Annotated in this window: 47 protein-coding genes and 9 pseudogenes; 17 read left to right on the top strand and 39 right to left on the bottom strand. The window is 55.4% G+C overall.

Annotated elements, in window-relative coordinates; all coding sequences use genetic code 11:
* The first annotated feature begins 68 nt into the window (after positions 1-68).
* Complete coding sequence (locus BCA33_RS19065) at positions 69-1,847, top strand: ATP-binding protein (RefSeq protein WP_071268318.1); 1,779 nt, start codon at positions 69-71, stop codon at positions 1,845-1,847.
* A gap of 5 nt (positions 1,848-1,852) precedes the next feature.
* A complete protein-coding gene (locus BCA33_RS19070; RefSeq protein ID WP_071268320.1) occupies positions 1,853-3,850 on the top strand; it encodes an ATP-binding protein in 1,998 nt (665 codons plus the stop codon).
* A gap of 58 nt (positions 3,851-3,908) precedes the next feature.
* On the opposite strand, the pseudogene acnA reads toward BCA33_RS19070, so the two are convergent.
* Positions 3,909-6,676 (bottom strand): annotated as a pseudogene (acnA, locus tag BCA33_RS19075) (aconitate hydratase AcnA).
* A 284-nt stretch (positions 6,677-6,960) separates the two neighbouring features.
* On the opposite strand from acnA, the gene BCA33_RS19080 reads away from it, so the two are divergent.
* Complete coding sequence (locus tag BCA33_RS19080) at positions 6,961-8,415, top strand: B-box zinc finger protein (protein ID WP_071268322.1); 1,455 nt, start codon at positions 6,961-6,963, stop codon at positions 8,413-8,415.
* 121 nt (positions 8,416-8,536) lie between these two features.
* On the opposite strand, the gene BCA33_RS19085 is transcribed toward BCA33_RS19080, so the two are convergent.
* The gene (locus BCA33_RS19085) at positions 8,537-9,985 is read right to left on the bottom strand and encodes a rhomboid family intramembrane serine protease (protein WP_071268324.1); all 1,449 of its coding nucleotides are present in this window, start codon (positions 9,983-9,985) and stop codon (positions 8,537-8,539) included.
* Between the two features lie 193 nt (positions 9,986-10,178).
* On the opposite strand from BCA33_RS19085, the gene BCA33_RS19090 reads away from it, so the two are divergent.
* Positions 10,179-10,619, top strand: a complete 441-nt coding sequence (locus BCA33_RS19090) for an OmpA family protein (RefSeq protein ID WP_071268326.1) — start codon at positions 10,179-10,181, stop codon at positions 10,617-10,619.
* 56 nt (positions 10,620-10,675) lie between these two features.
* Here the strand turns inward: BCA33_RS19090 and BCA33_RS19095 are convergent, their stop codons facing one another.
* The 6 genes from BCA33_RS19095 to BCA33_RS22450 are packed head-to-tail and all read right to left on the bottom strand — an operon-like array spanning position 10,676 to position 14,899.
* On the bottom strand, positions 10,676-11,077 hold the full coding sequence (locus BCA33_RS19095) for an MAPEG family protein (RefSeq protein ID WP_071268328.1): 402 nt from the start codon (positions 11,075-11,077) through the stop codon (positions 10,676-10,678).
* Between the two features lie 2 nt (positions 11,078-11,079).
* Entirely contained in the window at positions 11,080-11,322 is a 243-nt protein-coding gene (locus tag BCA33_RS19100; protein ID WP_071268330.1) for a GlsB/YeaQ/YmgE family stress response membrane protein, read from the bottom strand.
* Positions 11,323-11,374: 52 nt separating this feature from the next.
* Positions 11,375-12,082, bottom strand: coding sequence for a 1-acyl-sn-glycerol-3-phosphate acyltransferase (locus BCA33_RS19105; protein WP_071268332.1), 708 nt, complete (start codon positions 12,080-12,082; stop codon positions 11,375-11,377).
* 47 nt (positions 12,083-12,129) lie between these two features.
* Positions 12,130-12,747: a class GN sortase gene (locus BCA33_RS19110; protein ID WP_071268334.1), complete on the bottom strand. Its 618-nt coding sequence runs from the start codon at positions 12,745-12,747 to the stop codon at positions 12,130-12,132.
* Positions 12,744-14,618, bottom strand: coding sequence for a marine proteobacterial sortase target protein (locus BCA33_RS19115; protein WP_254774636.1), 1,875 nt, complete (start codon positions 14,616-14,618; stop codon positions 12,744-12,746). Before BCA33_RS19115 ends, BCA33_RS19110 begins: the two co-directional genes overlap by 4 nt.
* Before the next feature lie 17 nt (positions 14,619-14,635).
* Positions 14,636-14,899 (bottom strand): hypothetical protein, encoded by a 264-nt coding sequence (locus tag BCA33_RS22450; protein WP_254774637.1) that lies wholly within the window; start codon positions 14,897-14,899, stop codon positions 14,636-14,638.
* 321 nt (positions 14,900-15,220) lie between these two features.
* On the opposite strand from BCA33_RS22450, the gene pdsR reads away from it, so the two are divergent.
* The 3 genes from pdsR to BCA33_RS22455 are packed head-to-tail and all read left to right on the top strand — an operon-like array spanning position 15,221 to position 17,997.
* Positions 15,221-15,922, top strand: coding sequence for a proteobacterial dedicated sortase system response regulator (pdsR, locus tag BCA33_RS19125; RefSeq protein ID WP_071268338.1), 702 nt, complete (start codon positions 15,221-15,223; stop codon positions 15,920-15,922).
* Between the two features lie 3 nt (positions 15,923-15,925).
* A complete protein-coding gene (locus tag BCA33_RS19130; RefSeq protein WP_254774638.1) occupies positions 15,926-17,443 on the top strand; it encodes a hypothetical protein in 1,518 nt (505 codons plus the stop codon).
* The gene (locus BCA33_RS22455) at positions 17,377-17,997 is read left to right on the top strand and encodes an ATP-binding protein (RefSeq protein ID WP_254774639.1); all 621 of its coding nucleotides are present in this window, start codon (positions 17,377-17,379) and stop codon (positions 17,995-17,997) included. Before BCA33_RS19130 ends, BCA33_RS22455 begins: the two co-directional genes overlap by 67 nt.
* Positions 17,998-18,027: 30 nt before the next feature.
* Here the strand turns inward: BCA33_RS22455 and BCA33_RS19135 are convergent, their stop codons facing one another.
* The 22 genes and pseudogenes from BCA33_RS19135 to tssB form a co-directional block, all read right to left on the bottom strand.
* Entirely contained in the window at positions 18,028-18,810 is a 783-nt protein-coding gene (locus BCA33_RS19135) for an ATP-binding protein (protein ID WP_071268340.1), read from the bottom strand.
* Positions 18,811-18,984: 174 nt separating this feature from the next.
* Entirely contained in the window at positions 18,985-19,563 is a 579-nt protein-coding gene (locus BCA33_RS19140; protein WP_071268342.1) for a porin family protein, read from the bottom strand.
* A gap of 291 nt (positions 19,564-19,854) precedes the next feature.
* Complete coding sequence (locus BCA33_RS19145) at positions 19,855-20,367, bottom strand: hypothetical protein (protein WP_071268344.1); 513 nt, start codon at positions 20,365-20,367, stop codon at positions 19,855-19,857.
* Positions 20,367-20,690 carry a YqjD family protein gene (locus tag BCA33_RS19150; protein ID WP_071268346.1) on the bottom strand — a complete coding sequence of 108 codons (324 nt, stop codon included), beginning with the start codon at positions 20,688-20,690 and terminating at the stop codon, positions 20,367-20,369. Before BCA33_RS19150 ends, BCA33_RS19145 begins: the two co-directional genes overlap by 1 nt.
* A 146-nt stretch (positions 20,691-20,836) precedes the next feature.
* A complete protein-coding gene (locus tag BCA33_RS19155) occupies positions 20,837-21,439 on the bottom strand; it encodes a DNA ligase (RefSeq protein ID WP_368087274.1) in 603 nt (200 codons plus the stop codon).
* Entirely contained in the window at positions 21,382-21,801 is a 420-nt protein-coding gene (locus BCA33_RS22990) for a hypothetical protein (protein WP_368087275.1), read from the bottom strand. Before BCA33_RS22990 ends, BCA33_RS19155 begins: the two co-directional genes overlap by 58 nt.
* Positions 21,798-22,805, bottom strand: a complete 1,008-nt coding sequence (locus tag BCA33_RS22995; RefSeq protein ID WP_368087276.1) for a type VI secretion IcmF C-terminal domain-containing protein — start codon at positions 22,803-22,805, stop codon at positions 21,798-21,800. The genes BCA33_RS22990 and BCA33_RS22995 overlap by 4 nt, the downstream gene beginning before the upstream one ends.
* A 20-nt stretch (positions 22,806-22,825) precedes the next feature.
* Positions 22,826-25,407 (bottom strand): annotated as a pseudogene (tssM, locus tag BCA33_RS19160) (type VI secretion system membrane subunit TssM).
* A gap of 48 nt (positions 25,408-25,455) precedes the next feature.
* On the bottom strand, positions 25,456-26,106 hold the full coding sequence (locus BCA33_RS23000) for a type VI secretion system domain-containing protein (RefSeq protein ID WP_368087278.1): 651 nt from the start codon (positions 26,104-26,106) through the stop codon (positions 25,456-25,458).
* A complete protein-coding gene (locus tag BCA33_RS23005) occupies positions 26,040-26,906 on the bottom strand; it encodes a type VI secretion system ImpA family N-terminal domain-containing protein (RefSeq protein ID WP_368087277.1) in 867 nt (288 codons plus the stop codon). Before BCA33_RS23005 ends, BCA33_RS23000 begins: the two co-directional genes overlap by 67 nt.
* Before the next feature lie 45 nt (positions 26,907-26,951).
* Positions 26,952-27,623, bottom strand: coding sequence for a type VI secretion system-associated protein VasI (gene vasI / locus BCA33_RS19170; RefSeq protein WP_071268348.1), 672 nt, complete (start codon positions 27,621-27,623; stop codon positions 26,952-26,954).
* Positions 27,620-29,190, bottom strand: a pseudogene (locus tag BCA33_RS19175) (sigma 54-interacting transcriptional regulator). Before BCA33_RS19175 ends, vasI begins: the two are co-directional and overlap by 4 nt.
* Positions 29,191-29,373: 183 nt before the next feature.
* Positions 29,374-32,027: pseudogene (gene tssH / locus BCA33_RS19180) on the bottom strand (type VI secretion system ATPase TssH).
* 10 nt (positions 32,028-32,037) lie between these two features.
* Positions 32,038-32,865 (bottom strand): type IVB secretion system protein IcmH/DotU, encoded by an 828-nt coding sequence (gene icmH, locus BCA33_RS19185; protein WP_071268350.1) that lies wholly within the window; start codon positions 32,863-32,865, stop codon positions 32,038-32,040.
* Between the two features lie 3 nt (positions 32,866-32,868).
* Positions 32,869-34,203, bottom strand: coding sequence for a type VI secretion system baseplate subunit TssK (gene tssK, locus BCA33_RS19190; RefSeq protein WP_071268352.1), 1,335 nt, complete (start codon positions 34,201-34,203; stop codon positions 32,869-32,871).
* Positions 34,203-34,748, bottom strand: a complete 546-nt coding sequence (gene tssJ, locus BCA33_RS19195) for a type VI secretion system lipoprotein TssJ (RefSeq protein ID WP_071268354.1) — start codon at positions 34,746-34,748, stop codon at positions 34,203-34,205. Before tssJ ends, tssK begins: the two co-directional genes overlap by 1 nt.
* Positions 34,745-36,082: a type VI secretion system-associated FHA domain protein TagH gene (gene tagH / locus BCA33_RS19200; protein ID WP_071268356.1), complete on the bottom strand. Its 1,338-nt coding sequence runs from the start codon at positions 36,080-36,082 to the stop codon at positions 34,745-34,747. Before tagH ends, tssJ begins: the two co-directional genes overlap by 4 nt.
* 19 nt (positions 36,083-36,101) lie before the next feature.
* Positions 36,102-37,118: a type VI secretion system baseplate subunit TssG gene (gene tssG / locus BCA33_RS19205; protein ID WP_071268358.1), complete on the bottom strand. Its 1,017-nt coding sequence runs from the start codon at positions 37,116-37,118 to the stop codon at positions 36,102-36,104.
* Entirely contained in the window at positions 37,082-38,854 is a 1,773-nt protein-coding gene (gene tssF / locus BCA33_RS19210) for a type VI secretion system baseplate subunit TssF (protein ID WP_071268360.1), read from the bottom strand. Before tssF ends, tssG begins: the two co-directional genes overlap by 37 nt.
* Positions 38,855-38,999: 145 nt before the next feature.
* Positions 39,000-39,347, bottom strand: coding sequence for a type VI secretion system baseplate subunit TssE (tssE, locus tag BCA33_RS19215; protein ID WP_368087279.1), 348 nt, complete (start codon positions 39,345-39,347; stop codon positions 39,000-39,002).
* Between the two features lie 84 nt (positions 39,348-39,431).
* Positions 39,432-40,911: pseudogene (gene tssC / locus BCA33_RS19220) on the bottom strand (type VI secretion system contractile sheath large subunit).
* Positions 40,912-40,976: 65 nt separating this feature from the next.
* On the bottom strand, positions 40,977-41,471 hold the full coding sequence (gene tssB, locus BCA33_RS19225; RefSeq protein WP_071268361.1) for a type VI secretion system contractile sheath small subunit: 495 nt from the start codon (positions 41,469-41,471) through the stop codon (positions 40,977-40,979).
* Between the two features lie 305 nt (positions 41,472-41,776).
* Here tssB and BCA33_RS19230 point away from each other — a divergent pair, with 305 nt between their 5' ends.
* Complete coding sequence (locus tag BCA33_RS19230) at positions 41,777-42,037, top strand: acyl-CoA-binding protein (protein WP_071268363.1); 261 nt, start codon at positions 41,777-41,779, stop codon at positions 42,035-42,037.
* 65 nt (positions 42,038-42,102) lie between these two features.
* Here the strand turns inward: BCA33_RS19230 and BCA33_RS19235 are convergent, their stop codons facing one another.
* Positions 42,103-42,561 carry a hypothetical protein gene (locus BCA33_RS19235; RefSeq protein ID WP_254774640.1) on the bottom strand — a complete coding sequence of 153 codons (459 nt, stop codon included), beginning with the start codon at positions 42,559-42,561 and terminating at the stop codon, positions 42,103-42,105.
* 208 nt (positions 42,562-42,769) lie between these two features.
* Between BCA33_RS19235 and greB the strand changes: the two are divergent.
* A pseudogene (greB, locus tag BCA33_RS19240) lies at positions 42,770-43,242 on the top strand (transcription elongation factor GreB).
* Between the two features lie 292 nt (positions 43,243-43,534).
* Complete coding sequence (locus tag BCA33_RS19245; protein WP_071268365.1) at positions 43,535-43,816, top strand: hypothetical protein; 282 nt, start codon at positions 43,535-43,537, stop codon at positions 43,814-43,816.
* Here the strand turns inward: BCA33_RS19245 and BCA33_RS19250 are convergent.
* From BCA33_RS19250 to ftsY, 7 genes are all read right to left on the bottom strand, one after another.
* A complete protein-coding gene (locus tag BCA33_RS19250) occupies positions 43,813-45,300 on the bottom strand; it encodes a HAMP domain-containing sensor histidine kinase (RefSeq protein WP_071268367.1) in 1,488 nt (495 codons plus the stop codon). The two genes, BCA33_RS19245 and BCA33_RS19250, sit on opposite strands and share 4 nt — an antisense overlap.
* The gene (locus BCA33_RS19255) at positions 45,287-45,967 is read right to left on the bottom strand and encodes a response regulator transcription factor (protein WP_071268369.1); all 681 of its coding nucleotides are present in this window, start codon (positions 45,965-45,967) and stop codon (positions 45,287-45,289) included. Before BCA33_RS19255 ends, BCA33_RS19250 begins: the two co-directional genes overlap by 14 nt.
* Positions 45,968-46,141: 174 nt before the next feature.
* Positions 46,142-47,002, bottom strand: coding sequence for an RNA polymerase sigma factor RpoH (gene rpoH, locus BCA33_RS19260; protein ID WP_071268371.1), 861 nt, complete (start codon positions 47,000-47,002; stop codon positions 46,142-46,144).
* A gap of 196 nt (positions 47,003-47,198) precedes the next feature.
* Positions 47,199-47,849 (bottom strand): permease-like cell division protein FtsX, encoded by a 651-nt coding sequence (gene ftsX, locus BCA33_RS22460; protein ID WP_254774641.1) that lies wholly within the window; start codon positions 47,847-47,849, stop codon positions 47,199-47,201.
* Positions 47,828-48,214: a hypothetical protein gene (locus tag BCA33_RS22465; protein ID WP_254774642.1), complete on the bottom strand. Its 387-nt coding sequence runs from the start codon at positions 48,212-48,214 to the stop codon at positions 47,828-47,830. Before BCA33_RS22465 ends, ftsX begins: the two co-directional genes overlap by 22 nt.
* Positions 48,204-48,893: a cell division ATP-binding protein FtsE gene (ftsE, locus tag BCA33_RS19270; RefSeq protein ID WP_071268373.1), complete on the bottom strand. Its 690-nt coding sequence runs from the start codon at positions 48,891-48,893 to the stop codon at positions 48,204-48,206. The genes BCA33_RS22465 and ftsE overlap by 11 nt, the downstream gene beginning before the upstream one ends.
* A gap of 27 nt (positions 48,894-48,920) precedes the next feature.
* Positions 48,921-50,120, bottom strand: coding sequence for a signal recognition particle-docking protein FtsY (gene ftsY / locus BCA33_RS19275; protein ID WP_071268378.1), 1,200 nt, complete (start codon positions 50,118-50,120; stop codon positions 48,921-48,923).
* A 159-nt stretch (positions 50,121-50,279) separates the two neighbouring features.
* Here ftsY and rsmD point away from each other — a divergent pair, with 159 nt between their 5' ends.
* Positions 50,280-50,939 carry a 16S rRNA (guanine(966)-N(2))-methyltransferase RsmD gene (gene rsmD / locus BCA33_RS19280; RefSeq protein WP_083394834.1) on the top strand — a complete coding sequence of 220 codons (660 nt, stop codon included), beginning with the start codon at positions 50,280-50,282 and terminating at the stop codon, positions 50,937-50,939.
* Here the strand turns inward: rsmD and BCA33_RS19285 are convergent.
* Positions 50,915-52,093, bottom strand: coding sequence for a fatty acid desaturase (locus BCA33_RS19285; RefSeq protein WP_071268380.1), 1,179 nt, complete (start codon positions 52,091-52,093; stop codon positions 50,915-50,917). The genes rsmD and BCA33_RS19285 overlap by 25 nt on opposite strands.
* Positions 52,094-52,253: 160 nt before the next feature.
* Here BCA33_RS19285 and mutM point away from each other — a divergent pair, with 160 nt between their 5' ends.
* From mutM to BCA33_RS19315, 6 genes and pseudogenes are all read left to right on the top strand, one after another.
* Positions 52,254-53,066 carry a bifunctional DNA-formamidopyrimidine glycosylase/DNA-(apurinic or apyrimidinic site) lyase gene (gene mutM / locus BCA33_RS19290; protein WP_071268383.1) on the top strand — a complete coding sequence of 271 codons (813 nt, stop codon included), beginning with the start codon at positions 52,254-52,256 and terminating at the stop codon, positions 53,064-53,066.
* Between the two features lie 212 nt (positions 53,067-53,278).
* Positions 53,279-53,611: a hypothetical protein gene (locus BCA33_RS19295; protein WP_071268385.1), complete on the top strand. Its 333-nt coding sequence runs from the start codon at positions 53,279-53,281 to the stop codon at positions 53,609-53,611.
* A 118-nt stretch (positions 53,612-53,729) separates the two neighbouring features.
* Positions 53,730-54,418, top strand: a pseudogene (gene yrfG / locus BCA33_RS19300) (GMP/IMP nucleotidase).
* Positions 54,419-54,459: 41 nt separating this feature from the next.
* On the top strand, positions 54,460-54,867 hold the full coding sequence (gene hslR, locus BCA33_RS19305; RefSeq protein WP_071268387.1) for a ribosome-associated heat shock protein Hsp15: 408 nt from the start codon (positions 54,460-54,462) through the stop codon (positions 54,865-54,867).
* 68 nt (positions 54,868-54,935) lie between these two features.
* Positions 54,936-55,789, top strand: a pseudogene (gene hslO / locus BCA33_RS19310) (Hsp33 family molecular chaperone HslO).
* A 174-nt stretch (positions 55,790-55,963) separates the two neighbouring features.
* Positions 55,964-57,495: pseudogene (locus BCA33_RS19315) on the top strand (phosphoenolpyruvate carboxykinase).
* Positions 57,496-57,671: the final 176 nt, after the last annotated feature.

Consider the following 57,671-nt stretch of genomic DNA (forward strand, 5'->3'; position numbering starts at 1 on the left):
TGAATTCAGACTCATTTACTGTTCAATCAAAGCAAGTTTTCCGGCAAATAGCCAGACAGGAGCACGTTTTGAACCATTTATCTCTAGGTACCCGGCTGGCGGTAATCATCCTACTTGGCAGTTTGGCAACCGTTGGCTCTGTTATTTATGCCGCTTATGACGCATTGCTGGAGGAGTTTCAAAATAATCTGTCAGAACAGCAAGCAAATGAAACAGCCAGCATTTCAAGCCTGGTAAGCCAGGACTTGGAGCTCCGTGTCAATGTAATGGATCAGCTTGCCACTCTGCTGACTAACGATGGCCAGTTATTACCCAAAGACCAACTTACAAAACTTCTAAAAAAACAGCAAAAGCTAACCGAGCTTTTCCCACACAGCCTGATGGTCTTGTCGCCTAACGCCACCGCTCTCGCAGAGAACGTTTTCGTACCAGGCAGGATAGGCACCTACTATGGTGACCGCCCGCACTGGAAAGAAGCCATTAAAACTCGCCGCCCGGTAATCAGTCGCCCCATTATTGGCCGAACAACGGGTATACCTTTGATCGTTTTTATTACGCCAATCGAGGGCGACCAGGGAGAAATCCTGGGGCTTCTCAGCGGCACCCTGGAAATGACTCATTCGCTTCTGATACCCCAAAGCGTGCGAAATGACGCAAGTGAAGACGCTATTTTTCTGGTGATAGATTCAAGTAATTTCCTGTTTGTTGAAGGTTCGGCCAGCGACAAAGCTATCGAGAGTCTTCCAGATCCTGGAGAAAACTTACTGATTGATGCCGCTCTGTCAGGTATTCGCTACGGCGAAGTTGAATCTGCATCCGGTGAGACGTTAATTTACGCAACCAACCACCTGCAACGCTTGGGCTGGCTTTTCATCCGCGCAGTTCCCAAGTCCCTTGCAACCGCGCCCGCGCAGCAGGCTTTCAGCCGGTTTTTCCTGATCAGCATAGGCGTAACGTTTGGCATATTACTGATGACATATGTGGCGCTCCGATCAACCACCGCATCTCTCACCCAGATGACCCGTCGTATACGCTCCATGATCCAGAAGCCTGAATCTTCCCGCCGCCTCACAGAAAAGGGCGCGCCAGAGGTGCGTGATCTGGCACAGGCGTTTAACCAGTTATTGGATGGGCGGGATGCCAACAACCGGCTCAAAGACAACTTTGTTTCCAATGTCAGCCATGAGCTGCGAACACCGCTGACTTCAATGAATGGCGCCCTGCGACTGCTTCAATCTGGCACCATGGGCGAACTTCCTGGGCGCGCCAAAGAGATGACTGCGCTGGCCCTGCGCAACGGCGAGCGGCTGCAACTGCTCATCAGCGACATGCTTGATTTCAACAAGCTATCCAGTGGCAAGATGCGCGTGAGCTTTCAGCCGGAGAATCTTCAGAAGTTACTCACCGAAACCATCACCAGCAACGAAACCATCGCAAGAGAATCCGGCATTCGGCTGGTCGCAAGCGATGCACCAGACGTATGGCTGAACACCGACGGCCATCGGTTGCGGCAAATACTGGATAACTTCGTCAGCAATGCCATTAAATTCTCACCAGAGAACGGCTTGGTCACCATTCATGCTGAAAAAACAGACCCTGGCCGGCTGCGCATCACCACCAGCGACCAAGGCGCAGGCGTACCAGAGGACTTCAAAAACCAGATTTTTAATCGCTTTTCGCAGGCTGAAGTGGGTACCACCCGGGCGGCCAAAGGCACCGGTCTTGGGTTAGCTATCAGTCGTCAGCTCGCAGGCCTGCTGAAAGGCGATGTTGGATTCTACAATAGCGACGGCGCACATTTCTGGGTCGAACTACCCCTTGGAGACACACAGATCTCAGAGGATTAGACATTATGATAACACCCGAATTACCAGCCAATGAAAGCGAAAGGCAGGCAGCACTGGACCAATTACGAATTCTCGACACGCCTCCGGAAAAGCGTTTTGACAGGCTCACGCGCATGGCTGCAAGGCTGTTGAACGCCCCCATCGCGCTGATTTCGCTGGTCGACCGCGACCGGCAGTGGTTCAAATCGTGTGTTGGGCTGGATGTCAGCGAGACCCCAAGAAGTATCTCGTTTTGCGGTCACGCCCTTTTCGACAGGCTGCCGTTGGTGGTCGAAGATGCACGCGAGGATGAGCGCTTTCGTGACAACCCGCTGGTAACCGGCGAACCAAACATTCGGTTTTATGCGGGCACACCTATTCACAGTGCCGACGGCCAAGCCCTAGGCACCTTGTGCGTTATCGATCGCGAACCACGTACCCTCAGTGAAGAAGATCGGCAATGTTTGCGCGACCTGGCTGACTGTGCGGAAGAGCAAATCAGTGCCCGCGAGCTGGCCATTCATTACCGGGAACAGGAGCTGAGGCAGAAGAATGAATCCTTGGTCATGCTCAAACAGCTGGCTGACCTGGTTCCTGGGGGGCTGTATCAGTTCCGCCGCTACCCGGATGGGCGCATCAGCTTTCCATTCAGCAGCAAAGGTATTGAGCGTACGTTTGGCGTCACCCAAACGCAGATCCGCACCGATGCGGCAGTGCTTTTCGCGATGATCGATCCCGAGGACTACACAACCGTGTTAGCCACTATCGAGGAGTCGGCCCAACAACTGAGTACATGGTCGATTGAGTTTCGGATACGTAGAGAGGATGGCAAATCGCGATGGATTGAAGGCCACTCCACGCCACAGAAACTCCCGGATGGCAGCATCATCTGGCATGGATACCTGGAAGATATTGACGACAAAAAACGGGCGTTGCTGGCGCTCCAGGAAAGCGAACAGCAGCTTCGACGACTGTTCGAACTCGCACCCACTGGCATTATTCTTGCTGATTATCGCACCGGCGCAATGATTGATGTAAACGCATCCATGCTTAAGTCGACCGGCTATCACAAAGACGAGTTCCTGAAACTTAGCTACCGCCAGCTGCTTTCCGCAAGCCATACATCGTTGCGAACTGAGGTTCTGGAACAGTTAAGGGAAAAGGGCTATTTCGGCCCCATTGAACAGGAAATAGTCGACTGCAAGGGCACCATTTACCCGGCGATTGTTCACAGCATGCTGATACGCGATGCCTCGGACCGAAAGCTCCTTTGGGTTTTACTGGAGGACATTTCGGAGCGTAAGAAAGTCGAACGCATGAAGAACCAGTTTGTCTCTACCGTCAGTCACGAGCTGCGCACACCGCTCACCTCCATTACCGGAGCTATCGGGCTGTTAGCCGCAGGAGCAGCAGGGACGCTTCCTCAAAAAGCGCAAGAGATGATGGCCATTGCAGAGCGCAACGCCCGGCAACTTGCAACGCTCATCAACGACCTGCTGGATATTGAGAAGCTGGTAGCTGGCAAGCTAAGCATCAGCATGCAACGTCTGCTGCTCCCGCTATTGCTTGAGAAAGCGGTCAATACAAATCAGGCGTATGGCGCGCATCGGGAAGTCACCATCCACCTGGCGCCAGACACCCCAAAAATCGATATATTTGTAGACGGCCAGCGCCTGCTGCAGGTGCTGAACAACCTGATATCCAATGCGATAAAATTCTCGCCCGACAATAGTCGCGTCGTTGTATCTGCACACCAACAAGTATCCGAAGGCAAGCCAACGGTCACCATTGTCGTGCAAGACAGCGGGCAGGGTATCCCTGAAGCCTTCCGGAACCAGATTTTTCAGCGTTTTGCGCAGGCAGACAGTTCCGATACCCGCAGCCAGGGCGGAACCGGCCTTGGGCTCGCCATAACGCGCGAACTGATTACCGTAATGGGGGGCGACGTTGGCTTTGAGTCTCTGCCGGGCCAGGGGGCGAGCTTCTGGGTGCGTTTACCGGTAGCAGGCAAAGACAACCCATAAAAAACCGGCAGCCTAAACGGGCTGCCGGTTTTCAGTGTGAACCAGAAAAACAGTTGGTTCAGGCAGACTTCAGCATCTCACGCACCACATAGTGCAGGATGCCACCGTGAACGAAATACACAGCCTCGTTTGCAGTATCGATCCGCGACTTCAGATCACAGGTTGCAGTGGAGCGGTCCTTGTAGGTTACCGTCATGGTCAATGTCTGACCCGCCGTTATCTCACCAGACAATCCGCTGATGCTAATGGTTTCCTCACCGGTCAGTTTAAGGCTCTTACGATCCGTGCCTTCCGGGAACTGCAGCGGCATCACGCCCATACCAATCAGGTTGGAGCGGTGAATCCTCTCGTAGGATTCAGCCACCACCGCACGAACACCCAGCAGGCGCGTACCCTTGGCAGCCAGTCGCGACTGGAGCCGGTGCCGTATTCCTTACCGGCAATCACAACCAGCGGTATACCTTGTTCCTGGTACTTCATGGCGGCATCGTAAACCGGCATTTGCTCCCCGTTGGGTACAAACTTCGTGAACCCACCTTCAACGCCATCCAGCATTTCATTACGGATGCGCACGTTGGCAAAGGTGCCGCGCATCATCACCTCATGGTTACCCCGGCGGGAGCCGTAAGAGTTGAAGTTTTTCGGCTCAACCCCGTGCTTCTGCAGGTACTTGCCAGCAGGGCTGTCAGCGCTGAACGAACCGGCGGGGGAAATGTGATCGGTGGTTACCGAATCTCCGAGCAGCGCAAGAATATTCGCGTCACGGATATCCTCTACCGGCTCAGGTTCCGGACCCATGCCCTCGAAGAACGGCGGATGCTGGATATAGGTGGAATCTTCTGACCACTTGTACACTTTGGTTTCTGGCACTTCTATGGCCTGCCAGGTGGCGTCGCCGTCAAACACAGCGGCGTATTCGGTGCGGAACATGTCGGTTTTGACTTTTTCCACTGCCTCAGCCACTTCCTGCTGACTCGGCCACAAGTCTTTCAAATACACCGGGTTGCCATCCTGGTCTTTTCCCAGCGGATCTTTCTGCAGATTCAACCGCACGTTTCCGGCCAATGCATAGGCTACAACCAGGGGCGGTGATGCCAGCCAGTTGGTTTTCACCAACGGGTGGATACGCCCCTCAAAGTTACGGTTGCCAGACAGCACTGAAGCCACCGTTATATCGCCATTAGCAATGGCTTTTTCAACCGCATCTGGCAGCGGGCCTGAGTTGCCGATACAGGTTGTGCAGCCGTAGCCTACCAGGTCGAAACCCAGCTTGTTCAGGTCGTCCTGGAAATCACCTGCGTTGAGATACTCCGTTACCACCTTTGAGCCAGGCGCCAGTGAGGTTTTTACCCAGGGCTTGGTTTGCAAACCTTTGGCCACCGCCTTCCGGGCCACCAGGCCGGCAGCCATCATCACGCTGGGGTTAGACGTGTTGGTGCACGACGTGATAGCGGCAATCACGACCGCGCCCGGGTCAAGGCGTGTCTGCTCCCCATTCATTTCCAGCGGTTGACTCGACGGGTGATGGTAGCTGTCATCCACACCCACCGCTGTCTGGCCACCTTCTGATTCCAGATTGCTTTCGCGGCTGTCAGCCGCCTCCGGCACGCCTTCGGCCGTCGACATCAACAGCTCAAACGTTGATTTCATGTTCTTCAGCGCCACCCGATCCTGCGGCCGTTTCGGCCCGGCCATGCTGGCTTCCACTTCGCCCATGTCGAGTTCGAGGGTGGCCGTGTATACCGGCTCATGACCGGGCTCCCGCCATAACCCCTGGGCTTTGGCATAGGCTTCAACAAGCTCAACCTGGTTGTCGTCGCGGCCTGTCAAACGCAGGTACTTAAGGGTTTGCTCGTCTACCGGGAAGAAGCCACACGTTGCGCCGTATTCCGGAGACATGTTGGCAATGGTGGCACGGTCTGCCACGGGCATGTCTTTAAGACCGTCGCCATAGAACTCAACAAACTTGCCAACCACGCCTTTGTTACGCAGCATTTCGGTAACGGTCAGCACCAGATCGGTGGCAGTGATGCCTTCACGCAATTTACCGCTAACCTTGAAGCCCACGACTTCCGGTATCAGCATGGATACTGGCTGCCCAAGCATGGCAGCTTCTGCTTCGATACCACCAACACCCCAGCCAAGAATGCCCAGGCCGTTAATCATGGTGGTGTGGGAATCTGTGCCTACCAGAGTATCCGGATAGGCGATGGTTTTATCGCCCTGCTCCTTTTGCCACACGGTTTTGCCAAGATACTCCAGGTTTACCTGGTGGCAGATGCCGGTTCCTGGCGGAACCACACGGAAGTTATCAAAGGCTTGCTGGCCCCAGCGCAGGAACTCGTAGCGCTCCTGGTTGCGCTCCATCTCAATGGTTACGTTTTTTCCAAAAGCAGAGGCAGTGCCGAACTCGTCGACCATTACCGAGTGATCGATTACCAAATCCACAGGAGACAGAGGATTGATCAGCGCAGGATCCCCACCCGCCTTTTTTACGGCCTCTCGCATAGCGGCCAAATCAACCACACCGGGCACGCCGGTAAAGTCTTGCATAAGCACCCGCGCCGGGCGGAATTGAATCTCGGTGTCCGAGCGCTGATCTTTCAGCCACTGCACCATGGCATCAATGTGGCTTTCATCCACCGTTACGCCATCTTCATTGCGCAACTGGTTTTCCAGTAGCACTTTCAGCGAAAAGGGTAGACGGTTGATATCACCGAGAGATTCTGCCGCTTTGGGCAAGCTGTAATAATGGAATGTTTTACCGCCCGCGTTCAGGCTGGTCAGTGTATTCAGGCTGTCTTTGCCTAAGCTATCATTCGACATGTTGTGCCTCCATTATTCGTCGTGATCCGAGCACTTTTACAAGTTGCGCTGCGACTGCAAACAATCAGGCTGGCGCAAAAGTCAGGGAATGTGAAGTCTTATATAACTATTGCACCGTTTGGCCAGAGTTCAACCACGATCCCGTGAATGTTCGGAATTCATGGCCGGAATGCCCGGCCGCAAGCACAAGTAAGGCAATCAGCGGCAAGGGTTTGCTGCGATCCATCCGGACATCTGGCATTATTATCACTCAGCTTTCTGATGGATCAGGACAAACACCTACCGTGAAACACGATTGCCACTATCACCCCGGCGACCCTGCCAAATGGCACTGCGGTGAATGCCAGGTTCATTACTGCACTCGCTGCATGCCCGATGCCGATGCGCGCCAGCGCCGTGCGCTTTGCCCCACGTGCAGTAAAGCCATGCGATATCTGGGCGCCGCCACCGAGGTCGTGCCCTTCTGGAACCGGATCGGAGCTTTTTTCCGTTACCCCTTCCACACAGATCCGCTAATCGTTATCGCAATCTGCACGTTGGTGCCTCTGGTAGCTCCCGCTAACCTGATCGGAATCCTGGTCTGGCTGTTGCTGGCACTGGCGCTGTTCAAGTACACCTATGCGGTGATCAATCACACAGCTGAAGGCCACTTGACGCCGCCCACTGTGTCAGTTGCCTTCACCGGCAGCGGGTTTAACATTGTTATTCTCCAACTGCTGGTGTTCATTGTGATGGGCGGCCTGGTTGGTACCGCCGCTATGCTGGGCGGGCCTTTGTTGATGCTGCTGGCACTGGCTTTTGTAGTGCTGGCGCTGCCCGCCAGTATTATGGTGCTGGCCATGGAGCGTTCCGTGGGTGCTGCGGTAAATCCGATGAATCTGGCGGTGCTCATTTCTCGTATTGGCACCCCCTACTTCCTGCTCTACGGCTATCTCATTTTACTTACCCTTGCCTCAGGTATAGCCCAGGACTTTGCTTACAATCACTTCCCGTTCTGGCTTTCACAACCTTTGTCCGGTTTTCTGAACAGTACCTTCACTCTGATTCTGTTCAACATGCTTGGCTACCTGTTATTTCAATATCAGGAAGAGCTGGGGTTCGCCTCTGATATTCAGGATGAGTTTGCAGGCGAGGATATGCATCAACGGGATCGCGGTGCGCGTTTTGATGCAGACGTTGATATGAACCTGAAGGACGGCAACTACGACCGGGTTCAAGGCATGCTGAAGGAAGCACTCAAGCGTAACCGGAATGACCCAGTACGCATCGGTCAGTTATACCAACTGCTGACGGCTCAGAATGATGCAACGGAGCTTTATCAGTACCATCCACGAATTCTGGCCTGGCTGGCGGATCGCAACGATGGTGAAGGCATAGTCTCTTTGCTCGGCACGCTTGAGTATGCGGAGCCAGGCTTCAAATTGGATGACCCGGAACTGGCCGTGCGCTGCGCCCGCTGCCTGTACCAACGTGAACAATACAAGCTGGCCATTCGGCTGTTACAGGATTTTCATAAGCGTTTTCCGGACAGCGATGAGCTGGCTCCGGCGTACTTGTTGTTGGCACAAAGTTTGGCCAACGGTTTGAACCAATGGGAAAAAGCGACGGCTTTTCTGACATTTATCCAGAAGCGCTGTGTAAATCACCCATTGCATGAACAGATTCCGGCGTTCCTGGCGCAGGCTGAGAAGCGGGAGCTGCTCAAAGGCCCGAGAGCCTCATTCGCAATGCCAGACTAGGGAAGCTGGGGGCGGGGCACTCCAAAACCGTGCGGAGCCATGGATGGCGGAGCCGAGCGTACAGGGAGGTATTCACAGCGTGTTTTGGAGTGCCCCGCCCCCAGCTTTCCGTACACCATTATCAGCTCGCCTGTAGCAGCTGACGGTAGTGCCGGGCCTTGGGCTCCATTTGTAATTTCTCAAACTCCTCTGCAAGCAACCGACAGGCCTCTGACGTCAGCAGCGGATCATCCGCACCACGCAGTCGCTCAAAGGCCTTCTCGGCCGCCTTCAGATCGTGCTGCTTAAGGCTGGCGAACAGCACGCGATTGTGATCCGCAGCCGCAAGCGGGTGGTGGCTCTCGCCCTTTCTCAGGTATTCCTGCCATACGGCAATCACCTGCTCCGGCAACCGGCGACTCAGAGCCTCATTCGTCAGCTCGCGGGTAAGGGCCAGATATTCGGGCAAGTCCGGGCGCAGTTTGGCGAGGTTGTACAGGTGCTCTAGCAGAATGGGCCTTTCCGGATACTGCTCGCGTAACGCTTCGAATTGACGCTTGGCCACGCCGAAATCCATGCGCCCCAAACTTGCCATGGCGTGGGCATAACCGGTGGTGAAAAGCTCGTCCTGCTCATCTTCTTCCGGCTCAAAAAACTCCTCCCGCACCTGCAGCCAGCTTTTACCCAGCAACCATACAAGCCCTGCACCCGCCAGCAAGCCGCCGGCATGGGCCATATAAGCGACGCCGGTTGCGCCGGCGAACCAGTAGTCGTAGATCTCTTTGCCCAGCCACACGGGCAATATGGCCAGCGCAGGGGCTCGGAAATAGTTGAAGTACACGCCTAAAAAATAGAAAAACCGGATTTTCTGTAAGCCATAAATAGCCACGTACATGCCCATCAGCCCGGAAATCGAGCCGGATGCTCCCACCAGAGGAATATAGCTGCCCTTGGAAAAGGCTGTGAAAACAACGCCCGATAGTGCGCCGCACACCAGGTAGGCCAATAAAAAACGGCCGGGGCCTAGAGCTTTTTCAACCGTAAAGCCAAGCAGGAACAGGAAGACCAGATTACCGATAATGTGTCCCCAGCCTCCGTGCAGGAACTGGTAGGTAATCAGCGTGTATAAAGACAGTTTTGCGGGGATCAAGCCCAACTGCTGGGCGCTCAGGCGCTGGATGTACGTCTCTTCAATGAGTGTACGCTGCTCCAGCCAGCGCACGCGCTCTGCCGGGGCCCAGAGCACATCCTGGTTCTGCAACAGGTACTGGTAGAACTCGCGGTCCATAAGCAAGCTGGCCGAGAGCCAGAAATCTTCGCCCTCCTCCCTCAGCTTCTGAAACTGCTGCAACTCAAGAGCGCGCTCATCCTCGCCTTCAAAGCGTATTTTTCGTTGCAGATACTCTTCATAAGCCGGCCCCTCCAACTGAGGCAGCCCAGAATCCACATAAACACCCACCGCCTGCTCAAGTTTGCGGTTGTCTGCCCCCTGGTAAAACAGGAAAACCAGCATGCAAGCCAGCATCAAACCGAGGGTGATCCAAGGCGGGCGCTTCCAGTTAACGGCGTTTTCGGCAGGAATAATCAGCATGGGTGGTCACAATTCATCATAATCTGTCCCTGAAAAACTGCTTTTTATCACAGTAGTGTCTTATTTTCGCGCTTAAATGGTTTCTAGCGTGAATGTCATGTCGACCATTCGCCAATTGCCGTTATTTCTGCTCCGGCTAATAGTGAGCGGGAATAACAAGAAAAACCAGAGACCTGGAACAAGGATACTGCAGATGACCATACTCGTATTGGACAACCCGGAGTTGATTGCAAAAGCTGCCGTGGCTTCCGGCTTTAATGCAGCTACCCTTCTGGCTGAAGGCAAGCGCCCACACCGCATAAGATTTCACTACGGCTTTAACAAGCACGCATTGGACAGCTCAGACCGAGCGATTATACGGCAACATGCTGTTTATCTGTGCCAGTGCCCGTCCGCCAGCGTGCGGATTCATGGCCACTCTGATAATTTTGGCGCCGAAGATTACAACCGCTTTCTGTCCCGGCAGCGGACCAGTGCTGTCGCTCGACTTTTGATTGAGGAAGGGGTTGCGGAATCGCGCGTTCTGGTAGCAAGCTGGGGGTCAGCTCGCCCTTTCACAACACCGGACGATCGGGCCGCCAACCGCCGGGTCGAGATAGAATATCTAACCCACGATATGGCGAAAGCTCTTTAGGAACAGTAACAGCCCGGGGCCAGCATGGGTGGCCCCAGACGTTATGGCTGGCGCAATCAGCCGTATACGCTCCAAACATTCCATAGCAGCATAATCGCGGCGGCCAGAATGGCCAGCCAAGTCAACACCACACCAAGCACACGCGCTTTATGAGTATTGCCTCTGCCGTTAATCATGCCCCAGGCATGCAGAAGACGACCAACCACCAAGGCCATGCCGGCCCAGTATACAAAGCCGCTAGCGACACCATTGAGCTCCGCAATACCCAGCATGATCAGCCCGATCGGTGCGTACTCCACAAGGTTTCCGTGGGCGCGAACGGCGGCTTCAAAGTCAGGGTTGTCGGTAACACCCATGCCTTTGTTGTACTTCAGGCGAAATTTCACCACATGGGCTGAAAGCACCAACAGCAAAATACCGAGTACGGCAGCAAACACTCCGGTAACAGGTACAATCATGCTCAGCTCTTCCTGATTTGGCTTACAATAGCCAGCAGTAATACGGCACCTACGGTTGCGGTTACCAACTCACCAATGGCGCCCTGAGCCGCTAGTCCCAGCAGGCGAAACACAAAACCGCCAAGAAACGAGCCAACGATACCAATACCAATGTTGGCCAGCACACCAAAGCCACGGCCTTTCATAATCAGGCCAGCCAACCAGCCGGCCACACCACCAATAATCAGAAACAAAATCAGGTTCATTGTTTGCGTCTCCTTGAGGGACTTCGTTTGTGGATTTCCTTAAACAGAGCGATCAGGCCCGGCCTATTTCAGAGATAGCCTCTGCCATCTCTTTATGACAGCGCGCGATCAAAGCAGGAACATCCTCAATGGTAAGGCCTGTGGTTTCCACCGGGGGCAGAATCCGGATAGTTACCGGCTCGCGTCTGCCCAACCAACCCAGCGTTTTATTCCGATACTCGGCCGTGCACACCATAACAATTGGCGCCCCGGCCGTCACCGCTGCGTAGAAAGCACCTTTTTTGAACTTCTGTAGGCCCCGCCCCTTGCTTCGCGTGCCCTCCACAAAAACCCACAGGCTTTTATCGTCACGGGTGATCGCGTCGCTGGTGGCCTGCATTGCTGCAATGGCCTTGCGGGAACGAGCCCGGTTCAGCATCACATTGCCGCCCAGCCAGAACACCTGACCAAAGAACGGAAGCCAGATTAGTGATGACTTGCCTACGGTTACGGTGCGAGGCGCCACCAGATCACCCACCACGAAAAGATCGTCGTTGTACTGGTGGTTGGCGATAGCAACCACAGGCCGATCCTGGGGCATGTGCTCTGGTCCTTCCAAAGGACGCTTCATACCGAGTATTGCGCGGCCGGTCCGCGCCATTGCTATGGCCAGCAGCCGGTTATTATCGGGGTTGAACGGCCTGAGAATATAAAGCGGCAAGGCGAGCATACAAAGCAGAGGAACACTCAGCCAAGCCAAAAAATTTCTGATAAAGCCCATACGGCAAACTCTGCAACAGGATTTTGGCGCACAAGTGTACGCCAAGTTTATAGGCCTGCAACAGTGTCAATTTCTCCTAAGGAACCCTGGCTGAGTTGCCCCTGGCTGCGATCGTCCTCAATGTGTGCCTCCACCACGTACCGCAGCGGGCCGCCGGCATCCATGCTATCGAACGGATAGCAGGTGATTAGCAGAAGGGTTCCCGCCGACAGCTTATGAGTATCGATGAATTCCGACCGGCTATCCACAATTCTTGTTTCACGCACCCGGTATCCTTGCCAGCGCCCATCCCGGTTTTGCAGCCGCAGTTCATTGCCAGGCTCCAGGTATTTAAGAGGCCGAAAATGAGTGTCCCGGTGGCCGGCAATAATCACCGCACCTTGCTGGCCGCTTGCACCCATCATTTGTCCCGGCCCAAAAGCCAGGCTCTCTCCATGGACACCCGCCAGCACAATCATCGAGTCACCAAGCTCAGGCATGGACAATTTCGCCACCGGCCAGGTATCGGCCCATGGCCAAGGCCGGGATTCGGTTTGCCGGGCCTGACTTTCGGACCAAGCCATTTCCAGCAGCTCTTGAGCCACAACCGCCTTTATGGGAACCCACAAACCGAACACCAGCAACATGGCAGAGCTTGTCATGAGTAACAACAGTGAGCGACTCATGGGTACACCCGCCTTTGAAGCAGTGCAACAGCGGCACAGAGCAATAAACCAAGCAGACCCAACGCAATCAGAAGCGGCGCAAACGTTGCCGTTTGTGGATAGCGAGCCATACCGGGCTGGCTACCCGCGGGCAGCAAGGTTGGCAGATCTTCTTTCACAAGAACGCTCTCGGAAGCTCGGGCGGGCGTTTTATCTACCGCCACAAAACTTGTGTATGGCGACATGAGGCTGTGTTCAACTGCCAGCTTGGTGATTTTTGCTTTATCTGGCTCCTGCCCCTCTACCCGCGCCTCATCCAGAAGGCTGTCTATCTTCTCCCGCGCCCAGTAGCGATTCAGCCCTGTGCCGGAAGCGGCTTGCTGCAAATCCAGACTTTGCTGCCACTTCCCGCCACCGGGCAATCGGCCTGACACACTCAGCTCGCCGGCAGGCGGCACACCGCGCACAATCTGCAACAAAGGCTCACCCTGAAACAAATCACCGGGCCGGCGCGGAAAGCTGTCCGCCATTGTGCGTGCTGCCTGGCCCGGCCAGCTCACGTTAATATCCGTTAGCACCGGTGCCTCCATAGCCGAAAACAACCGGGCCAAAGGGCCACTGATGTCTGCTGGATCCTGCACAGAAGTATAGCTACCACGCCCCCAACGCGCCGCCTCGCGCATAAAGTGCATGTTAGGTGCCGAACCGATAGCCACAGTGAAAAGCCTCTGATCGCCCAACTGGCGACGGATTTGGCTGAACAGCGCCGACTCATTGCCCACCGCACCGTCAGTCATGAACACCACTTGGCGAACGCTGGTTGATTCTTCCGGTGTTTCATCTCCCGGCAGCTCAGCCGTGCCCCTGCGCTGGCTCTGCAGAGCCAGGGTCAAAGCTGGCGCCATCTCCGTGCCGCCGTCGGCCTTCAGCCCACTCACATACTGGCGCGCCCGTGCAAGATTATTGGCGGTCGCCATTTCCGGTTGCATAAACAGGGCGTGAGGCTGGGAGTTAAACTGAATCACATTAAACCGATCACCAGGTACCAGTGTCTCCAACCCCTGCTGCAACGCCTCCCGCGCCTGTCGAATGGATTCCCCTGCCATGGAACCGGAGGTATCAATCACAAACGTCAGTTCCCTTGGCAAACGAATTTTACCGGCCCGCCCCGGTAGCACCATAGCCAGCAAAAAATCTTCCCCTTCCCATTGCTGATGAAAAACGGCGGCTCCCGGCTCTTGGCCTGCAAGAGGCTGCCAGCGCAATACAAAATCCCGGTTCATCACAACATCCCCCACCTGAGGTAGAACCGTCACCACCTGCCCATCTTGCTGAGTAGCCACCTCATGGCTGGGGCTGAACACCCGGGCCAGCGGAAGTCCGGCATCAATGGTGAACTGAACCGAAGCCCGGTGGCTGTCAGCCGCCACGTCGGCCACATCCACCGTAAACGGACTGATGGCGTCGGCATCCGGCACCTCTGCGGTGGGCACCGCCCAACCACCCTGCCACTGCTGCGGCGTGACAGCCAAAGGTGCACCCGGCATATACCTCGGCGTGAGAGTCGTTGGCACGCTCAGCTCAAAAAACCCATCCTGGTAACGCACCAGCTGCTGATATTTGAGCTCCACACTCACCGTTGCCCCGGGCGGAATATTCGCCACCCGAGTGGTAAACAGATTCGGCCGCTGCTGCTCAACAGTTGCCGCATGACGCCCCGAATCCCGCGCCTTCTCATAGGTTTTCCTGGCCTCCTCACGGGGCTGAACCTCACCTACAATCGTGCGCCCTCCCACCTTCATGGTCAGCCCGTATACACTGGCCTTCTCCGGCAGCGGAAACACAAACACCCCTTCACGCCACTGGTCACTTGTGTTCCGAAACGTTCGCACCAGCTTGCTGTCGGCAATCAGCCACTAACCCGAACATCAAAATCACTCCCCAGCACCAACGCCGGTTCCTGCCACTGGCCTTTGCCGTCGACAAAATGCAGCGCACCTGCGGAGTCCTCGCTACCCGTGCTGGCTTCTGCGTATAGCGGTTGAACAAACAAAACCAGCAGCATAGCCATCCACAAACTCACACCTTCCATAAAGCGCCGAACACGAAGCGAGCGCCCTGCACTGAGCCCGCGCGAGCGGCTGGAGCCCCTCCCGAAACCGTGCGGAGCCATGGATGGCGGAGCCGAGCGTACACGGACGTATTCACAGCGTGTTTCGGGAGGGGCTCCAGCCGCTCGGGTGGGCGGACTCGAGCAAAACGGGAAAGCACTGTGCTGAGAAGATAGGGCAGAAAACATCATGGCAAGATCCTTTGGCGACACGATTCATTAAGACCTGGCCATTTCAACAACCCGAAAAGGAACTCCCGTGGCAGAATCAGACATTCCGCTCACAAAAAATGATGAATTATGACAACACCGCACGCTAACCTTGTTCTTACCGCCTGCCGTGTTTAAATAGATCCTCATCGCCCACGGATAACAGCCAAAAATATGAAAAAACACCTTGTCCTGATAGAGGACGAACCCGCCATCCGCGACAACTACCGCGCCGCCTTTGAACGCCGCGGCTATCGCGTATCCACCTACGGTGACCGCTCATCCGCCTGGCAGGTGCTGCGCCAAAGCCTGCCCGACCTCGCCATTATTGACGTCGGCCTGGGCGATGAGCCCGAAGGCGGGTTCACTCTGTGCCAGGATTTGCGTTCACTGTCCGGAACCTTGCCCATCATCTTTCTCACGGCTCGAGACAGCGATATTGATTCCGTACATGGCCTACGCCTGGGCGCTGACGACTACGTCACCAAAGACATGAGCATGGAACACCTGCTGGCACGGGTAACCGCCTTGCTACGCCGAGCCGATGCCTGGTCAGAAGCCCTGCAAAAGCCGGATGAAGTGGTGAGCCGTGGTCGCCTCAATCTCAACGTTGACCGCATGACCGTGGCCTGGGATCAAACCGCAATAGACCTCACAGTTACTGAGTTCTGGATGCTGCACGCACTGGTTCAACACCCTGGGCATGTGCGCAGCCGCGACCAACTGATGGAAGCCGCCAGCACGGTTCTGGATGACAACACCGTCACCTCCCACATCAAACGCATCCGGAGCAAATTCCTGCAGCTCGACAGAGCCTTTGACGGCATCCAGACCGCCTACGGCATGGGCTACCGCTGGAACGCTCGTGAGCTCTGATTCGTGACGCTAAAACGCCAGCTTTTTATTGCCAGCCTTTTGATGCTGCTGATCCCGTGGGCGGGCCTGCAGTTTGTGCTGGAGCTGGATCAGGCTTTGCGACAACAAGCGCTGCAGCAGTTACAAGATCAGGCGGATCGACTGGCACAAACGGCGGGAGATCTAAGCCTGGGGCTTCCCATCGTTGCAGCTCACACCTCCGCTATTTACGTAGAAAACCTCAGTAACCCCCTCAACCTGGACGGCTACAGCGATGACTGGCCCGGCTACGACGAGGCAGAACAGTTCCAACCTTGGCAGCCTGCCGAACAGCCAGGTGAGCTGTTGGACAAAACGCAAAAACCCGTCATGCACTGGCAGGCAGCCACCGACCAACGCCACCTGTACCTGCTGATACGTATTCGTAACCGCCAGCCCATTTTCTTTGACCCGGGCGCGCCAGAACAACTTCATGATCAGCTGATACTTTGGCTGGAGCCCACGGGAAGAAAGCTTAATCCGAATGCCCAGCCTGCCTCCTGGCTTGTACGCACCCCTGCTCCTGGCAAGGTTTACGCAACAATTTACCGAGCTGGCGATACCACCACAGAAAATGGGCAAACACCCGACTACCGGGTGAATGGTTACTGGCATAGTGTGGGCAACGGCTGGCAGCTTGAACTAGAGCTGCCCAAACCACCGCAAGGTAGTCGTCTGGGGTTTTCCGCCCAGCGCCGGGGCAACGCTGATTCGGCAAACATATCAACGTCCACCGACCCGCTACCGGTTCTGGTCGAACGCAAACCCGAACTTGAGCGGCAACTGCTTCCGGGAATGAGCAAAGGACAAACTGCCCGGCTAATCGAGCCGGCAGGCTGGGTGGTCGCGCAACAATCAACGCCGGCCCGACAGGCACCGCCAGAGTTTGACGCACTCAGCCCTTTGCAGGTTGTTGAACACATAAGCCTTAATGTCTTACGGGCTCTGGTACAGTTTTATCAACCCAAGCCGGCCACCCTGGCTACCCGTACCAACCGGCTAGACATGAATGCCCTGCCAAGCGAAGGCCTTGTCCGTCATGAAGACGACAGCGTCTGGCTGATGACCAAACAGCCCGTATTTGGGGGCAGGACTCTGGTGCTTGAGCAGTCCCTGGATCAGCTGCTAACGCTGTCCGGATCCACCCTGGGGTCCGTTATTGCCCGCAGTACTCTGATTATTATCGGCCTGACGTTGGTTCTGCTGGGTTATGCCAGCTGGCTGTCCTGGCGTATTGCCCGCTTACAACGCGCGGTCAGCGCTACCATCGATCAAGATGGCCGAATCATCGGCACTCTGTCGGGCTCCGGAGCCGGGATGAGCTGGGGCAGCTGCAGAACCATTTCGCTCAGATGGCCGACCGGCTGCACGGCTACAACCGTTATCTCGAGAGTTTTTCACGGCGTCTGTCTCATGAACTCAAAACCCCAGTGGCCGTGGTTCGTTCATCCCTGGAAAACCTCTCCCACAGCGAAACAGAAGAAGAACGCTCGCAATATATAGGACGTGCGGCTGCAGCCACAGAGCGGCTGCGCCAGATCCTTAATGGCATGAGCGAGGCGGCACGGCTGGAACAGAGTTTTGATCATGCCGACAAAGAAGCCTTCGATTTGGCCGACGTCATCGGCCAGGCTACGGAGGCCTACCAGTCCCTGGACGCACATCACCAATTTGATTACGTAGGGCCCACGTCCGGTGTGAGCCTGACAGGCTCTCCCGAGCTGATGGTACAACTGCTTGATAAGCTGGTAGACAACGCCAGAGATTTCACACCACAGGACGGCCGGATCCAGATCGAGCTCAAGCAAGCGGAAAACCAGGCCTGCCTGTTGGTATTTAACGAAGGCTCAGCCCTGCCAGACAACCCGGATACCAGTATTTTCAGTCCTTTCGTGTCGGTACGCAAAGGCCAGGAAGAGGGTCATCTTGGTCAGGGCCTTCTCATTGTGCAGCTGATTGCAGATTTTCACGGTGGTCGTGTTGAGGCGAGAAATGAAGCTCGCAACGATATTGAAGGTGTTTGTTTTCAGGTCACCATTCCGGTCGATCATGTTTGATACAAAATATGCACCAGCCACTTGCGCGGCTCAATCAAAGCAATTATCTCCGGCAAACTGCCGGAAAAACTGCTGAGCAGTACGGCCGTTGCGCACGCCTTTCTGGGTTGCAAATCGAATAGCTTCGCGGTGCAGGCTTTCCCGATCTGCAGTGCCTGGAAACAACGCATCCACCGCCTGTAGATAGATCTCTTGCGGAAACGCATAGAACGACAACTGCAGGCCAAAACGATCGGCCAGGGAAACCTGCTCTTCTATTGCCTCGGCAGGGTGAATTTCTCCATCCTGAGTGTGGCCTTTCAGGTTATCGGACATGAATTCCGGCATCAGATGCCGCCGGTTAGACGTGGCATAAACACGAACGTTCTCGGGCGGCAGTTCCAGGGAGCCTTCCAGCACGCTTTTCAAAGCTTTGTAACCGGACTCACCCACATCAAAGGACAGGTCATCACAGAAGATAATGAAGCGAAACGGCAGATTGCAGATATCGTCCACAATCTCCGGCAGGTTCACCAAATCATCCTTATCTACCTCTATGATTCTCAGGCTCTGCTCTTTGTAGCGATTCAGCAACGCCTTGATGAGGGACGACTTGCCCGTTCCTCTGGCACCCCAAAGCAGTACATTGTTTGAGGGCTCTCCGGCAAGAAAGCGTTCAGTGTTACGTGCAAGCGCCTGTTGCTGTCGATCAATACCTGTCAGGGAACCCCATTGAACAGGGTCCAGCCTTCGAACGGCGCGCAGCTCTGCGCGATGGCGGCGCCACACCGCTGCCGGAGTTGATGACCAATCAAAGGGTTGGTTTTCAGACATAAGCGCTCTTCCTGTTCAGCTGTTTATCTATATGCACACCGGCTCATTGCCGGAAGGCAAAACGTTAGTATATCTGTACCAGCTGCAGAGTGGCTATCAAGGGGCTGTAAGCAAAAAAACGGCGCAGAGACTAAGCCTCTGCGCCGTTTTGGGGGGGGGTCAGACTAGGGCTGATCAGAACTGGAACTTGAGACCAACCTGAGCAGTATCAAAGTCCGGGCCATCGTTGTTCAATTGACCATTGAAATCATCTTCATCAATGTCGACGTTATAACGGTTATATTCCAAGAATGTGGTCAAGTGCTCTGTAATACGGAAGTCGACGCCAGCACCAATGACCGGGCTTACATCGTCGTATGTCTCGTCTTCATCAAACGCATCCACATCAAGTGCGGCCGCAAAAGCACCTGCTTTAGCGTACACACCAAAGCTATCTGTTACCGGTAAGCGACCAATCGCTACAAGCGCACCACCTTTGAGCTTAGCCTTGGTATCGTCTTCACCGAAGTTGCCGAAATCGACATAGTTTGCTTCCAGGGCAAAGAACTCGTTGAACTGATAGCCCAGGCCCGCGCCGTACAGATCGTTGGAGTCATCAAACTCCCCACCATGCGCCTTATATCCGCCGTAACTACCTTTGACGTATGGACCGGCTTGATCACGGTCGGGGGAACCCTGAGCGAACGCCACAGGAGCTGCGAACACACTGGCGGACAATACGGATGCACAAGCAATGCGAGCTTTATAGTTCATAGCGTTTGATCCTCACTGGTTAAAATTTCCATTCAATTCTGCATTCATGGGGAAGACAAACTGAACGGTCTGCCGCCCTGAATTGCATGAATCTACCTTAGAGTCTAAACGCATGATTTTGGGTTAAAGCTGCACTACATTTTGTTCATTACCTCTTAACTTTATTCGCAGAAAAACCCAATATAGCCCTTTAAAATCAGACAATTAAACATTTAATAAATGCATGATAATAACGGCCAAAGATATCAGGCTTGTATGGGTTTTCCACGACAGCTACAGGCGCTTAAAGGATCAGTCTGCGGGTGTTTTGTGGCCCGAAGTTGCACTCGCCGCCTTCAGGTCATCCGATTCCGAGCCTGTGGAGTCTGTAGACGGACGCATCATCGCCATACCGCCTTGCAGTAACAGCTCTTTCAACCGTGGATCGCTCTGTTCTGCCACACCCGCAGCGAAGGCCAACGCAGCGGCTTCCAGCGGATTGCGGGCAATCAGCGAACGCAGCACAGCAATGGGTGACTCAGAACCCTTGCCTGATTCGCTTTTTTGAGCATCTTGGCGAGCCTTGGCCGGACGGGTCATGCGGTAGAAAAACAGGGCCAGCAAGCACAGACATGCCAAACCCGTGATCGCCATGGCCCCTGGCTCACCAACAAGGGGAGCCAGGGCAAGAGTTGCTGCGCCTACCAGCAAATAAAAACCGGTAATCAGCAACGCCGTGAGTAACACCACAGCAAGCACCACTCCGATCATAGCTGCAACAGCCTTACGAACGGCGCCCTTAATAGCAGCAGAGTCTGGCAACATCAGCGATCGAGCATCTTGCCTACGATAACACCGGCCAGAAACATGAGGATAATACTGAGAAACGGCCTCTCTTCAATTTTATGCTCCACGCTGTCTACGGTTTTTGAGCCTGCCTCTGTAGCGCGTGAAAGAGCCGCATCGCCCCGTTTACGAAGCTGATCCAGAACCGCATGGGTTTCTCGGCTGATTTCATCTTTCAGGCTATTGGCGTTGGATTTTTGACCCTCTGTAACGGCTTTCGCCAGCGAAGCCAGGTCTTCACGCAGCAGTTTAAGATCCTCTTTCACACGGCCGTAATCATCTGTTGCTGTTTGCTTTTCCATGGGCTGTCTCCTGATTGATTCCTAACTTCATCCGACAGCGGTATGGGACAGGCCCGTTTATCCCTCAGCCTGCAACACCGCTTACAAATTACTCTAGCACAGAGTCAGGGTTTCGTAATTGAAACAGGTTTAGCACACCCGTACGCCTACTCCAACTGCTCCGGCCATGGTTGTTCCGGTTCATCCTTACGCACACGCAAAAAGCTTGCAAAACGAGGCAAACCGGTTGCAGTGCGGCCAGTGTATTTGAAGGTTATTCGGGTTCCCGGTGCGGGTGGCCGGGCACGCAGTTCATCGCTGAACCCGGTACCAATGCGGAAGCGCCGACCACTCGGTAGCTCCACCTGCAAGGCACCCATCATGCCCCGAAGGCGACCTTTCCCAGGCAAGTGTTGAACGACTACCGCCTCTGCGTCCTCAAAGGTTTTTACCTTCAGCAAGTCATCGGAGCGGCCCGCTTTATACCGGCTGCCCCGCCGCTTCAGCATCAAGCCTTCACCGCCCTCCGCAACCACTTTATCCAATCTAGTCATTAGCGCAGCATGAGACGTAGCCGGTGCCTGCTCCACAAGCTCAAGGAAACGCGAATCCGTGTTTGCCAGCAAGGCATTCAGCTGCTCGTATCGTTCATGAAATGGCCCCGTGGCCGGCAAATCGAAGACATGAAACCGGATTTCACGCCACTCACGACCTACCGGAACCTGTTTGCGCACCGCCCCGGAAAGCTCTGCAAAACGCTGCCGCCCCATCCACAGCTCCCCATCCAGGGGGTATCGGGGAAATCTGCAACAAACCAGCCTGGCGCCTGATACTCGTTGCCATTACGGGATAAAAGCCTCTGGCCATCCCAGTAGGCCCTTACACCGTCCAGCTTCTCGCTGACCCAGTATTCCCCCAGCGCAACGCCTTGCTGATAACTGTTGGCCAGCGGCACTGGCGGCGAACTGGCCTCGCCAGCCCGCACCACAAGCATTAAAACCAACCATAAAACAGGCAACAAACACCTGAAACCAAACCATTTTTGGCAAGTCAGCATTCCCTGGGCCTCGCCCTCTTCTGCGTATTCTTCACAGGCTTCTCCTTGCCACTTTATATAGTGCTGGTTACTCAATACAGGCTGCGCGGGATCTTGTATCCCGATAGCAGCTTCTGCGTGAACGGATTGGTGTTGCTTGCTGCATGCAGGCGATAGCGCATCTCACCGTCGTCTACCTGGAACCGCACATCCACTGCGCTACTGCTGACACCGGTTATATCGGCCTTACCCAGCAACCTGAACAGTGCCCAAGGGCCGCTCTCGGAAATACTGCGCGGCGAGCGATTTACTTGCACCGGTACCAAGGTAATGCGGCTTTCTACCGCATCCCGTAGGGTGTTTGGCCAAACCAGTGGAATGCTCTGCCGCGGGCCGTGGCTGAATTCCACCAGCTGTCCATCCAGGTTTACAACACTGCGACGCTTGTTGGACGACAGGTTCAAGGGCTCCAGTGCAAACTCCACATCCAGCGTGCCGCTGCGCGTGAAGTAAGCACGGCGGATTTTATCGGCACTACCCAGTGACGCCAACACATCTCGGCGCACTAGCCCTGCCCGGCGGGCATCCCCAACCTGCTCCGGGTGATCTTCCAGGAACAGCTTCAGGTTCTCCTTGTAGAAGGTATCCAATACGCCACCCGGCGCAAAAAACCGCTCGAAATCCTGCAAAGCCACATCACGGCCAGCGCTGGCGTTAAACGGGTAGTGCCTGGCCAGATTTTGCTGGAACGGTTGATAAACCTCCCGATACCATTCCCGCTCAAGCTGCGCGACAGCCTGGTCCAGCAGCACGCGCCAGCTCTCTGTGGCCAGCCGGTTCAGCAGCCGGTTAATGGGTTCAGGCTGGTGCCCCGCCATCCGTTGCAGGGTGAAAATCGGATCTGCACCCAGCAATCCCATTCTCGCACGAGCTGCATTGAGTGCGGCTTTACCCTTGTCTGGCGACTCCTGAACGTTGCGCATGTATTCGTGTAGCTCGGCCACTACCAGCATGATTTGGTCTAGCCCGCTAGGCTGATCTTCGTGCTTTTGAGTAAGCTGGTTCAGATCCGTAAACTGACGCTCGATGTTCTGCAACATACGAAAATGGGCGGACTGCTCTAGCAGCTCCCGGCCGCTACGCTATCCCCCCCAGCAGCAGGTATGAGCTGGGTATTCCGTCGAACCTGGCCAAGCAATTGCGCCAGTGGCTCATGGCCACCCGTAAGGCTTTCCAATACACGAACCCCGTGATTCAGATCTTCAAATTGCTGAATATCGACCCGGCTCAAGGCTGTGCGCCAGGCGTTGGCATAGTGCTCGGCATAGAGATTTTGCAGGCTGGCCTGCAACTCTGTCTCATCGGCTTTGCTGAAGTTCACATTATCCCGGCGACCGAGCACCCAGCATCTACCAGAGCCAGCTCAGTAACGGTGGCAGATTTGCGCAGGAACCACTTCTCCAGGCCGTCACGGGTCAACAACGCGGGAATCGTTAAGGGATCAGATGCCAATGACTGCCCCAACGGATCTTCCCGATGCTCCCCTGCCGGCTCGCCATACTGATCCACTCGCACAAAGACGTTGCTGAATGCGGGGCCAGAGGTGCGGGCCAGGTCGGTTGGCTGGCTGAATGCCCTGCCTGCTTCAATCTCCAAGTCCCGGTACACACGATCTGGCGTCGACATCCGCCCAAGCTCGTGTTGCGACCACTGCACGCTGCTTTTGAAAGGCGCAAGCGCCATATCGGCGGCCACATCCCCGTTTTGGGCCTGATCCGCCAAATCGGTGTAGGTCATGGCGTAGTCAAGGTGTGACATCAGTCTGTTCTGAACATCACGCCGGCCCGGGAAGGCACGCTGCCAGTATTCGCTCATGTAGTTGGTGACAATATCGTTGCGACGGCCACTGGCATCGTAGAGCATGCGCAACACACGCAGATGCTCAAGACGCTCCGGGCTATTGTCCGGTGCCCGGCTCATTTCACCCATCACCCCGAACATCAGCGCGGGCAGATACTGGTAGGCCAACATATCCAAGTACGAGGATTCCACTTCCGGCCCTACCTTATGGCCCTGGTACAGCCCCATGTCACTGATAAATGTCCACTGCTTGCGATGATTTCCGAACGCCAGGGTTGCCTGGCGCAACTGATCCAGTGGCTCCAGCAAATTGCGGCCGGTAGTATCCGGCTCGAAGCCCACTGGCTGCCAGTTATCAACGAAGCGTTGCACCCGTGTCTCAACCGAGGCGGCCGCTTCGGCGTTTTTGATGAAATAATGCTGCCAGCCCGCCGTTATACCGGCACCGGCAAACACTGCGACAGCGGCGGCGATAGCCACCCTGCGTTGACGGCTACGTACAACCCGTCGGTTATCCCCGGCAAGCCCAGCTTCCGGATAAATAATTTCGGAAAACAGCGACTGGGTAAACAGGTTTGCTGACTGGCCCGTACGCTGAGCCGCCTGAATTGGGCCAGATATCTGGTAATGCCTGGCAGCGGCAGAGACAAAGGCATCTTCAGGCACCCCTTCTTGCACAACTGAGGTGAAATAGGTGCCCCGAACCAGTGCCGGCGTGGAGAAGGCATCCGCTGAAAGAAGGCTGGTCAGAAACGTTTCAAGTACCGGCTTCATGCCAGCCAGCTGGCGAGTGAACGAATAGGCGGCGGCTCTGTCTTCAGAGTCCCGGGTACTGGCCAACACGTCTGGCAAGCGCACATTCAACCGTGCGACCATTTCACTGAAGCGCTCCGTGAACTCATTTAACCATTCGTCGTTATCCAGCTGACCTTCCAGTTGGAAGGTAAACCCAAGAGCCTGCTCTTTCTCTTGTTTGCTGAGGGTGCGAACAAACGGCCCAAAGCCATAAAGCAGATCCATTTTAGTAAAGGAGACATACACCGGCAGGCGCGAGCCTATCTGCTCCATCAACTCCCGCAGGCGCGTGCGCAGCAGAATGGCATGGGCTTCGCGTTGCTCCTCGGTCGCTGTGCTCAGCCTTGCCAGATCAATCGCTAATATCACCCCGTTGAGCGGGCGTTGTGGACGGTTGCGCTCAAGCCACTGGATAAAGTGTCCCCAGAGCCGTTGCTGTATTTCCCCGGCGGCGCTCTGGTTTTGATTCTGGCTCAGCAGTTCGCCATCGGGATCAATCAATACGCCGTTATCGCCGATCCACCAATCGAATCCGAACGGGTTGCGATCCGCACGATTATTGCGGGTTACGTTGGTTAGGGTATAAGTCTGCCCGGAACGCTGGATAAGGCTGGACTTACCCGCACCCTCCAGGCCCATTAGTAAGTACCAAGGCAAGCGATAGACCCCCCTGCGACCTGGCAGGTTGTTCTTCAGGGCAGCAAGCTGACGATCCAGTAACCGCTGCTGGCGACGCTCCATAGGCAGAATCGGGTCTTCCTGCTCCTGCTGCTCCTCTGCTTTGGATGCATTAACCTTGCCCAAGCGCCGAGCCAACACCGTGCCCCAAATCATGGCAACCAGTAACACAACACCCAACGTTACCAGCGCCCGAGCCTGCCAGGCCGCCAACGGGAACTCTCCGCGCACCTCCCATTCAGGACCGAGCCACCAGGTGGCTATCAACAGCGCAATCAGGCCAAGCGCCAAAGTAACCGGTACTGCGTTTCGAATGTATGGCAGAAGCCAGCGACCGATGAGTAAAGCTTTTCTCCACATGGTGTCCATTCCTGCTGTTTATCCGTAATAAAGGTAGCTGTTGTCCCGACTTGGCTCTCAGGCCAGTCGTTCAAGTTGTTTCAGTAAAGCCGGTTCCCAGTCCTCAATCGCCAGACCATCCATCTGCTGCTGCAAGTCCTGAATCTGCCGGGAAGCCAGGCTTACCAAGCCGCTTTCTTTCATCAGCCGGGCCGATGCCAAACGCCAGTAGAACTGCTCCCTCGGCTCCCGGGCTCCCGCCAGACCGTCTTCAAGCAACTGCATCGCCGGTGCCAGACCTTTCTGGGCGATAAGCTCCCGCGCCGTGTCATAGGCCTGTTCCCAGGGGCTGGCATTGCCGCCGGACTGCCCGGATGTGGGCGCAGACCAAAGCCATTGCTGTGCTTCTGCGGATAGAAATGGGGTGCCGTCGTTAAACGTTAGTTCCGCAAGCTGCGGTAGCCTTTCCACAAACTCATCAACGCCTGCACGAATGGCGTCAGAACAAGCATCACAACCTAAAGAAGAGGCCACACTGGCACTGAGTCGGTGCCCCTCAAGCCAGAACGGGCTTACCGACAGGCTCTGTTCAATGCGCTGCCAAAGGGCATGATCTGGCGACTTTTCCAGGGCTTCGCGGTATTCCGCAACACGATCTGCACTCACCGCCGCCAAGTCAGAGCGTTTGCCATCCCTGGTTGGCGGTACCGAGGTAATACTCTGCCAGATGGCGTACCGGCGAACCTGGTAGCCAGGGGGCGCTCGGGCTCAGTTCCGGTCAGCATATCCGCCACTTTTAACAAACTCTGGCGAGTAGCGCGCTCGTTACTCGGGTCCAATGTCAGCGCACCAAGCGATGGGCTGGCAGACGTTGCCGACGGCGCTGCGACCACTTTGGAATGATCACTTGCGGCGAAAGAGGAGCTGCCAGAAGATGCCTCTGCACTTTTTTCCGAACGATCTCCAACTTCCTGAACCTGCGGCAACTTTTCAACAGCTCGCTTTAGATCCACCAAGGCGTCGTCGGGCAGTTCTCTTTCTTGCACTTGCGCCTGGAGCTTGGCCAGTACCTCGAGGCAAAAACTGCGGCCATCTCCCACACTTGCATCAAAGGAGTTTTCTGCCACCCCTTTGCAAGCGCGCTGGAGCATCTGCGTGAACATCATTTTCCGGGCACGCTTGCCTTTGTCCCCCGGGTAAGGCCAGCCTTGCTCCCACCAGGTTTCCAGCACGCGTTGGAGCAGATAAAGCGAAAGCGCAAAACGCTCTCCGTCGCCGCCGCGCTGCAGCGCAATCAGGAGAAAGCCGAGGACTTTCAAATCCTTGCTGCGAGCAGACAGTATTTTCAGGGATTCGCTCTCAACCTTGCCCCAGTCAATGTCGGTATGGGCAAGAGAGCCGATTTTCATGATTTCGTCTTCCAGGAGCACGAGAGCTGCATCTTCGCCCAGCCCGTGACCTGCAGGCGACTCGCCTTCCAGCGGCGTGACGACCTGTTCAATGTAGGGATGCTGTTCTATAACCTGCATATCCGTTTATCCTCGCGTCCTTACGTTTGCGCTTTCGCGGCCCAGCTACCAGCCGCAGCTCTCGCGCAGAGGGCGAATGGCCTCCTCAAAGTCCGTCAAATCGAACAACAGGCCATCGATACGGCTGTTTTCCGAGTACACACGAACATCTGTTTTCGACCCTATTTGCTTAACCGTTCGAATAGCGGGCAGGCCGCGCCCGACACTGAGCACGTAGCCGTTATCACGCACTCTCCAAGCGCTCTGGCCCATCTGTTCTGTGGCTCCAAGCCCAAGGTTTACCCGTTCTGCATCCAGTGGTTTTGGCAACATAAGGGTAAGCTCGGTGATGTTGTTGTGGCACTGCAGGGCAAGTAAAGGCCGCGGCGGCTGTGCCCCCAACGCAGGCACTGTGACCAGAAGGCCAGCGACCTGCCCAGTGTTGCGATAACCAACACCACCGGCGCCGGGATCCGCCTCCGCCTGCGCATAGGCCTCACGCCAGCGCCTGGAGCGCTTTATATTGCGCAAGCTATCGCCTGGCTCGATACCGACCTCTGGCTCTGCCAGAGGGGTGCCAAAAATCTCATCAAAACACGCCAACCGTTCCAGTCGCTGGGTTTCGCCGGTGCACTGGCGGGCCTCTTCCAGTAATCCTGCCTGTGCCGGCATACACAAAGCCGCAAGGGTCAACGCTCCCAGTGTTTGAACAAAAAAATTGGCGTGCAGATATCTCATGCTTCAGCTACCTGATACTTCAGACACTTGTGGGCGAGGGTGCGTTTTGGCAAACCGAGGCTCTCGGCGGCTTGAGCACGGTTGCCGCCATATTGACGCAGGCGGTCTCGGATAATGGCGGCTTCAAACGCCTGGGCCGCCGCTTTAAGATCGCGGATATCATCCGTGCCCGGCACGGCGGTCACCTCTGAGCCATATGACTCGCCATCACAATTTTGGGTGCTGCACGGATCTGCGAACAGGTCTGTAAGCCTGAGCACTTCCGGCTGGATATCGTCTCCACCGGGGGTCTGCAAGCAGGCCAGCTCTATGATGTTGCGCAACTCCCGGGCATTGCCCGGAAAATCATAGGTTGCGAGCGCGCGCAGGGCGTGGCTGCTGATGCCCAAAGGGCCGCTGCCTTCACGTTCGGTGTACAGGCGAATAAAATGACGGCTGAGGGATTCAAGATCGTCCAGGCGTTCGCGCAGTGGTGTAACCTGCAGCGGAAACTGGCTCAGGCGGTAGAACAGATCCCGGCGAAAGCTGCCGTTTTCGATGCTCTGACGCAGTGCTGATGGGTGGCAGCTACCAGGCGAAAGTCGGAATGCTGCTCCTTTTGCGCGCCAAGGGGCCGGAACTGGCGACTTTCCAGCACTCGAAGCAGCTTGGACTGCAACGCCATGGGCATGTCGCCGATTTCATCCAGAAAAAGTGTGCCTCCATTTGCCTGAGCCAAAAGCCCTTCTTTGGCTTGGTCGGCGCCGGAAAACGCGCCTTTGGTGTGGCCGAAGAGTTCGCTCTCCAGCAGACTGTCTGGGATGGCGGCGCAGTTGACCACTACCATGGGGCCATTAGCGCGATCTGATAATTCGTGAATGCCTCTGGCAACCACGTCTTTGCCGCAACCAGTTTCGCCCTGAACCAGCACCGACAATTGGCTACCAGCGGCCCGAACGATTTGGGCGCGCAGCTTGGTCATGGCTTCTGAGGGGCCAACGAGTGTTCGAGCCAGGGTTTCGCAGCGCTTACGGACAGTTTCGGCATCGTGCAGGTTGTCTAAAGAGCGTTTGAGTAGGCGGCGCTGCCACACTTGATCACGGCTTTGTAGTTGTGCGATCCATTGATGCGTAAGCAGTTGCAGAAGTCCGCAATACAGGGGTTGGGCGGTTATGCCACTCCAGTCGGATTCGTCGCTACAGAGTACGAGTATGCCGAGGGTTCTGCCGTCGTCGCCGCGCAGGGGTTCGAGCCACAAGGATTTAGGACGGTTGCTGGCTTCTATCAGGCTCTGAAAACCTGGGTGGTCGAGGCGGTAGCTGGCGGCGCGGGTGAGTTCGCGGGCTTTGCCGGTTTGCAGCAGGTGGGCGAAGGGGTGGCTGAAGTCGCCGCAGTCGAATTCGCCGGGTTCGGGCAGGTCGCTGCAGTGCAGTGTGCGGCCACTGAGGTCAAGTTCGAGTGCCCAACAGCGGGTTAAGCCGAAGGTGCTTCCCAGCTGTGTTGTGGCGGTTTTCAGCAAATCCGGCAAGGTGGTTTGGCGCGTCAGTGCGACTGCCAGCTCAATGCCGGTGTGCAGTTCCATCTGCATCCGTCCCATTTCTCTTTCCCTTATGTTCCTGTTATCCGGTTCTGTACTGACCCGGTCGCACAGCGTGGGGTTGAGCTTTCCAAAACACGCCGTGAATACGTCCCTGCAGGCTCCGCTTCGCCATCCATGGCTACGCAGGGTTTTGGAAAGCTCAACCCCACGCTGCGCTAGATCACAGTTACTCTATGCTACGGTGCCTGAAAACCTGTTTTCGGAAACGCCCAGAGTTACTTGCTTAACCGGCTCTTTCGCCGCCAGTTTCTCCAGCAGCGCCAGCGAGATCGGCGGCAGTAATTCGCCCTCAATGATCGATTCCAGCAAGCGCGCACCGTTTTCGCTTCTTGTTGCGCGGCTGCGGATCGCTTCTACCAGGCCGTCTTCCATCACCACTTCGGTGTGGTAACGGTCGCGGATTTGCTGGGCCAGGCGTTCGAGTTTGTCGCCGACGATGCGGTTGAGGGTGTCTTCGCCCAGTGCAGGTAAGGCACCACTTCCATCCGGGCCAGCAGGGCTGGTTTGAAGAAGTCGGCCAGTTCAGGGTACAGGGCTTCTTCGATGTTCTCCGGCTGTTCGGCATGGTGGACGATGGTCTGGTAGCCGAGGTTGGAGGTCAGGAAGAAGACGATGTTTTTGCAGTCGATCAACCGGCCTTCGCCGTCTGCCAGTTCGCCTTTATCGAAGGCTTGGTAGAACAGGTTGAGGACTTCCGGGTGGGCTTTTTCTACTTCGTCCAGGAGTACCACGGAATAGGGTTTCTGGCGGATGGCTTCGGTGAGGATGCCGCCTTCACCATAACCGACATAGCCGGGTGGTGAACCGATCAAGCGGGAAACGGTGTGCTTTTCCTGATACTCGGACATGTTGATGGTAGTGAGGAACTGGCGGCCGCCGTAGAGCAGTTCGGCCAGTTGTACCACGGTTTCGGTTTTGCCCACGCCGCTAGGGCCCACCAGTAGGAAGGCGCCCATGGGGCGGCCGGGGCGGCGGAGGTCTGCCCGGGCGGTGAGCAGGTGTTGGTGCAGGCAGTCGATGGCGGTGTCCTGGCCTTTGATGTGGGCTTGCAGGTACGCCGGCAAGTGGGTGATTTTTTTCAGTTCGTCGGTGGTCATGCTGTTCACGGGGATGCCCGTCCAATCGGCGATGACTTCGGCAACCTGGCGGGCATCTACCCGGGCGTGCACCAGAGGTTCGTCGGCTTGCAATTCAGCGAGCTCCTGCTCGATGGCCGCCGCTTCGTTTTGCAGGCTGGGGCGCACTTCAAGGTCAGCCTGTTCGGGCATTGTTTCGGTATCGGCTTCGTCTTTTGCAATGGCCTCCTGAACGTCCGCCGGGTTGAGCAGTTGTTCGCGGATTTCCACCAGACGGGCGACCATGTCGCGCTGGGTGTTCCAGCTTTCTTCCAGCTCTGCTGCTTCTTCGTTCAGTTCGGCAATGCGTTGTTCCAGCTCGATTTCCCGGGCGGCGTCAACGGTCTGACCGAGGGTATGTTCACGATTCAGCAGCTCCTGCTCCATGGCGAGCTGGTGCCGTTCGCTGCGCGCGTGGCTGAGCTTGCGCGGTGGCGTGCTCAGGTTGAGGCTGACTCGGGCGCAGGCAGTGTCCAATACGTCGATGGCTTTATCCGGTAGCTGCCGGCCCGCCAGGTAGCGCGCAGACATTTCGGAGGCAGCTTTCAGGGCGCTGTCGGCGATGAGTACCTGATGGGCTTTTTCATACACGGTGCGCAGGCCACGAAGAATGTGCACAGCCTGTGCCGGGCTGGGCTCGTCCAGGGCGACTGGCTGGAAGCGACGGCTGAGGGCCGGGTCTTTTTCGAAGTACTTTTTGTATTCGCGCCAGGTTGTGGCGGCGATGGTGCGCAACTCGCCACGGGCCAAAGCGGGCTTGAGCAGGTTGGCGGCGTCGGACCCGCCTTCATTGTTGCCGGCGCCGATCAGTGTGTGGGCTTCGTCGATGAACAGAATGATGGGTGTGGCTGAGCCTTTCACCGCTTCTATCACGCCTTTCAGGCGTTTTTCGAACTCACCTTTTACCGAGGCACCGGCCTGCAATGCACCCATGTCGAGGGTCCAGAGCTCTACCTTTTGCAGGCGCTCCGGCACTTCGGCGTTAACGATGCGCAGGGCGAGACCCTCCACAATCGCACTTTTGCCCACACCCGCATCACCTACCACGATGGGATTGTTCTTGCGCCGGCGGCAGAGGATATCAATCATCTGATCGATTTCAGCATCACGGCACACCACCGGGTCCAGCTTTCCGGCACGGGCCAGCGCGGTAAAATCGGTAGCGTAGCGTTTGAGCGGATCCATATCCGCCTCGGCCTGGGGTGCACCTGTTTCGCCCTGCGCCATTTTCGGGCGTTCGGCGGAACCGGCGGTCATGGTGTCAAACTGACGGCGCAGGTGCTCCCGGTTAATATCCCGGAGTTGCTGGCTAACCTGTGGCATGAGGTAGCGGTCGGCGTTCATCAACAAGGCCAGGAATACAGCGCCGGAGCGCAAATCCTGATGCCCCAGCTCGGTGGAAGCCAGCAGCCAGGCGTCCTGCAGCAGGTCGATCAGCAGCGGTGAAAAAGATGGATACGGCTCTGCGGTCTGCAGTTCTCCGTTCAGGCTTTCACCAACAACCGGCTGAAACTCTTGATGGTTAATTCCGGCCTGCTCCAGAATCTGGCGCACGTCAGAAAATGGCGTTTCCAGTAATTTGAACAACAGGTGGGCCGGGGTGATTTCTGCTCCCTGGCGGCTGATACACAGGGCCGCAGAGGCTTCCAGCCCATTGCGGCAAATATCGTTGAGGCGCCCGATAAGCGCCGGCAGTTCTACCCGAATCACAGTGATATCCTTATTTCGGTAGTTGTTCCAATACGCTGAGCACATCCATGATGCGTTCTTCCAGCGCTATGTTGTAAAGGCTGTATATGCCCACCATGGCCGCTGCAAACAACCCGGCAATGCCCCACAGCGGCAAACCGCTTCGTAACCGGTTGCGGGCTGGTGTTACGTTGATCTGGGCGTCTGTCAGAGGCTCGGGGCCCTGGTCTTCCCTGAGCGACTGAAGTTGCTCATGAAGCCCACGCAGAATCTGCTCGTACTCATCGCGGCCGTTTTCCATCACTTTGTAACGGCCTTCAAAGCCCAGGCACAGACACAGGTAGATAAACGCCAGCATGTCCTTGTAGCGCGCCGGCTCCTGCTCCATGCGCGCGAGGATGGCGAATACTTTCTCGCCGCCCCAGGTTTCGTTGTGAAAGCGCGACAACAATGAGTGCTGGGACCAAACGCTGTGGGCGCCCCAATCCGTGCCCAGCACCGCTTCATCAATGAAGGCGCAAAGCACGTAACGATAAGCCACTACCGTAGGGCGTTCGTAGCCTTGCTCGACCAGCTCCCGATCAATGGCGGCCACCTCGTCCACAACCTGCTGGTAAAGGCTTTCAACCGCTCCAAAATCCGCCAGCCGGCGAATCCGGATCACCAGCCCAAGCAAAGGCGTGGCTGCATCGGTCAGGCGATTGTCTTCCAGCCCTCTGAGGTGGAACTGATCATTGCCAAAGTCGCGGCCCGAGGTGCCGTCTTGGGGCTGTTCTTCGGCAAACAACAGATCACTGAATGCACTGCCGCCGGAATGCCTGCTGCCTTCGGGTAAATCCATTACCGGTGCATCTGTCATAATTTAGCTCCTGATCGCCCAGAACTGCATTTCCAGACCTGGGAAGCTGCCCGCCACGTGGAAGGCAAAGCCGCTGGCGTTGTCCAGCATTTGCCAGGCCTGGCTTTGATCGTCCAGCCGGAAATACACAAACCCGGCGTGATATGGCAACTGGCGCGGCGCCACTGGCAGAGCAGACAACGGAATGCCTGGAAGCTGCAGGCTGATGAGGTCGCGAATTTTCTCCACGGAGGCCACCTTGCACTGCTGGGTGAACTGCTTGCGCAGATCGTCCAGAGGCATGTCGGCTTTGACCGCCAGAATGAACTCGGCACCTTGAATCAGCTGGCCGTCCTGAACCGGCGCTACCGTCAAACCGTACTGGCGCTGTTGCAGCTGAATAGCCAGAGCTCGCGGCTCCAGTACCGTGCTGAGAGATTGCCGCAAGACCTGCATCAATGGCGTAAAGCAATCTTCAGGCAGGTCGTGATCGTAGGCTGGATATTCCCGCGGTAGACGGCCTTCGTCGGTAAAAGTCACCAGCTCGCCGCAAAGCTCCAAAAGGGCCTCGAACAAACGCTCCGGGTGCAGTTGGCGCAATCGGGCCAGGTGCATAAACCTCGGGTGTGCCCGATTGAGCATCTGCAGCAACATGAAATCTGCCACATCCGCAACGCCGCCCTGCCCTGGCGCGCCCACGCGTTCCGCAATATTACGTGCACGTTCACGCATTAAGCCTGCCATTTCACCGACAAAACGCTGTAACCTGGGCGCCGACCGAACGCTAAGCATGGTGGGCATAAAGTTCGGATCCATCACCAAACTGCCATCAGGGCGTTTTTCCAGAATCCGGCCAATGGCCAGTGCCGCATAGGCGCTACGATCATCCCGCTCCAACATCAGGCGCGGCGCAACACGGGCCACGTCGATGGTGTGAGCATCTCCATCAATGGAATGCAGATCCCGAATTTCTGTGCTTTGAGCCCGGAACCTTCCGGCCACCGGCGCATCCGGCCACTCCACTTCCGTCAAGCTGTCGCTGCCCAGAGGCAGGGCCAAATAGACAACCTGGTTGGCCACCGATGCATCCGCGATTTCCAGGGGCTCTGGCATCACATCGTCTTGGGGCAGATTAAAACGGGTGCCATCGGGAAACAGGCCGCTGGCTCGCACCAACCCAACTCGCCCAAAGCTCAGGTATTCCGCGTTTAGCTCCAGATCGCTGAAACCGTACAAGTAATCGGAAACCGCAAGGGACCGTTCATTTATCTGGTGCTCCAGATACCGCTGCTGCTGCTGGAAGTGCTGGGGTTTGATAAACAGGCCATCACTCCAGACAACTCGATTTGTAACGGCCATCAGGTTTCTTCCGACCGTTTGAGTTGCACTTCTCTATCTCTCAAATTAACCAGAAGATGGTACCGGCCACCGATAGGATCCACCCGAACCACCTTTTTCCACTGGGACATATTGGGGTAAGCGTAGAACGCAATCACACCAATAAACCGGGTGTCTTTGCTAATCTCAAACGGTTCAACAAACTTAAACTGGTTAGGTACCAATGTGTAATCACTGTGATCAATGTAATTACGGCCCAATGAATCCTCTAGATTGTTCAACAGCTGATCGAAATCTCCTGCCATCAGTAACGAGCTGTCGCGCATTTCAATAATCTGAAAGGCAATCGGCGTAGGGGCCAAGGACTCGTTCGGATTCACACCTGGCTCGGCAACCATGGTCAGATCCACCCGGCTGGGAAGATCTTCGGCATACCCCACAGGAATATCCGGATCCCAAAGCACTTTTGCGGTTTTAGTCACGGCATTATAGGGCGTGCTGCATCCCGCAAGCACAAACACCATCGCCAGTCCCGTCGTCAGCAAATTCCATTTGCAGGTTTTCACAGCAGATTCTCCCTTTGTAGTTGACGCAAATGCTGGTCGTAAGCCTGGTCGAACACTTCCTGAAACAGGCGTTCAAATCCCTGCTGACGACTCGATTTTAATTCTCGGTAATAGTGCTGGTACATATCCCAGGCCCAGAGACCTTCATCTTCATTCTGCTGCAGGCCACGACGGTAGCCATGAAAGCGGCGCAGCAGAGCTTCTGGGGAAAACGCATGAAGAATGGCTTCCAACGCTTCGCTAATGGCTTCGCGAGTTGCCCGCTGGTGGTGATTCAGACTTTGCAGGCTTTCCTGCACGGCGGCAGGCGCCGACAAATGCACCGGGCTGCGCTGGCTGGCAAACAAGGTTTGCACGGTTTCTTCGTAATCCCCGCCAAGACGCAAGGGATTGTCTTCAATAGGCTGCAACCGTGTGCGCAGCGCCTGATGCCGGCTATCTTCGCTCTGGTGCAGAGTCAGCAACCCTTCTATCGCCGCTTTTAGCGTCTGCCCGGCCTCCTCCAAAAACAACTGCATGCCATCGCTGTCAGCAAAGTTGAGCCCTGCCTCCATACCCTGCATCAAAGGGGTAGCACTGACATGTTTGCGACTTTGATCGCCCTGGTGGCGGCTCTTCTCACCTGGGCCCTGATCCGGTGCGCCCGTATTAGTGTGTGACATCCAGCCCCTCTCTCCTTTTCTTACCGGAAGGCCCATCGCCACGTCGCGATTTTCCCGGTATTCATCCGTTACATCGGTTTCAGCCGCAAACCAGGCTCGCTCGCTTGCCATGAGCGTGCGCTCATCATGGCCGGCACTGGCAGGCTCATCCTGCCAGTGCAACATGGGATCCGTGCTTACGGTTTTTGCAGTCGCCGGCGCCAGTCCTTCCAGGGGTTCGGATACGTGCATGTCGCTCTCTCGCCGGGCCCCTCGGGTCAGCTCGCCCTCTGCTACATCCACCAACCTTCTATCCTCAGCAGCCTCCCGGTGCTCCAGCTCCTGATCGGCAGGCACGTCTGACAGTTCCGCCCGAATGCGGAAGCGACCGATACTAACCGTATCGCCCTGGTTCAGCCGTGCCCGACGGCCACGGCCCACAGGCTGGGTCGCGCTGTTAATGTAGGTTCGGCCGCTGCGATCAATCAGGCAAAAGCCACCATCAAGGAGCCGGATTTCCGCGTGCCCCGGAACAGCGCCCGTGCGATGCGCCGATAGCTGCCAGGTATCACTCTCGGCTGTGCCTATGGAACCACCTTGAGGGCCAAAACTGTGCTCAATGCCAGCCCCACTGCGGGTGGCGCCGGGGTTGGTTACCGTCAGCTTCAGTTTGGTTACCTGCCGCTCGTCCATGATTACGTTCCTTTTTCTGTTAACGGCGTATCTGAATCCGCACGGCTGGTCGGCGCTTGGATTTTTCGGGTGTCACAAAAGAATTCCAGCCCAACCGCACATCCTCCCCCAGTTGCATCGGGCGGATATCCTGTGCTCGCATCTGCAACTCCAGGTCGTAGGCCAGTTGTTCTCGGGTGGCGAATTCCACCAGCTTCACCAAGCGTTGGTGATCCTGCCCATTGGGCAGAAAATCCGCAAAGCGCTGGCGGCTCAGGTTTCGAATTCGCAAAATGAACTTGCCGCTGCGGTCGCGAACCTGGGAACCAACCAGTGTGTCGTTTCCCAGCGTGGCATTACTCTGGCCAAGGCGTGTTTGTTGATCTTCACCGATGGCCACCTTGCGTAAAACCCACTGTTCAATGCTGACATCGTCCAGATCGAAGCAGTGGCCCACAATGCCACTGACCACTTCAGGAGAACGGCTGCGGCCCGCCATCAGCCCGGAATACGCTAGCATTTTTGACCAGTTAACCGGTGTGGCTTCCCGTAACCGGCTGTCACCCAGACCGATAAGGGCGTAGATCAGATTGGAAAACCCATCCGACGCGCCAGGGCGAAAACGCACGTAGTAGCGGTATTTGCGCCACGAGCGATGAAACAGGGTGACCAGTCGGTGATTGAAGAAGTCCAGAAAGTGCCGGCGTATCCCAAGATCCTGACCGGCTTCCCAGGCCAGATCCTCAAGGTAGTACCCTGGCAACGGCGACTGAGAACCGTGCAAGCCCAGAAAGCTCACTTCCATCTGGTAGGGCCCGTGTTCGTGCTCCGGCGACAAGGCTGAGATCACATCACTGCCAGGAAACCCCAGCCCCGCCGACGATGAAAAACGGATGCGCGCCTGGTTTGGCTGGTCGCCCCGACCGCCCTCCAGATCATCGCCATGGTGTCGGTGAATCAAGTCCACCAGCTGAAAAAAACTGTATCGCCGCGCATTGCCCAGAACGGGTTGCAGGCCGGCTACATCAGCGGCTGCTGACCTTGCTGTAACGTCCATGTATACCGTTCCTGGTTGTCTGTGTTCACCACTTCCAGTTGGTGAAATGCGTTGATACTGGCATAAAGTGCGAAGAACTGGCTGAGTACGGTACCGAACAGGTACAAATCGCCTTCCGACGCAAAAGCCTGCTGGTCCAGTTTCATCACCGAACGAATCCCCCGTACCGGCAGCCCGCGAACCATCTTGTCTACCGGGTTGGTTTCGATCGCACTGATACCGGCAAGCCGCTTCTGGGATACTCGCTCCGCTTGGCGGTCCACCAGTGCCCGAAAGTCATACACCCGCAACACGGTGCGCAGTGCATCCACATCCAGCATTGAGAGATAATTCAACGATAGATTGGAAATCAGTGTCCACAAAAGGCTGCCATCAAGGGTCGGCCTCAGCGTAGCGGTGGGTCGGGTGATGTTGCTAAACGAGGCAAATGCCGGCGTAGTTTCCGTGGCCATACACACTTCCCCGACCGCCAGCTGCTGGGGCAATTGCCGATTGGTACAGGTCAGCGTCAGCGAAATCGCTTCCTGGCGATCCATGCACTCAGACTCATCACCACGAACAAACGACATATAGTGATCAAAACCGTCGCCCCGCACGCTGTCCCTGGCCCGAACCCGGTAATACAACGCGGTGCGACCGCGATCCCGCTCAACCTCGTGTTGGAAACTCTCGAACGCCGTATAAATCCGACGCTCGCCTCGCCCCGAACGGCCTTCAAGCCAGCCTTCAACCTGTTCAATGCTGAACACTTCAAAATGATCTGGCGACCGGCTGGAGGCCAGAATCCGATACTCGGTCTGGCGCCCGTTTAGATCAACCGGCTCGCCCTCGTGGATAAACAAATTCACTGCCGGCGTGCAGTAAAGCTGCATATTCTCTGGCCGAACCCGTGCATCTGGCGGCAGAATCCGGCTGAAATGAAAACGCAGACTGATTTCATCTGCCTGTACTGCAGGCAGGCGATTGCCAAGGCCGGTGATATCCACAAACCGGAACGCCTCTGGAAAACTCAGGTATTCCTGCAGAATCCGATACCCTGGGTAAGCGTTCTTGGGATAAGGCAAAAGGGCCTCATCAGTGGCAAACCCGACTGGCTTCAGAAGCGACGTTGGTAAGTTATAAACCGATTCCCCAACAACCAGCTCCATGCGGCTGAGGTAGTGGTTTAGCCATAAATAAAGTGTTTCAGCTGTGTGATTATCCCCGCCCAGATAAAAGCGCAGATTATCCAGCCCAAGAGCGCTCAACGGTTGGTCTGTGTGCAGCGCCAGATCCACGGTCATCGACGAAACTTCACGTGAATGCTCCGCATGAGCATTTGCCACACTGATTGGAAAAACATCCACCGCTCGGCAGGTTCGAAACCGACATTGAGTTTGCTTGGTGGCATCCCCAAGTGGACGGCTCTTGATCTCGGTATACCGATCAACCCGCTGCCGTTCACTAATCGCATGCAATTGCGGATCAAAGCGCATAATGGTGCAGCTCGGAACCGGGCGAAGATAGTTCGGCCACAACATATTCAGCAGAGAATGCGTCAACTCCGGGAACTCGTCTTCCACCTTTTCCCGAAGCTTTCCTGTCAAAAAAGCAAAGCCTTCCAGCAACCGTTCCACGTCTGGATCTGTGCTTTGTTCTGACAAGAACCGGGTTAGCTGCGGATGGGCATCCGCGAACTCTCGCCCCTGCAATCGTAGGAAGCTTAGCTCGTCCCTGTAAAATCGGTTTAACTTCATACAACTACTGCATCCTTGGGAGTATGAGACGGTCGGTATACTTTTCTTCCGGGAAAAAACAACTCGCTGCGCTCAGACATTTTTTTCCCTGCAGAAAAGCATCCTTACCGGCTCCTGCCATCCTTGGTGTTCGCTGATCGTTTCGTTACGTCACTCGGTAGTAACGTTTGTCATCCAGTAATAGATCTATCGTTGTTTTGTCGTCTTTTGCGCCTGCGTTCAGGTATACCGTTACCTGGAAACGCAGTTGCAAAGGATCTGGGCCTTGCGGCAAGGCGACTACATCAACCCGCTTTACTCTCGGTTCGTACCTCTCAATACACTGCCGGATCGCACTTCGGATCTGGATACTCAGATCGTGGGTGCCAAGGGTCGCGTCGTTGAAATCCAGCAACCCCAATTCCGGTACGCAAGCACTGTTGCCGGGATGGGCATTGAGCAGACGCACGAGGTGGCGTTTGATGGAATCCACCACATGGGTCACTTCACCCATGCTTTGCCCGGCAGGAGCGGCAGCCTGCTCCAATCGTTCGAACAGGCTGCCTCCCATCTTTTGTGGGTTACCACTGAGCACGGGTTAATCCTTGTCCAGGCGGCCCACAAGCGACAGCTCGAAGTTTGCGCCCATGTATTTGAAGTGCGGGCGCACGGCCAGGGATACCTGGTACCAGCCGGATCGCCTTCTACATCAGAAACCGTTACCTGAGCTGCGCGCAGAGGTCGACGGCTACGTACTTCAGCTGGTGGGTTTTCCTGGTCAGCTACGTACTGGCGAATCCAGGTGTTTAGCTCGCGCTCAAGATCCTGACGCTCTTTCCAGGAACCAATCTGCTCGCGCTGCAGCACCTTGATGTAGTGGGCCAAGCGGTTAACGATCATCATATAGGGCAGCTGGGTGCCCAACTTGTAGTTTGTCTCCGCTTCTTTGCCTTCCTTGGTGTTCGGGAACTGCTTGGGCTTTTGCACGGAGTTGGCGGAGAAGAAGGCGGCGTTGTCACTGCCCTTACGCATGGTTAGCGAGATAAAGCCTTCGTCGGCCATTTCGTATTCGCGACGGTCGGTGATCAACACTTCGGTGGGAATTTTGGCTTCCAGCTGGCCGAACGAGTCGAACAGGTGAACCGGCAGGTCTTCCACCGCACCACCGCTTTGCGGACCGATGATATTCGGGCACCAACGGTACTTGGCAAAGCTTTCAGTCAATCGTGTGGCTAAAAGGTAGGCGGTGTTGCCCCATAAGTAATGTTCGTGGTCGCCGGAGACCTCTTCTTTGTAGTTGAAGCTACTGACCGGGTTTTCAGTCGGGTCGTAGGGAACTCGCAGCAAGAAGCGTGGCGAGGCCAGGCCCAGATAACGGGCGTCTTCAGACTCCCGCAGTGAACGCCACTTGGCGTACTTGGGGCCTTCGAAAACAGCTTTCAGTTCTTTGATAGCTGGCAGTTCCTGGTAGCTGTCTACGCCAAAAAAAGATGGCGCAACAGAGGACAGAAAGGGGGCGTGTGCCATGGCACCAACAGAGGATACATACTGCAGCAGCTTCATATCCGGAGTGGATGGTGTGAACGCGTAATTGCCCACAACAGCACCTACTGGTTCACCACCAAACTGGCCATACTCCGTAGAATAAATATGCTTGTAAAAACCGGTCTGGGTAACGTCGGGAGCAAACTCGAAGTCTTCCAGCAGTTCGGTTTTAGTGGCGTGCAGGATATCCACTTTGATGTTCTCGCGGAAATCGGTGCGATCGACCATCAATTTCAGTCCGCGCCAGGATGATTCCAGCTCCTGCAACTTTGGCGCGTGCAGGATTTCATCCATTTGGGCACTGATCTTGCGATCCAGTTCGACCACCATCTGGTCAACCAGTGCCTTGTTGACCGGCTGGCCTTTTTCTTCGCTTTTCAGCAGGTTGGCGATAAACGTTGCCACGCCTTTGCGGGCAACATCGTAGCCTCGTCGGCCGGTGCCATACGGCTGTTGGCCATAACCTGATCGAGCAACGAGCCTTCCGTTACGGATTCAGAGGCAACAGTTTGCTGCGCAGTAGTATCAGACATACCACATCCCTTCAGTACGTGATTGATATTGGGTGTTGTGCTCCGCGCTCAGGCGGCAGCGTCTATTACTCGCCGTCTGTAGCCAATTCCAGCTCAGACAACAGGGTTTCCCGGGCTTCGTCATTATCCAGCAGTTCCTGCAGCTTGGATCGAAACGAAGGTACATTACCCAGAGGGCCTTTTAAGGCAACAAGAGCTTCCCGCAATTCGATAAGCTTCTTCATCTCGGGAACCTGACGGGCAATACTGTCAGGTGAGAAATCATCCAGAGTATGGAATTCGAGGTTGACCGGCAATTCTTCGGCCTGCTCTTCCAACTGGTTGGATACGGTGGTGGAAAGCGTAAGGCCTGATTCCTTCATGACAGAACGAAAGTTGTTCTTGTCGATGGAAATAGCCTTGCGGTCTTCGATGGGGGTTTCTTCGGCGTGTCCCTTGAAATCACCAACCACGAACATTTTCAGCGGCAGCTCAGTTTCAGCTTGCTGATCTCCGGTGGCGGGGACATATTTGATATTGATGCGCTCTTTCGGCGCGACAGAACCGTCTTTAGACGACATGGCTTGCTCCCTATGCAAATCATTTGCAGTTGTTCAATCCCTGGTACATACCTTCCTGGTACGCAGCAGAAAAACTGTACACAGATAGACCAGACTTCTCAAGCAAAAATTGGCCAGAAAAGTATCAAAATGTGCGCGCGGGCAAGCTTTTGCCAAAGTATCTGTACCCTCGTGTGCGCTTGTGACCTACTGGCCACAGCAGCCGGAAATTTGGTCAATGACGGCAGGCCGCACCGTGGATATACTCCTGAAACCCATAGTTAAAGCGTAAAAGTACTCTCACAACAACCAAGGAGGAAATTGATATGAGCGATTTGAAAGCCAGTTTCGATGAGGCGGTAAGCTATATTCAAAATGCGGAAGGGGACTTCAAGCCCTCCAACGAGATGAAGCTGGAGTTTTACGCCCTATACAAGCAGGGGACCGAAGGCGATGTGTCGGGCAAGCGACCGGGCATGATGGACTTTGTTGGCCGCGCCAAGTATGACGCCTGGGAAAAGTGCAAAGGCATGTCAAAAGACGACGCCATGCAGAAGTACATCGACAAACTCGAAGCACTAAAGTAAGCAGCCCTGCTTTTCGATCCCGGCAGGAATTATGCCGGGATCGCATCCCTGACTCAGAGCAACTGTCAACGACCCGTCATATTCACATTGAGTGTATCGTAGGTACGGTTTTCCGGCGGGCGGATCACATAATTGTTGCTGTGTGTCTGCCCGGGAATGGATTTTGGCGTACTAAAACGAAACTGTACGGGTATTTCTGAGCGCCCCAGATCGGTACGACTGTCGCGAGGCTGCAGTGCAAGAGGATCCAGATAGAAGTCATCGTTCCCCGCCGGCTGAACCGGAACTCCCTGTGCCGGCGCAGCTAAACCACCTTCAATCACCGTATCTGACAGGGCATCTTCCGCAATAGAGCGGAACGAGATGGTTTCCAGCGTTGACCGCTGTTCCAGTGCAAACGCCGGGCTTTCGCCAGGATTAGTCTGAGCGCTCGCAGAGCCTGCTACTATAAGCAGGACAGCCACAGGGGTAAGCCCAAGACGTATCAATTCAGACGATCTGGCAATACGATGCAAGACACTCATGGCTTCCTTCCTAGTCTGAGACACGCCTTCTCTTAAAGGTGTCAATTTTTGATCAGTCTATCGCCAAACTGGCCGCGTTTCTCGGTTGATTGACTGTTTTGTGACAACTTTCACTGGTGCGCATAATCAAATTGTTACATGCGGGCTCTGATCTTTGAACTCGCGCAGGTTTTGACAGCTCACCCGCTTTGAAAAAACAGGAGCAGCCTTGAAAACTCCACTTATTACCAGGCAGGGCTACGATGACCTGCAGAAAGAACACGATGAGCTCTGGAGATTTGAACGCCCGGAGGTCACAAAAAAAGTTACATGGGCCGCCAGTCTTGGTGATCGCAGTGAGAACGCTGATTATCAGTACAACAAAAAGCGGCTTCGGGAGATCGATCGCCGGGTGCGCTATTTAAGGCGCTGCCTTGACAGTCTCAAAGTGGTTGAGCATCACCCTGAGCAGGAAGGGAAGGTATTTTTCGGCGCCTGGGTAGAAGTCGAGAACGACGAAGAGACGACTCTAAAATTCAGAGTTGTGGGCTACGATGAGATATTCAATCGCAACGATTACATTTCCATCGATTCTCCAATGGCTCGGGCATTGCTGAGAAAAGAAGTGGGCGACGAAGCCAGGTGAGAACCGCGGCAGGGACAACCACTTGGTATATCAATGCCATTGAGTACAACAAGTAGAGCGTTGCCCCAAAACACTCCACTCTGGCACTTTTTTTGAGCATAAAAAAACCCCGCAAAACGGGGTAAGGCTAGCGCTGTGCTGGAGGAAGAAGCAAGCGGCTATTAATGCCTGCCTCTAACTACAATGCCTATTCTCCACACCCGGCATTACCAAGCCCTTTCTGACGAATTACCTTTTGGTCAGGGTAGGCTCCAAAGCCCTCCGGAAATTAGGTTGTACACTCTAAGGAAGGCCGTTAGCGTTCACGTATTGAACCTTATATCCGCTTCCAGCTATGGAGATAACATAATGAACACACAGAAGCTTCTGAACATGGCTCTTGAAGGCGTAGACGCCTTGGGTTATCGCCTCGATCAGATGGGCATTACCGGAAAGGTTAACCGTCACAATATCGCAGCGTTCCTGATGGCAGAGCAGAAGCACCTTGAGGGTGAGTGGGACAGTATTCAGGTTCGCTTGAACCTTCGCCGCTCGCAGTTTGAGCGCATTACCCAGCAGGTTGAAACCCGAACAGACGCCCTGATCGGGCCGGTTATGTCACAGGTAAACCGGTTCCGCCCGAGCCACTAAGGCTCAGGTACGGCCGGCTTTCGTGGCGCAGATGCGTCATCGCTGGCCGATTCTTGGGCCTGTTCTGCCTGGGCAGCTCTGATACGTTTACGTACTCGGGTGAGAGCCGGCATGCACACAGCCACGGTTAAGCCTGGCGGCTGCTCCCCTTCGTAGGTATCGCTAAGTATAATCCGCCCCTTATGAATCTCCGCTACGGCACTCACCAGGCTGAGCCCTAACCCGTTACCGGGGAGGGAGCGGCTTTTTCCAACCCGGTAGAAACGCTGGAACACCTGATCTTTCTCATCGTCGGGGATCCCGATACCGCTGTCTTTTACTTCAAACACAGCGTCGTCGCCCTCTTTCCGGACGGCTACACCAATCGTGCCATGCTCGGGCGTATATTTAATGGCGTTATCAATCAGGTTGCTGATCATCTGAAAGAGTAAATCCCGATCCCCTTCAATAACCACTCCAGCCTCAAGAGACTGTTCAAACGTCTGATCTTTATCCTCCGACAGTGCCTCATAAAGCTCACACGCGTCGGACACCAGTTCATCCAGAGCTACCCGCTTCATGTCAGAGGAGTTGCCCTTGGTCTCGAGGCGCGCAATGCGCAAGAGAGCATTAAAAGTCGCGAGCAGCTGGTCCGCTTCTGCCACGGCCCGGCCCGCCTGCTCACGGGCTTCGTCGTTGTCGACGGACATCAATGTGTTTTCCAGCTGGTTCCGTAATCGCGTCAGGGGTGTTCGCAGGTCATGGGCGATGCTGTCAGACACATGTCGAATGCCTTCCATCAGATACACAATTCGATCAAGCATTTGATTCAGATTTTCTGCGAGCTGATCAAAGTCATCTTCTGTCCCGCGAGTGGGTATACGAAGGGAGAGGTGCCCGTTCATGATTCGTCGGGAGGTGTTATTGATAATTTCTATACGGCGGGTTGTACTTCGGCTCATCAAAAAACCGCCAAGCAGTGCCAGCGCAAGGGTGATCCCCATGCCCCAGTTGATTGCCGTTTCAATAACCCGCTTTAGGCTCGTGAGTTCGTCCACATCCCGGCCAACAAGCAATCTCAAACCGCCCTGAACTTCGAAAATGCGGGCACGAGCTAAACGCTCTGGCCCTGCCCAGCCCACTGCCGAGCTAAGCGTGAAGTTGACCCAACCGCTCTCTGATCGGCCACCTTCGGGCCAGGTTTCTATATTGCCTGCCAGCTTAAGGAAATCTTCAGTGGTGAGCAGGTAAATCGTTTTGGCATTAGGATCGCGGGCGACCCGCTCACGAATAATCGTGATCAGGCCATTTACTCCACGCCCCCGGTATTGCTCCGCGAGCCCAGCAATTTCCGCTTCAATGGTTTCGTCGGTCTGAGCGGTCATGAAGCCCGCTGTACGCCAGTAAATAAAGGCCAGTAAGAGAAATACCGAGGTGGCAAACACCACCATGTACAGCAGGGCAAGCTGGAAGGACGAGGTCCTGAGCTGGCTAAGCAGTTTCACGCAACATGTACCCTGCACCCCGTATGGTTTGCAGTAGGGGTGTCTCGAATTCCTTATCTATTTTTGCCCGTAGGCGGCTGATGTGCACGTCAATTACGTTGGTCTGCGGATCAAAATGATAGTCCCAGACTTTTTCCAGCAACATGGTTCGGGTAACCACTTGGCCCGCGTTACGCATCAGATATTCCAACAACCGGAACTCTCTGGGCTGAACATCAATATTCTGACCGGAACGCTTCACCGTTCGGGCTAGCAGATCCATTTCCAGATCCGCGACCCGCAACACGGTTTCGGTTTCTGCAGACTGACGATTCCGCCGCACCAACGATTCAATCCGGGCGAGAAGCTCAGTGAAGGAGAAGGGTTTGGTGAGGTAATCGTCGCCGCCGCCTCGCAGGCCTTCAACGCGATCATCAACATCACCCAGCGCACTCAAAATCAGAACCGGTACTTGATTGCCTGTAGCGCGAACCGTTTTGATGATAGACAGCCCGTCCATGCCCGGAAGCATGCGATCGACAATCATGATGTCGTAATCTTCACTGGCAGCCATCATCATGCCATCCTTGCCGTCTGCAGCATGGTCGACCACGAAGTCCGATTCTTTCAGACCTTTTACAAGATAGTTTGCTACGTCCTGATCATCTTCGATTACCAGTGCTTTCACCAGATCCCCTCCCAATAGCAGATTACATTCACAACAGAGTACGAATAACTCGGTGCACCGGCCAGTTACGATCCTGTAAGAGGGTGTCGCAAACGGCGACGGTCAGCCACAAACAAAAACGCCACCTACCTAATCGGTGGTGGCGTTTTCAAGGCTTTCCAGTGCAGGGCCGGATTAAGCAGCTTCAACCATCTGCAACCGAATCTTCTTCATCGCATTTTTTTCCAGCTGGCGAATACGCTCAGCAGAAATACCATACTTGTCGGCTAGCTGGTGAAGGGTTGCCTTGCTTTCAGACAGCCAGCGCTCACGCAGAATATCCTGGCTGCGCTCATCAAGCATGCCCATAGCCTGCATCAGACGGCCATTGGAGTCTTCCGTCCAGTTGGCGTTTTCAAGCTGAACAGCTGGATCGTTGCGATGATCTTCCAGATAATACGCCGGTGCCTTGTAGGCGTTGTCGTCATCATCGTCCATCGGGCCATCAAAGGCCGTGTCATGAGAGGAAAGGCGGCCTTCCATTTCTCGTACAGCCCGAGGTTCTACGCCCAAATCCTCTGCCACCGCATGCAGCTCTTCATGGCTCAGCCACGCCAGCTTTTTCTTCTGGCTGCGCAAATTAAAGAACAGTTTGCGCTGAGACTTGGTCGTTGCCACTTTCACAATGCGCCAGTTGCGCAAAATAAACTCGTGAATCTCAGCCTTGATCCAGTGCACAGCAAAGGAAACCAGCCGAACACCGTATTCTGGGTTAAAGCGCTTCACAGCCTTCATCAGGCCGACGTTGCCTTCCTGAATCAAATCAGCCTGCGCCAGGCCATAGCCTGAATAGCTGCGGGCAATATGAATAACAAATCGCAGGTGAGACAACACCAACTGACGGGCTGCGTCTACGTTTTCTTCGTAGTGAAGGCGCTCGGCTAGTTCTCGCTCCTCATCCACGGTCAACACCGGAATGCGGCTCGCGGCCTGAATATAAGCCTCAAGATTTGCGCCCGGAACCAGTTTTTCAATGAGCTGTAAACTCGTACTCATGCTTTAACCTCCGAACTTGGCAGTCGCATAATATAACGGATAAACGTTAGACTGCCAAGAACCTGTAAAGTTCCCAAAACTCCCCAATAAAACGTTTTAAATCAACAAAATGGGGAGTTCGCCCTGACTTTTCCTTATACGTAAGAAGCTAACCCGGAACAAGCTTTAGTTCAATACGGTATTACCGTGATCCGGTTCATCCGCCGCCAGCAATTTCTCCCGGCTCGATATCGTCCAGGTGGCGCTTTACCGCAACCCAAGCGCCCAGCCAGCCTAGCAGCATCGCAACAATAATCAATGCAAAGGCACCATCAATGCTGAGGCCATCAAGCGAAAAATCGCTGTGGTACAGCCTGGCAAGGCGCTCAACCGGCCCACTCAGCCACCATAGGGAAAGCTGTAGCAGTATCCAGGCAACAACCCCGCCCCCAAAGCCAAACCAGGCCCCCGTGTACAGAAACGGCCGGCGCACAAAGCCGTCGGTACCACCGACCAGTTTGGCAACCAAAATCTCATCACGACGACTCTCAATCGACAACCTTACGGTATTGCCAATAACCAGCACCACGGCCACGGCCAGCAATATCGCAAGCGCCCACACAGCTCGCGCAAGCAAGTCTGTCATGGCATTGAGGCGCTGCAGCCAGCCCAGATCTATCTGAACCCGCTCTACGCTCTCCATGCCTTCAATATACGTAACCAGCCCCGCCACACCCTCTGCTGAGCGGGCATTTTCCTCTGGAGTGATCAATAGCGTGTGGGGCAAAGGATTTTCTTCTAGATAATCCAGCGCATCGGCCAACCCTGAAGAAGCCCGGAACTCTCTCAATGCCTGATCACGGTCCACCAACTCCAGCTCTGTGACTCGGCTATCCGCCTGATTTCGCGGGCCAACTCCTGAGTTTGATCGAGACTTGCGCTCAATTTCATATAGGCCGTCACGCGGGCGCTGCTCTCCCAGCCGGCACTCACACCCTGAAGGCTGGTTAACAGCAACAGTAACGCAACGGGCAACGCCAGGGCGACGCCCATCACGGCCCAGGTCATCAGGCTTGCAATGGGCGTTCGCCACATGCGACCGACGCTATCGCGGGCGATCTTCCGGTGGTTTTTAACATAGGATTCGGCCTGCTCGCGCCAGGGCGACCGGGCAACTTTTGCCCCACGAGATGGGTCTGGCTTACGGGGCTTGGATGAAGGGTCAGCGGCCACTCACACCTCCCTGAAACGGCTTGCCACCGGTAATCAAATTGCCGTGATCCAAAGTTAGCGTGCGCCGATCCATTTCATTGATCAGGGCAAGGTCGTGGCTGGCAATCAACACGGTGACGCCCACCTGGCTGAACTGGCCAAACAGATTCATGATGTCTGCCGACAGCTTAGGGTCCAGGTTGCCGGTAGGCTCATCCGCTAGCAGCAGGGGCGGCTTATTCACCACAGCCCGGGCAATGCCTACGCGCTGTTGCTCACCGCCGGAAAGCTGCATGGGGTTCATTTTTTCTTTGCTGAGCAGGCCAACCTTGTCCAGAGCGGCACGTACTCGTCGGCCCACATCCCGGGGAGAGGACCCGATCACTTCCAGCGGCATGGCAACGTTATCAAATACAGTGCGATCAAAAAGCAATTGGTGATTCTGGAACACCACGCCGATATGCCGGCGAATATATGGAATCTGCCGCCTCGCCAGGCTATTGAGCACTTGGCCGCCAACAACAACCTCGCCGGCACTGGGCCGTTCCATAACCATGATCAGCTTCAACAGGGTACTTTTACCCGCACCTGAATGCCCGGTGAGAAACGCCAACTCGCCGCGATCCAGATGGAAGTTCACCTGGCGCAGCGCGGTATGGTCACTGTCATACCGCTTGGTAACCTGACGGAATTCGATCATGGTGGGCTACTGCTCCACAGGGCTGGGTTATTCAGCAAACAAGGCATCCACAAAGGTTTCGGCATCAAAGCTACGCAGGTCATCAACCTGCTCACCAACACCGATAAAGCGGATGGGAAGCTGCAACTGGCGCGCAATGGCGAACACGATACCGCCTTTGGCTGTGCCGTCCAGTTTCGTTAACGTAATACCACTTACGCCTACCGCTTTCTGAAACACCTGAGCCTGGCTCAGGGCGTTCTGGCCTGTGCCGGCATCCAACACAAGCATCACTTCGTGGGGAGCCGTATCGTCCAGCTTCTTCATGACCCGAACCACTTTTTCCAGCTCGCCCATCAAGTTATCTTTGTTCTGTAGCCGGCCTGCCGTATCAGCAATCACCACATCCACACCGCGGGATTTACCCGACTGGATCGCGTCAAAAATTACCGAAGCACTGTCTGCACCTGTGTGCTGGGCCACCACCGGAACATTATTGCGATCGCCCCAGACCTGCAACTGCTCCACCGCTGCAGCACGGAATGTGTCGCCTGCCGCCAGCATTACAGACTTGCCTTCGCTCTGGAATTTCTTGGTGAGCTTGCCGATGGTGGTTGTTTTGCCCACGCCATTTACGCCCACCATCAAGATCACGTAGGGCTTTGCTCCTGAATCAACGACCAGAGGCTTGGTGACATCTTTTAGCAGGCCATGCAGCTCGTTACGCAGCGCCTTGCGCAGAGCTTCGCCATCTTTAAGCTGATTACGCTGGAGCTTGTCGGTAAGGGATTCAATAATTTCCGACGTAGCCGTTACGCCCACATCTGCCATGAGCAATGTAGTTTCGATTTCCTCCAGCAAGTCCTCGTCAATTTTCTTACCGACCGAGAATAAATCCGCCATGCCGCCCGTCAAGCTTGCGCGGGTCTTACCCAGGCCCTGCTTGATACGCTCAAAAACACTGACTTCAGTTTCCGGCTCGGGCTCGGGCTCGGGCCCAGGAACTTTTTCTGGCACCGGCGTAGCTGCTGGCTCAGGAGCTGCGGGAGCCTTCACTTCCTCAGCTACGGGCTCAGGAGCTGCTTCCTTCTGAACCGGAACTTCGGGCTCGGGGCCTTGTACAGCCTCCGGTTTGCGCTGAGGCACAGGTTTCGGTCGCGGCACACGGCGGCGGTTGCTGGCAATATCCAGAACAAACACAAGAACAAGAAGGGCCAAGAGGCCGACTGAAATCCACTCTGCCATCATAAAGTCATACCGTCAGTCTGATTGGGCGGGACAAATTAAAGCGCGTATTCTAGCAGACTGTCCCCGGGAAGTGAGGATCACGTGGATTATCATGCAAGCCAGGTTTCCGCTAAGATACGCCACGCACAGCGAACCCTATCCGCTTCTGGAGCCAGTCACATGACGCACAGAAAACTCTCAGGCCCGCGCCTTTCCAACAAGCTGCTCAAGGGAGCTGCCAGGAGCCCTGGCAAAAGCCTGCGAACGTCAGGCGAGCTGCGGATTATTGGTGGCAACTGGCGTAGCCGAAAGCTCCGCTTCCCAGATGCCGGCGGCGTGCGCCCAACTCCCGCCCGTACACGGGAGACTCTGTTTAACTGGCTTTCATTTCACTTGGCGGGGAACGATTGTCTTGATCTGTTTTCCGGCTCTGGCGCCTTGGGCCTGGAAGCCCTTTCCAGGGGTGCAGCCCATGCCACGCTTGTCGATAACAACGCAGCTTTGGCAACCGCCTTGCGAGACAATTTGCGCCTGCTTGGCTGCGAATCCGGCACCGTGGTGTGCACAGGTGTAGACGCCTATCTCAGCCAGCGAACACGGCAACCATTCGATATTGTTTTTATGGACCCGCCGTTTCGGCAAGGGTGGCTAGCCACCCTTTTCCCGCTGCTGGACGCTCAAGGCTGGGTAAAACCCGGCGGCTGGGTCTATGTGGAGCATGAGAACGAAACGGCACCACCTGCGGCGCCAGTCAACTGGCAGCTACACCGCCAGAAAACCGCCGGACAGGTTACCTACAGCCTATACCGAGTGGCTCACGCAGCAGGGCGCAGTGAGTAAGCTCGCAAATGAGCCGAAAACTCTTCCAGATACCTGATGCCACTGGCTTCCGCCTCTTTGCACCACTCCATTAAAGCTTGCAGTTTTTCTTGGGGCTTAAGGCCACGCTGACGCCAAAGAGCCTGCAGCTCATGGCTTTTATCATAAATCTGGCGCAAAACAGCGTTGCTCTCCAACACCGACTCCAACGTCTCTTTTTCACGCGGCTTTATCAGCGTCACTTCCTGCGACAAAAGCTGCTTGAGCTTGCGATACCGGGGCCGGATCTCATCATTCATCAGGCTCTTTTGCTGGCGCAAAACCGGCTCAGTCACCCGCTTGCGGTATTGGCGCATAATATCAAAACGGTTGTTGGCAATGGCCTGCACAGTTTCCACATCCATATCCAGCTTACCCGGAACATAGTGGGCAATTGGCCGATAGCCTTTAGGCTTGGCAAGACCAAACAACTGGAACAGGCGAATATAACCCCAACCAACATCCACTTCGTACCAACGGCGCGAGAGTTTGGATGAGTTTGGGTAGGTGTGATGGTTGTTGTGCAGCTCCTCACCACCAATCAAAAGCCCTAGAGGAGAAATATTGCGGGCATTGTCAGCGCACTCAAAGTTGCGGTAGCCCATCCAGTGGCCAACGCCGTTCACCACGCCAGCCGCCCAGAAAGGTATCCAGGCCATCTGCACAGCCCAAATCCAGATGCCATGGACACCAAAGAGTGCGAGGTTGATGACCGCCATCAGCATAATGCCTAACATCCTGTAGCGGCTGTAAACCTTGCGCTCCACCCAGTCTTCAGGAGTGCGCTGGCCGTAGCGCTCAAGATTCTCAGGCGTAGCCGCTGAGGCGTATAGTTCCGCGCCCTCAAACAGCACTTTCTTTATGCCCAGCACCACAGGGCTGTGAGGATCCTCTGCGGTTTCACACTTGGCGTGATGCTTACGATGGATCGCGGTCCATTCTTTGGTATTCTGCGCGGTAGTCAGCCACAACCAGAAGCGAAAAAAGTGCTTCAGCACAGGGTGCAGATCCAGTGAGTTGTGAGCCGAATGGCGATGCAGATAGAGCGTTACACTGATAATGGTGATGTGGGTCATACCCAATGTAACCAGAATGAGCTGCATCACCGACAGGTCAAGAAGACCGTTAAACCACATAGTTATTCCTCAAATCAAAATCCAGGGCGACCGCAAAATCGCCAGCAACCATACTTTAGCGTACAGGTGTTAGCCAAAACAACAGACTTTGGAAGCAAATTTGTTACGGTTCACACTTACCGAACAGCCCGCCCCATAAACCGACCCGGAGACCGCTTGCGTGCCCGAACTACCTGAGGTTGAAACAACACGACGCGGTATAGCGCCCTACTGCGAAGGGCAGACCGTCTCCCAAGTAACGGTGCGCAATGGCAGCTTGCGCTGGCCAGTGCCTGAGGATTTGGCTGAGCAAATGGAAGGCCAGGTTATTCGATCCGTGGATCGCCGCGCGAAATACCTGTTCCTGAACCTCGATCACGGCACAGCCATTGTTCACTTGGGCATGTCAGGTAGCCTTCGCGTAATCACTGACAGCACGCCGGAACAAAAACACGACCACATAGATCTTGTACTGCATTCCGGCGTTATTCTGCGCTTTAACGACCCTCGCAGATTTGGCTGCTGGCTCTGGTCTGGCTCTGCAGCGACTCACCCGCTGATTGCCAATCTGGGCCCAGAGCCGCTGTCGCCGGAGTTTAACGGCCGAATGCTGTTTCAGCTATCCCGGGGTAAAAACACCCCGGTGAAATCCTTCATCATGGACAGCCATGTGGTTGTCGGCGTGGGCAACATATACGCCAACGAAGCCCTGTTCAAAGCCGGCATTCATCCCCGGCGCAAGGCCGGGCGCACCAGCTTCGACCGCTACCAACGCCTTGTAGAGGCTATTCGTGAAACCCTGAGCGCCGCCATATTAATGGGTGGCACTACCCTGCGAGATTTTGTGAACAGCGATGGTAAACCCGGCTATTTCGCTCAATCTCTCCTGGTGTACGGCCGATCCGGCAAGCCTTGCCCGGAGTGCGAGGCTCCGCTGAAAGAAATTCGCATGAGCGGCCGGTCTACGGTGTACTGCAGCCGATGCCAGCGATAGCCGCACGCTGCGTACCACAGAAAAAAGCACTGAGAAGCCGGGATATACACAACTTGCAACGAAAATTCGTTTGAAAATACGTAAATATGATTCATAGTTAACAGAGGATTAATACCCGTGAGTTACAATAAGGTTCGATCTTCCCGACACGAACCCGGCACTGTTGCGTATAACCCGGTGCCAACGGGCCCCAAAAGTTCAGGAGACAGATAATGACCCGCAAGATCTCACACACTCTGATGGCCACTGTGGCGGCCTGCCTACTGGCATTTTCATCCGTAGGCCACGCACGCGCCATTGATGAAAGCCCGTCTGCACTGGCTATGGCGGGTGATGCGGTGTTCGTTCGCCCGGTTCTGCTGGCGACCACCATTGTGGGAAGCGCCGTGTATTTGGTGTCTCTGCCGTTTTCTCTCCTCGGCGGCAACGCTGCAGAAGCGGGGGAAACCCTAGTTGTCGGCCCAGCAAAAGCAACCTTTGTGCGCTGTTTGGGCTGCACCAAGTCAGGCCGAAAGCCCGAGACTGTTGAGCAATCCGGCAAGTAACATGGAAAGCAATCCCGGATTGCAGCCCCCTCCGGTGCAACACATCCGTAATATCCCGGCTTGCCTCGGGCCGGCAACTGCGGCAGCCTGACGAAAATTCTTCAGGCTGTTTTTATTTATGATCAACTGGACGTCCCTCGAAACCGTGTTCCTGGACATGGACGGAACACTGCTTGATCTGCACTTCGACAACCACTTCTGGCTGGAACACCTGCCCCGGCGCTATGCCGAGCAATACGGCCTGGCCCTGATGAAGCCAGGGATAAACTGATCAGTATGATCATGGCCGAACGAGGCACTCTCAACTGGTATTGCACCGACTACTGGAGTGACCGGCTGGCCATGGACATCACCAGCCTGAAATCAGAGGTCGGCGACCGCATCGCCTACCGACCTCACGTGGCCGACTTTCTTCAAGCGCTCAAACAAACTGGCCTACGGTCCGTCATTGTTACCAACTGCCACCCAGACCCCTTGGAACTAAAGCTGAAAAAAACGGGGCTAGACAGCTTTGTGGACAGCATTGTTTCCAGCCATCAGCTGGGCAAGCCCAAGGAAGACACCGCTTTCTGGAAGGATCTGCACCAACTGGCCCCGTACAAGGCGGCTTCTACGTTAATGGTAGATGACAGCTTTCCGGTACTGGAAAGCGCTAGATCTGCTGGTATTGCGCAGTGCTTGGGTATACTCAGCCCTGACAGTAAGCAGACCGCCCGGCAAACACACTCCGAGATACCGTGCATCCATCATTTTGACGAAATTCTGACCGCCATTCACCAACAAAGGCCCCTGCCATCTGCTGGCTGAGGGCGTTATAATCTGGGCACACGCCCACCAGGTGAGGAGACATGGCGGCATCCACGTCGGACAATCAACGGGTAAGGCTCGACAAGTGGCTCTGGGCTGCGCGCTTTTATAAAACACGCTCTCTGGCCAAAGAAGCGGTTGAAGGTGGCAAAGTCCATTACAACAGCCAGCGCTGTAAACCTGGCCGGCTGGTTGAGCCAGGCGCCATACTTACCCTGCGCTTTGGTTGGCAGGAACAAATTGTGGTTGTAGACGAGATAAGCGAGCGCCGGCGCGGTGCGCCGGAAGCTCAAAAGCTTTACCACGAAACCGAAGACAGCGTAAAAAAGCGTGAAGATCTCTCCTGGCAGCGTAAAACCATGCAGGCCGCGCAGTTGCCGCCAGCCAGGCGACCTTCCAAAAAAGATCGCCGCGATATCCAACGATTCCGTGATCACAACGGCATCTGAGCCAAACCGCTAGGCCATTTGCCGTCGTCACCCACCGACTTAAGCACCCAGTTTTCAGGAGAACCGACATGGCATCCCGCGACCAGTTCCAACGTTTTATATTTGAGCATAGCCAGGTGCGCGGAGCCTGGGTACAGCTCAACGAGAGCTTTCAGGAAATCGGCAGCCAGGCCCCCTACCCTGAATCCATTCGCGGCCTACTTGGTGAAGCACTTGTGGCCAGCATAGTAATGAGCAGCAGCCTGAAATTTGAGGGCACCTTGTCAATTCAGGCACAGGGGGACGGCCCTTTACGAACGCTAATGGCGGAATGCAGCCATGATCGAAAAATTCGTGGCCTGGCAAGATTCGATGAACACGCTGTAAGCGAAGAGAGCTTCAATAATCTGCTGGGCGATGGCCGCATGGCCATTACTATCACGCCCAACCAAGGCAACCGCTATCAGGCGTTGTTCCCAGAGAACGCGACAGCCTCGCCGGGTGCATTGAAGAGTATTTCGAGCGTTCAGAACAGATTCCCACCAGCCTGTTTCTGTTTTCTGATGAAAACGGAGCCGCAGGCCTGATGCTTCAGCGCATGCCCGGAGCAACAGAGCAGGACGACGAACTTTGGGAGCGGGTAAATCACTTGGCCCAGACGGTGAAGCCCAGCGAATTGCTAGAACTAGAGAGTGAAACCCTGCTCCACCGCCTGTTTCACGAAGAAACTGTGCGCCTGTTTGACGCCGAAGAAGTGGCATTTCAATGCAGTTGCTCTGCGGAAAGAACCTTGGGCGCGCTGGAAAGCATTGGCAAGGACGAGTGCTACAGCATATTGGAGGAACAGGGCGCCATTGAGATGGACTGCCAGTTCTGCCACGCGCACTATCGCTTCGATAGGAATGATATTGATCACCTTTTCGCTGGCCATACGCTACACTAGAAAAACTAATGGATTCGCCCGGAGGCCAGCAATCACGCGGCTCCGGGCGCAGTCGTTTTTTATCGGCGCCTCTGGCATAATAGCGCGCCTGAACTGACCCGATTGTTCAGTTTTCCGTCAATTTTCGGGGGACGGCCTGAGCAATCACGAAGACATCCCGAGGGCGAGGTCGAAGTGAGCAACACTTATACTGATCTGAGTACAGCACAGCTGGTCGAGCAGGCACTGGCGCGTAACGAAGGCCAATTGGCTTCCAACGGTTCCCTGGTCGTAAAAACCGGTGAGCGTACCGGCCGATCCCCCATGGATCGCTATATCGTCGAAGAGCCAAGCACCTCTGACGACATCCACTGGGCCCCATCAACCGACCAATCGATGGCGATAAATTTGACGCCCTTTGGGATCGTGTAGAAGCCTACATTGCGGAAAAGGACAGCTTTGTTTCGCTGGTTCACGTCGGTTCCGACCCCGAACATTATTTGCCGGTAAAAATGACCACCGAGACCGCCTGGCAAAACCTGTTTGGTCGCAACCTGTTTATTCGCCCGGAAAACTACAACCAGGCTGACAAACAAGAATGGCAAATCCTGAACGCCGCCAATTTTGAGTGTGTACCAGAGCGCGATGGCACCCACAGTGATGGCTGCGTCATTATCAACTTTGCCCGCCGCAAAGTGCTTCTGGCCGGCATGCGTTACGCCGGCGAGATGAAAAAAGCCATGTTCTCCGTGCAAAACTTCCTGCTGCCGGAAAAAGACGTGCTGCCGATGCACTGCTCAGCCAACGTTGGTGAAGATGGCGAAACCTGCCTGTTCTTCGGCCTCTCGGGCACCGGCAAAACCACCCTCTCAGCCGACCCCCACCGATTCCTGATTGGTGACGACGAGCACGGCTGGGGCCCAGGCACTGTTTTCAACATCGAAGGCGGCTGCTACGCCAAATGCATCGACTTGAGCAAGAAAAACGAGCCGATCATTTGGGACGCTATTCGTTTTGGCGCTATTGTTGAAAACGTAACCATAGATCCGGAAACCCGCGAGCCAGATTACAACGACGTTTCCCTTACCGAGAACTCCCGTTGTGCCTACCCGCTTGAGCACGTGGAAAAACGTGTGCTCGAAAACCGTGCTGGCGAGCCTTCCCACGTTGTATTTCTGACCTGCGACATGACCGGCGTACTGCCCCCCGTATCCATCCTAAGCCGTGAAGGCGCTGCCTATCACTTCTTGAGCGGCTACACCGCGCTGGTTGGCTCCACGGAGATGGGTTCGTCGTCCAAGCTCAAGTCCACCTTCTCTACCTGCTTTGGTGCTCCGTTCTTCCCGCGCCCAGCAGGCGTTTACGCCGAATTGCTGATGAAGCGTATTGACGAATACGGCAGCAAGGTATTCCTGGTTAATACAGGTTGGACCGGCGGCGCCTATGGTGAAGGCACCCGTTTCAGCATCCCGACGACCCGCGCCATTATTAGCGGGATTCAGAACGGCGATCTGGATGATGTTGAAATCGAGCACCTGCCTACCCTCAACGTAAGCGTTCCCAAGCAGGTACCGGGTGTTGATACCCGCCTGCTAAACCCGCGCAATACCTGGTCCAGCGCGGACGCCTACGACAAAAAAGCAGAAGAGCTGATTACGCAGTTCGTGGACAACTTCAAGAAATTTGATGTTTCCGATGCCATTGTAGCGGCCGGCCCAAAACTCTGAGCCTCTCCCTACTGTGAAAAAAGCGCCCTGCGACAAGCACGGCGCTTTTTTTGTGTCACATACAAAATTACCAAACACCCACCTGGAGCACTACCCAGGGCTTTTCAGAGCGTTGCCATGGTTCAGCAAATCGCTCGCAGCGGCTTTTAGGTCTATGCTTATCCAACAGCCGCGCA

Source organism: Marinobacter sp. AC-23, from assembly GCF_001858325.1.
GTDB lineage: Bacteria > Pseudomonadota > Gammaproteobacteria > Pseudomonadales > Oleiphilaceae > Marinobacter.

Coding starts and splice junctions, on each gene's coding strand:
- BCA33_RS19070 (WP_071268320.1), top strand. CDS start 1,853: ATGATAACACCCGAATTACCAGCCAATGAAAGCGAAAGGCAGGCAGCA.
- BCA33_RS19085 (WP_071268324.1), bottom strand. CDS start 9,985: ATGCTGATTATTCCTGCCGAAAACGCCGTTAACTGGAAGCGCCCGCCT.
- BCA33_RS19090 (WP_071268326.1), top strand. CDS start 10,179: ATGACCATACTCGTATTGGACAACCCGGAGTTGATTGCAAAAGCTGCC.
- BCA33_RS19095 (WP_071268328.1), bottom strand. CDS start 11,077: ATGATTGTACCTGTTACCGGAGTGTTTGCTGCCGTACTCGGTATTTTG.
- BCA33_RS19100 (WP_071268330.1), bottom strand. CDS start 11,322: ATGAACCTGATTTTGTTTCTGATTATTGGTGGTGTGGCCGGCTGGTTG.
- BCA33_RS19105 (WP_071268332.1), bottom strand. CDS start 12,082: ATGGGCTTTATCAGAAATTTTTTGGCTTGGCTGAGTGTTCCTCTGCTT.
- BCA33_RS19110 (WP_071268334.1), bottom strand. CDS start 12,747: ATGAGTCGCTCACTGTTGTTACTCATGACAAGCTCTGCCATGTTGCTG.
- BCA33_RS22450 (WP_254774637.1), bottom strand. CDS start 14,899: ATGGCTCCGCACGGTTTCGGGAGGGGCTCCAGCCGCTCGCGCGGGCTC.
- pdsR (WP_071268338.1), top strand. CDS start 15,221: ATGAAAAAACACCTTGTCCTGATAGAGGACGAACCCGCCATCCGCGAC.
- BCA33_RS19135 (WP_071268340.1), bottom strand. CDS start 18,810: ATGTCTGAAAACCAACCCTTTGATTGGTCATCAACTCCGGCAGCGGTG.
- BCA33_RS19140 (WP_071268342.1), bottom strand. CDS start 19,563: ATGAACTATAAAGCTCGCATTGCTTGTGCATCCGTATTGTCCGCCAGT.
- BCA33_RS19145 (WP_071268344.1), bottom strand. CDS start 20,367: ATGTTGCCAGACTCTGCTGCTATTAAGGGCGCCGTTCGTAAGGCTGTT.
- BCA33_RS19150 (WP_071268346.1), bottom strand. CDS start 20,690: ATGGAAAAGCAAACAGCAACAGATGATTACGGCCGTGTGAAAGAGGAT.
- BCA33_RS19155 (WP_368087274.1), bottom strand. CDS start 21,439: ATGGGGCGGCAGCGTTTTGCAGAGCTTTCCGGGGCGGTGCGCAAACAG.
- BCA33_RS22995 (WP_368087276.1), bottom strand. CDS start 22,805: ATGTTGCAGAACATCGAGCGTCAGTTTACGGATCTGAACCAGCTTACT.
- BCA33_RS23005 (WP_368087277.1), bottom strand. CDS start 26,906: ATGCAGGTTATAGAACAGCATCCCTACATTGAACAGGTCGTCACGCCG.
- vasI (WP_071268348.1), bottom strand. CDS start 27,623: ATGAGATATCTGCACGCCAATTTTTTTGTTCAAACACTGGGAGCGTTG.
- icmH (WP_071268350.1), bottom strand. CDS start 32,865: ATGACAGATGCACCGGTAATGGATTTACCCGAAGGCAGCAGGCATTCC.
- tssK (WP_071268352.1), bottom strand. CDS start 34,203: ATGGCCGTTACAAATCGAGTTGTCTGGAGTGATGGCCTGTTTATCAAA.
- tagH (WP_071268356.1), bottom strand. CDS start 36,082: ATGGACGAGCGGCAGGTAACCAAACTGAAGCTGACGGTAACCAACCCC.
- tssG (WP_071268358.1), bottom strand. CDS start 37,118: ATGGACGTTACAGCAAGGTCAGCAGCCGCTGATGTAGCCGGCCTGCAA.
- tssF (WP_071268360.1), bottom strand. CDS start 38,854: ATGAAGTTAAACCGATTTTACAGGGACGAGCTAAGCTTCCTACGATTG.
- tssE (WP_368087279.1), bottom strand. CDS start 39,347: ATGGGTGAAGTGACCCATGTGGTGGATTCCATCAAACGCCACCTCGTG.
- tssB (WP_071268361.1), bottom strand. CDS start 41,471: ATGTCGTCTAAAGACGGTTCTGTCGCGCCGAAAGAGCGCATCAATATC.
- BCA33_RS19230 (WP_071268363.1), top strand. CDS start 41,777: ATGAGCGATTTGAAAGCCAGTTTCGATGAGGCGGTAAGCTATATTCAA.
- BCA33_RS19235 (WP_254774640.1), bottom strand. CDS start 42,561: ATGAGTGTCTTGCATCGTATTGCCAGATCGTCTGAATTGATACGTCTT.
- BCA33_RS19245 (WP_071268365.1), top strand. CDS start 43,535: ATGAACACACAGAAGCTTCTGAACATGGCTCTTGAAGGCGTAGACGCC.
- rpoH (WP_071268371.1), bottom strand. CDS start 47,002: ATGAGTACGAGTTTACAGCTCATTGAAAAACTGGTTCCGGGCGCAAAT.
- ftsE (WP_071268373.1), bottom strand. CDS start 48,893: ATGATCGAATTCCGTCAGGTTACCAAGCGGTATGACAGTGACCATACC.
- ftsY (WP_071268378.1), bottom strand. CDS start 50,120: ATGATGGCAGAGTGGATTTCAGTCGGCCTCTTGGCCCTTCTTGTTCTT.
- rsmD (WP_083394834.1), top strand. CDS start 50,280: ATGACGCACAGAAAACTCTCAGGCCCGCGCCTTTCCAACAAGCTGCTC.
- BCA33_RS19285 (WP_071268380.1), bottom strand. CDS start 52,093: ATGTGGTTTAACGGTCTTCTTGACCTGTCGGTGATGCAGCTCATTCTG.
- BCA33_RS19295 (WP_071268385.1), top strand. CDS start 53,279: ATGACCCGCAAGATCTCACACACTCTGATGGCCACTGTGGCGGCCTGC.
- hslR (WP_071268387.1), top strand. CDS start 54,460: ATGGCGGCATCCACGTCGGACAATCAACGGGTAAGGCTCGACAAGTGG.